Annotated in this window: 43 protein-coding genes and 10 pseudogenes (1 of these 53 only partly in view); 24 read left to right on the plus strand and 29 right to left on the minus strand. The window is 68.1% G+C overall.

The features are described from left to right. From ACNPQM_RS21010 to ACNPQM_RS21030, 5 genes and pseudogenes are all read right to left on the minus strand, one after another. Nucleotides 1-567: the 5' portion of an SRPBCC family protein gene (locus ACNPQM_RS21010; protein WP_418085232.1), read on the minus strand. Its footprint begins 501 nt before the window's first position; 567 of the gene's 1,068 nt are visible here — the first part of the coding sequence; it begins with the start codon at nt 565-567; its stop codon lies off the left edge, out of view. A 6-nt stretch (nt 568-573) separates the two neighbouring features. Then, nucleotides 574-1,509: a histone protein gene (locus ACNPQM_RS21015; RefSeq protein ID WP_418085233.1), complete on the minus strand. Its 936-nt coding sequence runs from the start codon at nt 1,507-1,509 to the stop codon at nt 574-576. Nucleotides 1,510-1,516: 7 nt separating this feature from the next. Beyond that, a pseudogene (locus tag ACNPQM_RS21020) lies at nt 1,517-1,772 on the minus strand (gas vesicle protein GvpG). 494 nt (nt 1,773-2,266) lie between these two features. Next, nucleotides 2,267-2,863: pseudogene (gene amaP, locus ACNPQM_RS21025) on the minus strand (alkaline shock response membrane anchor protein AmaP). Beyond that, complete coding sequence (locus tag ACNPQM_RS21030) at nt 2,848-3,354, minus strand: DUF6286 domain-containing protein (protein WP_418085234.1); 507 nt, start codon at nt 3,352-3,354, stop codon at nt 2,848-2,850. Before ACNPQM_RS21030 ends, amaP begins: the two are co-directional and overlap by 16 nt. A gap of 74 nt (nt 3,355-3,428) precedes the next feature. On the opposite strand from ACNPQM_RS21030, the gene ACNPQM_RS21035 reads away from it, so the two are divergent. The 7 genes and pseudogenes from ACNPQM_RS21035 to ACNPQM_RS21065 all read left to right on the plus strand — a co-directional run. Next, nucleotides 3,429-3,992 (plus strand): hemerythrin domain-containing protein, encoded by a 564-nt coding sequence (locus tag ACNPQM_RS21035; protein WP_418085235.1) that lies wholly within the window; start codon nt 3,429-3,431, stop codon nt 3,990-3,992. A gap of 1,856 nt (nt 3,993-5,848) precedes the next feature. Beyond that, nucleotides 5,849-6,022 (plus strand): CsbD family protein, encoded by a 174-nt coding sequence (locus ACNPQM_RS21040; protein WP_418085236.1) that lies wholly within the window; start codon nt 5,849-5,851, stop codon nt 6,020-6,022. Between the two features lie 224 nt (nt 6,023-6,246). Then, nucleotides 6,247-6,603, plus strand: a complete 357-nt coding sequence (locus tag ACNPQM_RS21045) for a hypothetical protein (RefSeq protein WP_418085237.1) — start codon at nt 6,247-6,249, stop codon at nt 6,601-6,603. 307 nt (nt 6,604-6,910) lie between these two features. Then, nucleotides 6,911-7,216, plus strand: a pseudogene (locus tag ACNPQM_RS21050) (integrase core domain-containing protein); the annotation flags it as partial. Nucleotides 7,217-7,278: 62 nt separating this feature from the next. After that, nucleotides 7,279-7,818 carry a transposase family protein gene (locus ACNPQM_RS21055; RefSeq protein WP_418085238.1) on the plus strand — a complete coding sequence of 180 codons (540 nt, stop codon included), beginning with the start codon at nt 7,279-7,281 and terminating at the stop codon, nt 7,816-7,818. After that, nucleotides 7,718-8,299, plus strand: a pseudogene (locus ACNPQM_RS21060) (ISAs1 family transposase); the annotation flags it as partial. The gene ACNPQM_RS21055 and the pseudogene ACNPQM_RS21060, both read left to right, overlap by 101 nt. A gap of 815 nt (nt 8,300-9,114) precedes the next feature. Beyond that, nucleotides 9,115-9,300: pseudogene (locus tag ACNPQM_RS21065) on the plus strand (phosphoribosyltransferase); the annotation flags it as partial. On the opposite strand, the pseudogene ACNPQM_RS21070 reads toward ACNPQM_RS21065, so the two are convergent. Then, a pseudogene (locus ACNPQM_RS21070) lies at nt 9,301-9,498 on the minus strand (phosphoribosyltransferase); the annotation flags it as partial. It abuts the pseudogene before it with no gap. Between the two features lie 34 nt (nt 9,499-9,532). On the opposite strand from ACNPQM_RS21070, the gene ACNPQM_RS21075 reads away from it, so the two are divergent. Both ACNPQM_RS21075 and ACNPQM_RS21080 read left to right on the plus strand, forming a co-directional pair. After that, a complete protein-coding gene (locus tag ACNPQM_RS21075) occupies nt 9,533-10,048 on the plus strand; it encodes a glycosyl hydrolase-related protein (RefSeq protein WP_418085239.1) in 516 nt (171 codons plus the stop codon). A gap of 114 nt (nt 10,049-10,162) precedes the next feature. Further along, nucleotides 10,163-10,288, plus strand: coding sequence for a hypothetical protein (locus ACNPQM_RS21080; protein ID WP_418085240.1), 126 nt, complete (start codon nt 10,163-10,165; stop codon nt 10,286-10,288). Nucleotides 10,289-10,611: 323 nt separating this feature from the next. On the opposite strand, the gene ACNPQM_RS21085 is transcribed toward ACNPQM_RS21080, so the two are convergent. Together ACNPQM_RS21085 and ACNPQM_RS21090 are read right to left on the minus strand one after the other, a co-directional pair. Further along, nucleotides 10,612-12,303 carry an acetolactate synthase large subunit gene (locus ACNPQM_RS21085; RefSeq protein WP_418085241.1) on the minus strand — a complete coding sequence of 564 codons (1,692 nt, stop codon included), beginning with the start codon at nt 12,301-12,303 and terminating at the stop codon, nt 10,612-10,614. A 572-nt stretch (nt 12,304-12,875) separates the two neighbouring features. Continuing rightward, on the minus strand, nt 12,876-13,298 hold the full coding sequence (locus tag ACNPQM_RS21090) for a hypothetical protein (protein ID WP_418085273.1): 423 nt from the start codon (nt 13,296-13,298) through the stop codon (nt 12,876-12,878). 77 nt (nt 13,299-13,375) lie between these two features. Here ACNPQM_RS21090 and ACNPQM_RS21095 point away from each other — a divergent pair, with 77 nt between their 5' ends. The 11 genes from ACNPQM_RS21095 to ACNPQM_RS21145 all read left to right on the plus strand — a co-directional run bounded on the left by ACNPQM_RS21095 (nt 13,376) and on the right by ACNPQM_RS21145 (nt 24,356). Next, the gene (locus ACNPQM_RS21095; protein WP_418085242.1) at nt 13,376-13,906 is read left to right on the plus strand and encodes a hypothetical protein; all 531 of its coding nucleotides are present in this window, start codon (nt 13,376-13,378) and stop codon (nt 13,904-13,906) included. Nucleotides 13,907-13,984: 78 nt separating this feature from the next. Continuing rightward, entirely contained in the window at nt 13,985-14,935 is a 951-nt protein-coding gene (locus tag ACNPQM_RS21100) for a D-2-hydroxyacid dehydrogenase family protein (RefSeq protein ID WP_418085243.1), read from the plus strand. Between the two features lie 183 nt (nt 14,936-15,118). After that, entirely contained in the window at nt 15,119-15,334 is a 216-nt protein-coding gene (locus ACNPQM_RS21105; protein ID WP_418085274.1) for a zinc-binding dehydrogenase, read from the plus strand. Between the two features lie 14 nt (nt 15,335-15,348). Beyond that, on the plus strand, nt 15,349-16,356 hold the full coding sequence (locus tag ACNPQM_RS21110; protein WP_418085244.1) for an MBL fold metallo-hydrolase: 1,008 nt from the start codon (nt 15,349-15,351) through the stop codon (nt 16,354-16,356). A gap of 273 nt (nt 16,357-16,629) precedes the next feature. Then, nucleotides 16,630-16,935 carry an alpha/beta fold hydrolase gene (locus ACNPQM_RS21115; RefSeq protein WP_418085245.1) on the plus strand — a complete coding sequence of 102 codons (306 nt, stop codon included), beginning with the start codon at nt 16,630-16,632 and terminating at the stop codon, nt 16,933-16,935. Nucleotides 16,936-16,949: 14 nt separating this feature from the next. Further along, nucleotides 16,950-17,858, plus strand: a complete 909-nt coding sequence (locus ACNPQM_RS21120; protein WP_418085246.1) for an alpha/beta hydrolase — start codon at nt 16,950-16,952, stop codon at nt 17,856-17,858. A 148-nt stretch (nt 17,859-18,006) separates the two neighbouring features. Then, on the plus strand, nt 18,007-19,710 hold the full coding sequence (locus ACNPQM_RS21125) for an NAD-dependent malic enzyme (RefSeq protein WP_418085275.1): 1,704 nt from the start codon (nt 18,007-18,009) through the stop codon (nt 19,708-19,710). 188 nt (nt 19,711-19,898) lie between these two features. Next, on the plus strand, nt 19,899-20,747 hold the full coding sequence (locus ACNPQM_RS21130; RefSeq protein ID WP_418085247.1) for an MBL fold metallo-hydrolase: 849 nt from the start codon (nt 19,899-19,901) through the stop codon (nt 20,745-20,747). A 350-nt stretch (nt 20,748-21,097) separates the two neighbouring features. Continuing rightward, nucleotides 21,098-21,688, plus strand: a complete 591-nt coding sequence (locus ACNPQM_RS21135; protein ID WP_418085248.1) for a molybdopterin dinucleotide binding domain-containing protein — start codon at nt 21,098-21,100, stop codon at nt 21,686-21,688. A 266-nt stretch (nt 21,689-21,954) separates the two neighbouring features. Beyond that, complete coding sequence (locus ACNPQM_RS21140) at nt 21,955-23,370, plus strand: cytochrome ubiquinol oxidase subunit I (protein WP_418085249.1); 1,416 nt, start codon at nt 21,955-21,957, stop codon at nt 23,368-23,370. Beyond that, complete coding sequence (locus tag ACNPQM_RS21145) at nt 23,367-24,356, plus strand: cytochrome d ubiquinol oxidase subunit II (protein WP_418085250.1); 990 nt, start codon at nt 23,367-23,369, stop codon at nt 24,354-24,356. The genes ACNPQM_RS21140 and ACNPQM_RS21145 overlap by 4 nt, the downstream gene beginning before the upstream one ends. A gap of 90 nt (nt 24,357-24,446) precedes the next feature. On the opposite strand, the gene ACNPQM_RS21150 is transcribed toward ACNPQM_RS21145, so the two are convergent. The 15 genes and pseudogenes from ACNPQM_RS21150 to ACNPQM_RS21220 form a co-directional block, all read right to left on the minus strand. Then, the gene (locus ACNPQM_RS21150) at nt 24,447-24,722 is read right to left on the minus strand and encodes a hypothetical protein (protein ID WP_418085251.1); all 276 of its coding nucleotides are present in this window, start codon (nt 24,720-24,722) and stop codon (nt 24,447-24,449) included. Between the two features lie 317 nt (nt 24,723-25,039). Beyond that, on the minus strand, nt 25,040-25,885 hold the full coding sequence (locus ACNPQM_RS21155) for an LLM class flavin-dependent oxidoreductase (protein ID WP_418085252.1): 846 nt from the start codon (nt 25,883-25,885) through the stop codon (nt 25,040-25,042). A 206-nt stretch (nt 25,886-26,091) separates the two neighbouring features. After that, complete coding sequence (locus tag ACNPQM_RS21160; RefSeq protein WP_418085276.1) at nt 26,092-27,195, minus strand: IS4 family transposase; 1,104 nt, start codon at nt 27,193-27,195, stop codon at nt 26,092-26,094. Next, on the minus strand, nt 27,102-27,788 hold the full coding sequence (locus ACNPQM_RS21165; protein WP_418085253.1) for an MFS transporter: 687 nt from the start codon (nt 27,786-27,788) through the stop codon (nt 27,102-27,104). Before ACNPQM_RS21165 ends, ACNPQM_RS21160 begins: the two co-directional genes overlap by 94 nt. Next, entirely contained in the window at nt 27,781-30,096 is a 2,316-nt protein-coding gene (gene fxlM, locus ACNPQM_RS21170) for a methyltransferase, FxLD system (protein WP_418085254.1), read from the minus strand. The genes ACNPQM_RS21165 and fxlM overlap by 8 nt, the downstream gene beginning before the upstream one ends. A 39-nt stretch (nt 30,097-30,135) precedes the next feature. Next, nucleotides 30,136-30,786: a M15 family metallopeptidase gene (locus ACNPQM_RS21175; RefSeq protein WP_418085255.1), complete on the minus strand. Its 651-nt coding sequence runs from the start codon at nt 30,784-30,786 to the stop codon at nt 30,136-30,138. 119 nt (nt 30,787-30,905) lie between these two features. Further along, entirely contained in the window at nt 30,906-31,451 is a 546-nt protein-coding gene (locus tag ACNPQM_RS21180; RefSeq protein WP_418085277.1) for a kinase, read from the minus strand. Nucleotides 31,452-31,700: 249 nt separating this feature from the next. Then, nucleotides 31,701-31,946: pseudogene (locus tag ACNPQM_RS21185) on the minus strand (NUDIX domain-containing protein); the annotation flags it as partial. Between the two features lie 76 nt (nt 31,947-32,022). Continuing rightward, on the minus strand, nt 32,023-32,892 hold the full coding sequence (locus ACNPQM_RS21190; RefSeq protein ID WP_418085256.1) for a class I SAM-dependent methyltransferase: 870 nt from the start codon (nt 32,890-32,892) through the stop codon (nt 32,023-32,025). Beyond that, the gene (locus tag ACNPQM_RS21195; protein ID WP_418085257.1) at nt 32,889-34,094 is read right to left on the minus strand and encodes a protein-L-isoaspartate O-methyltransferase family protein; all 1,206 of its coding nucleotides are present in this window, start codon (nt 34,092-34,094) and stop codon (nt 32,889-32,891) included. The genes ACNPQM_RS21190 and ACNPQM_RS21195 overlap by 4 nt, the downstream gene beginning before the upstream one ends. A 104-nt stretch (nt 34,095-34,198) precedes the next feature. Next, a complete protein-coding gene (locus tag ACNPQM_RS21200) occupies nt 34,199-34,426 on the minus strand; it encodes an HIT domain-containing protein (protein WP_418085278.1) in 228 nt (75 codons plus the stop codon). Between the two features lie 280 nt (nt 34,427-34,706). Beyond that, complete coding sequence (locus ACNPQM_RS21205) at nt 34,707-36,182, minus strand: NUDIX domain-containing protein (protein ID WP_418085258.1); 1,476 nt, start codon at nt 36,180-36,182, stop codon at nt 34,707-34,709. 113 nt (nt 36,183-36,295) lie between these two features. Next, nucleotides 36,296-37,570: an MFS transporter gene (locus tag ACNPQM_RS21210; protein ID WP_418085259.1), complete on the minus strand. Its 1,275-nt coding sequence runs from the start codon at nt 37,568-37,570 to the stop codon at nt 36,296-36,298. Beyond that, nucleotides 37,567-39,606 (minus strand): ABC transporter ATP-binding protein, encoded by a 2,040-nt coding sequence (locus tag ACNPQM_RS21215; RefSeq protein WP_418085260.1) that lies wholly within the window; start codon nt 39,604-39,606, stop codon nt 37,567-37,569. The genes ACNPQM_RS21210 and ACNPQM_RS21215 overlap by 4 nt, the downstream gene beginning before the upstream one ends. A gap of 333 nt (nt 39,607-39,939) precedes the next feature. Then, nucleotides 39,940-40,281: a hypothetical protein gene (locus tag ACNPQM_RS21220; RefSeq protein WP_418085261.1), complete on the minus strand. Its 342-nt coding sequence runs from the start codon at nt 40,279-40,281 to the stop codon at nt 39,940-39,942. A gap of 451 nt (nt 40,282-40,732) precedes the next feature. Between ACNPQM_RS21220 and ACNPQM_RS21225 the strand changes: the two genes are divergently transcribed. Continuing rightward, a complete protein-coding gene (locus ACNPQM_RS21225) occupies nt 40,733-42,028 on the plus strand; it encodes an N-acetylmuramoyl-L-alanine amidase (protein WP_418085262.1) in 1,296 nt (431 codons plus the stop codon). Nucleotides 42,029-42,464: 436 nt separating this feature from the next. Here ACNPQM_RS21225 and ACNPQM_RS21230 read toward each other — a convergent pair whose 3' ends face one another. Beyond that, nucleotides 42,465-42,743, minus strand: a complete 279-nt coding sequence (locus ACNPQM_RS21230; RefSeq protein ID WP_418085263.1) for a hypothetical protein — start codon at nt 42,741-42,743, stop codon at nt 42,465-42,467. A 41-nt stretch (nt 42,744-42,784) separates the two neighbouring features. Between ACNPQM_RS21230 and ACNPQM_RS21235 the strand changes: the two are divergent. Beyond that, nucleotides 42,785-43,087 (plus strand): annotated as a pseudogene (locus ACNPQM_RS21235) (transposase); the annotation flags it as partial. 212 nt (nt 43,088-43,299) lie between these two features. Here the strand turns inward: ACNPQM_RS21235 and ACNPQM_RS21240 are convergent. The 5 genes and pseudogenes from ACNPQM_RS21240 to ACNPQM_RS21260 form a co-directional block, all read right to left on the minus strand. Next, entirely contained in the window at nt 43,300-43,557 is a 258-nt protein-coding gene (locus tag ACNPQM_RS21240; RefSeq protein WP_418085264.1) for a hypothetical protein, read from the minus strand. Between the two features lie 133 nt (nt 43,558-43,690). Next, nucleotides 43,691-44,173: an HAD domain-containing protein gene (locus ACNPQM_RS21245; RefSeq protein ID WP_418085265.1), complete on the minus strand. Its 483-nt coding sequence runs from the start codon at nt 44,171-44,173 to the stop codon at nt 43,691-43,693. Next, nucleotides 44,170-44,661: pseudogene (locus ACNPQM_RS21250) on the minus strand (transposase); the annotation flags it as partial. The pseudogene ACNPQM_RS21250 and the gene ACNPQM_RS21245, both read right to left, overlap by 4 nt. A 158-nt stretch (nt 44,662-44,819) precedes the next feature. Beyond that, a pseudogene (locus ACNPQM_RS21255) lies at nt 44,820-44,963 on the minus strand (GNAT family N-acetyltransferase); the annotation flags it as partial. 18 nt (nt 44,964-44,981) lie between these two features. Then, nucleotides 44,982-45,923 (minus strand): sugar phosphate isomerase/epimerase family protein, encoded by a 942-nt coding sequence (locus ACNPQM_RS21260; protein WP_418085266.1) that lies wholly within the window; start codon nt 45,921-45,923, stop codon nt 44,982-44,984. Nucleotides 45,924-46,315: 392 nt separating this feature from the next. Between ACNPQM_RS21260 and ACNPQM_RS21265 the strand changes: the two genes are divergently transcribed. Further along, complete coding sequence (locus tag ACNPQM_RS21265) at nt 46,316-46,501, plus strand: DUF1737 domain-containing protein (protein WP_366729197.1); 186 nt, start codon at nt 46,316-46,318, stop codon at nt 46,499-46,501. 132 nt (nt 46,502-46,633) lie between these two features. Further along, nucleotides 46,634-46,978 (plus strand): helix-turn-helix domain-containing protein (locus ACNPQM_RS21270; RefSeq protein ID WP_418085267.1); only part of this gene is annotated, 345 nt, incomplete at its 3' end.

Genomic DNA, 46,978 nt, shown 5'->3' on the forward strand with positions numbered 1-46,978 from the left:
AGTTCCCTTGGCTCCCTCGGACGTCCAAACGATGCGGTCGTCGGGAATCTGTTCTTGGACAGTCGCTTTGAAGCTGCGCGAGGAAGGGCCGACTTTGACCTTCCAGTTGCTGGACATCTCATCGGTCTTCGAGACGTCGCGAACGCCCTTCGCGAAGCTGCTGAAATGGTCGTACTGCGTCCAGTGGTCGTATGCGACACGCAGGGGCACTCCCACATCGAGCACCTCGATGATGTTCATGACCTTGCCGCCGCTCGACTTGCGTTTCCCCTTTCCGCCGCCGAACGCTTCCTTGACCTTCCCCACGACTTTGTCCTTGACGCCCTTGGCTTTCTCCCCGACGAATGCCTTCAGCGGGGAGTCGCCCTGGAGAATACGAGATCCGATCGCGGGAAGCGATCCGCTCTCGGCCATATCAGTGAGCTGCCCAGTGACGTCGGTCAGTTTGTCGCCCGCCTTCTCGGCGAGCCTCTCCATCTGTGCACTGAGGAAGTTTGACGCCTCTTCGCGAAGCCGCTCTGCACCCGACATTTGTCCCGTGGGCTGGTCTGTTTCCGTCCTGGTCATGACTGGCTACCTCCGACGATCGGCGCGCTTGGACGCTGCTCGTTTCGACGACGTCGTCTTTCGCGCGGCGGACTTCTTGGCCGGAGTAGTTTTTTTCGCAGCTGTCTTCTTTGGCGGGGTCGTCTTTCGCGCGGCGGACTTCTTGGCCGGAGTAGTTTTTTTCGCAGCTGTCTTCTTTGGCGGGGCCGTCTTTCGGGCGGCGGACTTCTTGGCCGGAGTAGTTTTTTCCGCAGCTGTCTTCTTTGGCGGTGTCGTCTTTCGGGCGGCAGACTTCTTGGCCGTCCGAGGCTTCTCTCCGTGGGCGGGAGTGGCCTTCTTGCGTGCCGCGCCCCCTCTGGGCTGGGCTGGTTGACGACTGCGGCGCCGCTTCGGCTGCCTCTCTTCCGGCTCTTCCTCCTCCTCTTCCTCGTATTCCTGTTCCGGCTGTTCCCCCTCTTCCGGCTGTTCCCCCTCTTCCGGCTGTTCCCCCTCTTCCGGCTGTTCCTCCTCTTCCTCTTCTTCCTCAGCCTGGCCCTCTTCGTACTCGGCCTCCGGCTCTTCCTCTTCCTCCTCCTCTTCCTCGTACTCCGCGCCTCCCTCCTCCGGCTCGTACTCCTCCTCGTACTCCTCTTCCTCCCTCTCATCCTGCTTCTCACCGAGCCGCGCCGTGCGGTCGCTGATGGCGTCAGCCAGCGAACTCATGCCCCGGTCGGCGGCGGCAGCCACTGCCTTACGGCCTGCGTCGAAGACTTCCCCCGTCAGCTGCTCCTGCAGCTCGGCGAACTGGGGAATCTCTCCGAGTCTGCGCATTCCTTCGGCGGCAAGCTGGCGGGGTTCAAGGCCGAATCGTCTCCCCGCCAGATACGTCGCAATTGTCAGCGCCAGCCGGCCCTTCTTCGTCCGGCCCAGCACATAGCCGCCCACTACTGCGGCTGCGAGGGCCACCTTGGCCGTGTCATCCATGAGTGCGTCACCTTCGATCGTTCGGTGCGGGGCCGACCTGTGCAGCATGCAGCCGGTCGAGCAGCCTTTCCTCTTCCCGGTTCGAACTCCTCCGTGCTGATATCTCCGTCTTCAAGCTCCCGGTTTAGTACAGCCAGCTGGGCACGAAGCACCCCTGGGTCGTGCAGCTCGTGCTCGGCAGCATCGTTGAGCTTCTCCGCCACCCAGATCACTCCGCGGACGGGTGCGTTGGGGAGCGTGATCAGTCCCGTGATCAGTCCCATGTCAAACTTTGGCGGCCTGCACGGGAGTGCCTGCAGCGGCGACGAAGTTGCAACAGGGCAGCGGGCCCGCAAGACGCAGCTCGACGTGTTCGCGGTCTGCGCTTCCGAATCGCTCCGCCGTGCTTCGGAAGTCGTCGTTTGCGCCACGCGGCTGTCGTCGAAGTTTTCCCGCCGCGCGGCCGACGTTCTTCTGCCATGCATCCAAGTCTGATCGGTATCGGGCGCCTCGCACCTTGAGGAGCTGTCGGGCGCACCAGCCGGGGTGGGCGACTGCTTTGGTGATTGATGTTTTGGACATCACCTTCGACGGCCGTCTCTCAGCAGTCCGCCAGAAACCTCAACAACGTGAGCTGCCCGGTCGTTTGGCAGAGCCGCATGAAGGCCTCCCGCTGGTCGGTGGAGATGCCGAATTCCACACCGAACTCAGAAGGCCCTCACCTGTTCAAGATCACCACATCGGCGATAACTGTCACCGACCTTCGTGGACAGAGCACCTAGGCGATGCGGCGGGCGCGGTGGTGGACTTCCCGGAGTCGGACCTCCGACGGGAGGCGGTCCAGGCCTGCCGAGTCCCGTGCGTGTGCGAGCGTTTCCCGGCTCAGTTGCTCCAGAGTTTGCGCCGGTTCCGCTTGAGGCTTTAGCAACAGCCGTAGTCGTGCCACCGGGGCATTACGCCGACCCGTCAGCCGCACCTGAGCCCGCGAGATCCCGTCCAGGACCTGCGCCTCTTCCTCCATTGCGTCCTCCAGCGCGCGGCCGTTGAACCGGGCCGTCGAGTCGTCTGCGCTCTCGATGAGGACCTGGCCCAGCCGGTGTCTGCGCAGTTGCGCCAGAAGCCACCACAGCAGCAGCCCGAGAAGCACGGCGAGCACTGCAATGACGGCCAGCCACCACCAGTACTCTTCCCGTCACCGGGTGCGTCCCTCGGTGCCCAGCACGACATCGTTCGGGCCTCGGAAGGGCCACCAGCCCGGCACGTCGAACCCCCGGTGGCGCTGCAGATCCAGCCCACCCAGCAGCACGCCGCCACCCAGGGCGAAAAGTCCAAGGCCGAGTAGCCCCAGCAGCACCCGGTTCACCGCCTTGAGCATGGGACACACTTCACCCCCTTCTTCGGGCGCCGGACGCGCACGTCCAGCGTGGGCTGCTGGGCGAGCCCCAAGTTCGTTGCGGCTTCGCTCAGCGCGGCGTCCAGATCCGTGTGGGCCTCGTTGAGATCGCGGAAATGTACCTGTGCCCGGGCTTTGACCTTCCGGCGGCCGACATCGACCCGTGCTGATTGCACACCGGACACCTGTACGGCTCGGTCGCGCAGAATCAGGGCGGCTGCGTGGTGGTCGAGCCCGGCGCGGACCTCCCCTGTTCTGGGGATTCCGGTGGGATGCCGCATGGGTAGCAGTCTGCGCAGTCCCGGCGTCACCGCCAGCAGGAAAAGCCGCACGGAGCCGACGCCCACCGTTACGAGTAGCCGTGATCCAGGCCGGCCCCAGGAAACCAGGGGCAGCAGTGTGGGCCCTGACGTGGCTGCGCTGGGGAGGTGAGTGCCGGGTCTGTCTCCGCGCGCAGGGCGCAGGTTTTGCATCCATGGCCTGTTGTCTGGGTGTCTGCACCCTCCTTCTGAGGGGCGATGAACCCGAGGAAGTGGAAGGGACTGTCATGAGACACGGCGGCAATGTGATCGCGGAGCTCACGGCCGATCATCGTGAGCTGGAGGCACTGTTTACGCAGATCGAAGTGCAGCCAGTCGACCATCCCCAGCGGCGCGAGCTGGCCGACCGGCTGACTGCGGAACTGGTACGGCACTCGGTTGCCGAGGAGTTGCACCTGTATCCGGCGGTACGCAATCACGTATCGGACGGTGCGGCACTGGTGGTCAAGGAACTCGCCGATCATGCCAAGGTCGAGCAGATGCTCAAGGACCTCGAAGACCTGCACGCCGTTGATCCGCAGTTCAACGACATCGTCGCGAAGCTGAAGCTTGCGGTCGCCTCCCACATGCGCGAGGAGGAGCATGAACTTTTCCCAAGACTCGCAGCGTCCCTCCCACCCGAGAAGCTGGACGAGCTGGGGCGACTGGTGCGCCAGGCCAAGGAGATGGCCCCCACCCGCCCCCACCCCTCGCTCCCGAACACCCCGCCCGCCAACAAGCTGCTCGTGCCCGGGGTCGGGCTGGTGGACCGCGTACGCGACTTGCTCAGCGGCCGCAAGACCACAGGTTGAACCCCAGGCCGCCAGCATGTCTCGCCTTCCATCACACAGCCGGAGGAGTATCGAATGTCGACCCTCGAAAAGATCAGGCCGGTGACCGGCGCGCCCTGCTGGGTGAATCTGATGGCGCAGGATCTGCGCGCAGCACAGTCCTTCTATACCGATGTCATGGACTGGAAGTTCCGGGAGAGCATCCTGGGCGGCAACTTTTCGGTGACTCTGGCCTATGGTGAACCGTTCGCCGGAAGTGCTCCAGCCCGGCTGGACCTGCAGACCCGCGACGCGTTCGAGGCCGTCATCCTCTACGCGGAGATCTTCGACTGGGCCCAACCGCCCGACGGTTGCACGGTCGACTACGCGCAGGACCACGTCCTCATCCAGGCCGCGGGACACACCGTCGCCACCCTGCGCGGCGGAGGTATTGAAACCGACCCGGACCCGAGAATCCAGCCCCCGGTGGATTGTGGACTTCCGTGTCCAGAGCAGCAAGCAGGCCGCGGCGGCCGCCGTTGCTGCCAGGGGCGAATCGTCACCAGTTCCCTCACTCGCCGATGCCTCATTCGACGCCTTCGTCATTCGCGATCCCGATGGCGCCCTTTTCACCGTGTCCGATACCTGACGACAGCGACCCGCCGCTGGCGGAACGAAGAGGAAGGGCGCCAAGCGTGCATACCGGACGCCAGCCCCCGTCCTCACCCTTGGACTGGACGGTCGAGCAGGGCATCGGCGAAGGCCGTCGCGCGAGCAGGCAGTGAGCCTGCCCGCCGAGGACAGCGCACTGGCCTGCCGTCTCTGTCGTCCGGCATACCGCGCTCGGCCTGCTGTGGTGCGCTGCGTCTCCGTATGCGATCACACCCGCTCCGCATGAGGATCGGTTTACGGGCGGTGGCCCGGTTGCGCCCCGACTCCCTGCGCGGGGGTTGGCACCCTTCCCCGGCGCCCCGGTGTGCTGCCTGGCACAAGAGTAGGGGCTCGCCGCTCGTGTCCTACGGCGACGCTGTGACGTGTGGCTTCTTGCGGTGTCTCAGCCGTGTCCAGCCGGTCAGTCTCACGATGGTGTCCGAATCCTTAGGGTCGGCCGCGAGGGACAAGCGACTGACCTGCGGAGTCTTACGAGAGGACACCGACATGGGAGCGGGGGCGGCCACATCGAGGCGTGGAGGGCAGGTGCGGCAGGCAGAAGGCGGCTGACTGCGATCTCCCTCGGTGCGGAAATCGCCATGGGGGTCCTTCGACCCGACCTGGAGCTGTTGCCGGGGTGCCTGATCAGAGCCGCATGGTGGCCTGTGATCCGTTTGCACGCCGGCATGGATGAGTCCTCCCGTGAGCCGGAGGCGCACATTAGGAGCGGTCCGCTCAGTGGGTATTTACGGCGAGCGCCGCGTCGATCTCTCGCAGGAAGGGGTCCAGATCATCTGGGTTGCGAGAGGTGATGAGCGTCCAGCCGTGGGAGTCGTTCTTGATGACCGGCTCGTCGTCCCATTCATGCGCGCCCGGCGCCCCAGCGGCGAACGCACAGCGGGAAGCCGAAGCAGGAAGCCACTGTGCTGTTCCTCAGCACATGCGCTGAGCGGGCAGATGGGGCTGCTTTTCCCGGCGTTCATCCACGTTCATCCAGGGAAGGCCCCGAGACCCGTTTCCGGCGCCCCACGACCCGCAGCTGTCGTCTGGACCAGGTCCGGGCGAACCCGACTGCCAGCCAGATGCGGAGCTGCCCCCTGGGGCCAGGTCCCGGGTTCCACCCGGTTCCCCGATCTGCCCGACCGGCTAGCGCGCCGCCCTACGGCGACACCTCACCGATTGCGGCCTCAGATTGACCGGCGCAAGGTGGAGACGTAAGACCCCTCACAGTGAAGGACAGAATTGTCATGGGTAAGGGAAAGGCGAAAGCCAAGCAGGTCAAGGGCAAGCTGAAGGAAACCGCTGGCGGTGCCTTGGGCGACGAGCTGATGCAGGCAGAGGGCCGCGGCGAGCAAATGACGGGAAAGGCCCAGGAGGCCGCAGCAAAGGCGGCTGAGCGGCTGAAGAAGTCCGGACAGTAGGACCTTGATCGCAGAGGGGGCCGCGAACCCGGTGCTGGCCGCCCGCCTCCGCACCCGGATTGTGGGTCTGCGGGACGAACGCGTCCACCATCCCGCGGCCCGCCTGCAGCCGGATCTCAGCACGGCGCTCGGCGACGTAGCCGCGGACCATCTGGTACGAGATCTCGTCCGCACCGTGCTCGTCCACCAACCGGTCGAAGATTCGCTTCACCGTGTGGCGCTGCTTGCGTGGAGCGTTCAATGTCGGCCTGGTGCCGGGCATCGCCGTGCTCGCGGCCGCCGCTGTGCTCCTCGTCCGCTGGCGCCGCGCGGCCGCCCGCCGGCGCGGTGGGCACTACACCCCAGCCGAATTCGCGGGGCTCGATGACCACGGCCTGGCTGCGGCCGCCGAATGGATGCTGCTCCGGGACGGCTGGCACGTCATCGCCATGCCGGTCGCGAGGCGGCCGCGCCTGTACGCACGCGACCGCGGCGGCCGCCAGCTCGACGTGCGGTTCCCGCCCGACGGACGAGGCAGCGGACGAGGACGTGCAGACCGGTCCCGCTCCGCCGCGCGAGGCGGGCCGCCACGGGGTCGATGACCTGATCCGGGTCCTGGTCAGCAAAGGCGCGTGCAGCCGCACCGACGGGTGCGCAGCCGGGGCCGAGCGTCGAGTCGCGCGAACCACGGGCCACACCAGGGCCTGGTCGCTCTGCGCCCTGTGAAGCCCGACGGCGAAGACGAGGACGACGGACACAATGGTCAGCCACATCCGGGGCCGTGCACTCTGGCGGGCTCATCGTGAGCCAGAGCTGGCTGGGGAGGGCACCGAGGTGCGCCAGGCCCGCCGCCGCACCTGGCTCGTCATCGACCAGCACGCCGTCGGTCGCCCACTGGTTGAACCTGGTCAATACCGTGCCATCCGCTACACCGAGCGCCTGGACGAAGCCGCCGCAGTCGCCTCGGTCGGATCCAAGGGCGACTCCTACGACAATGCCCTCGCCGAGGCGTTCAACAGCCTCTTCAAGGCCGAGCTAATCCGCAACAAGGGCCCCTGGACCGGCATCAACGATGTCGAGATCGCCGTCGCCGAGTACATCGACTGGTTCAACCGAAGACGCCTCCACGGCGAGCTCGGCCACGTCCCACCCGCCGAGTTCGAAGCCCGCCACACCCCAACGACCACCCCAGAACTCATACTGAAAACCAGCTAATCCACTCTCCATCAAACCCAGGGCTTGACATGCTCTACGCCCCGTGACCTGCCTGGAAGACCGTGCCTGCCGACGCATCATCCCTGATTCCGGCTGCCCTTGACCGGCTCCGCGAGCAGTCCGACGTCGAGCCCGGGGAGGTGCCCGGCCTGCTGGAGCGGCTGGCTCAGGTGCCGGATCCGCGCGATCCGCGCGGCGTGCGCCATGCCCTGGCCGTCGTGCTCACGCTGACCGCGTGCGCGGTGCTGACCGGCGCGACCTCGCTGATGGCGGTCGGCGAGTGGATCGCGGACGCGCCGCCGCACGTGCTGGAGCGACTCGGCGTGCGCCCCGATCCAGTACTGCCCCGGAGGCTGGTGCCCTCGGAGGCGACGGTCCGCCGGCTGCTCGCCCGTATCGACAGTGATGCCCTGGACCGGGCGGTGGGCGGATGGCTTGCCGACCGCCGGCCCGAGAGCACCGGGCTGCGCGGACTGTCCGTGCACGGCAAGTCCCTGCGCGGTGCGGCGAAGGCCCAGGGGCGGAGGATCCACCTACTCGCTGCGGTGGAGCACACCACCGGGCTGGTCCTGGCCCAGCTCGACGTCGGAGAAGACCGGTGAGGTCACCCGCTTCCAGCCGCTGCTCGACACCGTCGCCGACCTGGCCGCAACCGTGGTCACCAGCGACGCGCTCCATACGCAACGCGAGCACGCCGCCGACCTCCTGGGCCGCGGGGCCCATTACATCGCGATCGTCAAGGGCAACCAGAAGAAGCTGCGCAAGCAACTGAAGTCCCTTCCCTGGAAGGACATCCCGTTCCAGGGCCGCGCCTGGGGCACCGGCCACGGCCGCGCGGAGATCCGCCGGATCAAGGTCGCCACCGTGAACAACTTGCTCTTCCCCGGCGCCCGCCAGGCCGTCCAGATCAAGCGCCGCCGCACCGACCGCAAGACCGGCAAGACCACCATCACAACCGTTTGCGCGGTCACCAACCTGACCGCCGAGCAGGCGACCCCCGTCCAACTCGCGAGACTGATCCGCGACCACTGGAAGATCGAGGTCCTGCACCACATCCGCGACACCACCTTCGCCGAGGACGCCTCCCAGCTGCGGACCGGCAACGCACCCCGCGCGATGGCGACCTGGCGCAACCTCGCCGTCGGCGCCCTCCGGCTGAGCGGCGTCAAGAACATCGCCGCCGGCCTCCGTCGCAACGCACGCGACGCCCGCCGACCCCTCGCACTCCTCGGCCTCGCATGATCACAAAACGGGCGCCCGCCGACTACGCCGAAACCCTGCTTGGGGGCGTGCCCGGAAACAAGCCCTGACTCGTACTGAGCGCACTTCTCGCCTGGCCAAGCGACCTTACGATCTCCGGTACGCCGGGATCTCGTTCTGGCTCTACTCCGGAGTGGACCCGGCCGAATGCGCCCGCCGCGCCGGTCAGAGCATCGAGGTTCTCTTTCGCTACTGCGCCAAGTTCCTCGACGGCCTTCGAGAGCAGGCGAAGCGCCTCATCGAGCAGTCCATGAACGAGTGGCAGCGCGTCAGCCAAGGTGAAGCACCCGGAGGGGTCAACTGGAGGTTTGGTCCGTGACTGGTCCGGAAGCACTGGTCAGGAGGGGTACAGCCGTGGGAGGAAATGGGAGTCAGCGCGCAAGCCGGGCTCGGTCGAGAGCGGGCTGAGCGAAAGGCGCCTGACGGGTGAAAATCCAGGTCAGGCGCCTTTTCGCATGTGTCTAGAAGAAGCCCAGCTTCTTTGGCGAGTAGCTCACCAGCGGGTTCTTCGTCTGCTGGTGATACACCGCCCGCTTGGCTCTGACCAGCGCAAATGTGCCATGCGGATGGGCATGGGCGGACCTTGGTCCGGGTATGGTCCGGATCTTGCGTCGGTTGGCGCGACCGCCGCTCCCAGCGCCGTGCAGGCTGGTGCGGTGGTGCTGCGCGGGCAATTGACGGTGCCCGAGGGCGCGAGCGAAATCGTGGTGTTCGCGCATGGCAGTGGCAGCAGTCGGCACAGCCCGCGCAACCGGTTCGTGGCCGCCGGACTGAATCGGGCCGGGCTGGGCACCCTGCTGTTCGACCTGCTCACCAAGGAGGAAGAGATCGAGTTGTGCCTCGCGGTTGAGGTCGAGCACCAGCTGGTCATGGCCCCCGACGATCAGCAGCGTGGGCGCCGTCACCGCCGGCAGTCGTGGCCCCGCCAGGTCGGGCCTGCCGCCCCGCGAGACGACCGCGGCGATCCGCGCTCGTGGCTCGGCGGCTGCCCACAACGCGGCTGCCGCGCCGGTGCTGGCGCCGATGCACCTCGGCGCACGGGGGTGGGGCGCGGTTGTGGTCAACGACTCGACCTACGGGCACGAGATCATCCGAGACGTCCGCGCCGACGGCGGCGGCATCACCATCACCGTCCGGCTCTCCCTGCTACGCGCTCCCCGCTTCCCCGACCCGGATGCCGACCAGGGCCACCACCGCCTGCACTACGGGTTCGTCATCGGCGCCGACATCGCCGACACCGTCCGCGAGGGCTACGCGTTCAACCAGCCGGAGCGCAGCCTCTGGTCCAACCGCTCGTCACCGCGGATAACGAGGCCGTCGTCATCGAGACAGTCAAACTTGCCGAAGATCGTTCCGGCGACATCGTCGCGCCTCTACGAGGCCCACGGCGGACGCGCCCGGACCGTCCTGACCGCCGGCTTCCCGCTGGCGTCGGCGGCCGACACCGATCTGCTGGAGCGCGAACTCGACCCGCCCGAGAACGTGGACGCCGTAAAAGCGGACGGCCGAAGGGTGCTCCTGGCACTCCGCCCGTTCCAGATCCTCACTCTTCGGCTGAGGCCGGGTGACTGACCGAGGCCCTCCGGGACGGGCCGTCTCCACCGCCCGCAGCATGCTGGTGGGATCTCACCCCGCGACGCGCACACTCCGACCGGGGTCGCCTCCGCGCGCGCCGCCGGCTGCTCGATGCTGGCTGTTCCCTCCATCGTGCCGATCGCCAGGGCCGACGGGATCACCCTGCTGGAGAGCCTCGAACGGGCCGACCTGGCGCTACTCTCCGCGCTCACCGTGCCGACGACGCCGACCGCCTGATGCCGTCACCCGCTGCCTGGGACAGCCCGTGTTGGTGCCCTGGATGGTGAGTTCGCGGATGAACTCCGCCAGAGCCGCGAAGACATGGAAGGCCGGGCGCCGGCCGGACGTGTTACTGAATTTGAATGTGTGATGTCGGTCTGATCGTGGTCAAGCGTCCATGGGTTCTGTCAATCGCCGAAGGGACTCTGGCCGGTGCGGACCAAATCCGGGTCCTGCGAGGCCGGCAGCAAGCGGCGGGTCACGGCGATCCCGTTGCTGCCAGGCGGTGCGCGCCGGGTGGCCCTGCCGACTCGCACTACTTCGAGACCTGGGCCGGCAGGTCAGAACGGGCCGTGGAGGCTGCCGAGTCTGTCGGTCAGACGCAGATTCTCGGAGTAGTCGACGGGGCAGGCGATCACGGAGACCGTGTCGTCGTCGAGGGCGTGGCGCAGCACGGGCAGCAACTGGTCGGCGGCCGCGATCGCGTAGCCGCGTGCGCCGAAGCTTTCGGCATAGGCGACCAGGTCCGGGTTGGTGAATCGGGTATGGCTGTGGCGGCCGAGTTCGAGTTCCATCTTCCAGGTGATCAGGCCGTATTCTTCGTCCACCAGGACGAGGACGACCAGCGGGACTCGTTCGCGGACGGCAGTCTCCAGTTCCTGGGAGTTCATCAGGAACGAGCCGTCGCCCATCATCGCCAGGACTCGTCGGTCCGGCCGGGCGAGCTTGGCGGCGATGGAGCCCGGTAGTGAGAAGCCCATGGTGGACAGGCCGTTGGAGACCAGGCAGGTGTCCGGTTCGTAGGTGGGGTAGAGGCGGGCCATCCACATCTTTCCGGCGCCGGTGTCGGCGAGCACGATGTCGTGGCGGTCCAGCGCGGTGCGGACATCGGTGACCACGCGTTGCGGCACCAGGGGGAACGCGTCGTTCTCGCGTCCGTACCGGAGTTCTTCGTCGAGCAGCGTACGGATCTTCTCGCTGCTTGCCGAGTCGTAGGTGAGTCCGTCGGGCAGCGCTGCCGCCAGTGCGTCCAGCGCCTGTGAGGGGTCCCCTTCGACGCCCACCGCGACCGGGTAGTGGGCGTCAACCTCGGCGGGGAACCGATGCACGTGAAGGATCCGCTTGTCGCCGTTCGGGTTGATCTTGATCGGGTCGAACTCCTGGATCTCGTAGCCCACGCAGATCAGCACGTCGGCCGCGTCGAAGCCGAAGTTGCCATAGTCGTGACGCATGAAGCCGACCGCACCGAGAGCGTTCGGGTGATCGTCGGGGAAGACGCCCTTGCCGTGGAACGTGGTCGCGACCGGGATGTTCAGCCGCTCGGCGAACCGCACCAGGGCGGCCGAGGCCCCGGCTCTGGCGGCACCGTGGCCCGCGAGCACGACGGGGTGCCGTGCAGCGGTGAGCACCTCGACCGCCCGTCCGATCTGGGAGGGAGACGGCGCGTCGGCGCGCACCGTGTCGATCTGCAAGGGTGCCAGCTGCTCGGCTGGACGCTCTGCTTCGATGTCCTCGGGCACCGCCAGGAACACGGCGCCGGGGCGCTCGCTCTGCGCGGTCTTGAACGCCTTGCGCATCATCTCCGGCACCGCGGCCGGACACTCGATGCGGGCCGCCCACTGCGTGACGGGAGCGAACATCGAGACCAGGTCGATGACCTGGTGTGACTCCTTGTGGGTACGGCGCAGCGATCCCTGCGCGGTCAGGGCCACCATCGGCGCGCTGTTGGTCATGGCGTCCGCGGTACCGAGCAGCAGATTGATCGCGCCGGGCCCCAGCGTGGCCGAACACACCCCGGCCTGGCCGGTCAGCCGCCCGTAGATCTCAGCCATGAACGAGGCAGCCTGCTCGTGGCGCACCAAGACGTAACGGATCCCGGAGCCGTTCAACGCGTCGACGAAGCGGATGTTCTCCTCACCGGGAATCCCGAAGACGTACTCCACGCCCTCGGCCCGCAGACAACGCACCAACAGGTGCGCGACGTCCTCCACTGCTGCCGTGTTCCGCGACCCCGTCGCGCCTTCGGTGCTCATCAGACGAACGTAGGCACGCCCGCCTGGCCCGGCCACTCATCAGCCGGCGACCGGGGCCGCCGGTGGTGGGTACCGGCCAGCGCCTGAGCCCAGGCACCGTGAGCGCCGTCGGCGCCATTCGGAGGTGTTGTGATGGCGGATGCCGTGGTCGGCCCGCACGCTGGAGCCGGATGTGGATGCGCCGCCGCGCACGGTGCGGGGGCAGGGCTCTGGGACGCCGGATCCAGCGGGAACTCGACCTCGAAGTAGCCAGCCTCCGCGCCCGCGGCTGATCAACCGGTCCCGGTACCGATCGCGGGACTCGAGCTGCGTCACCCGAGCCGAAGGCCGGATCCGGGCCGCCCGCGCAACGGGACTGCGCAACGGGACTGTGCAACCTGCCCGTGCACGAAAAGGTGTTGGGGCGCCCCCGGGCAATCCTGCTCTGCAGAGCAGCTGCTCGCCGGCTCTCTATGGGGGGCGAACGGGACCCGGTCGGCGGCCTGTTGTCGCGTTGCTCGGTGATCGGGGTGGCTCGCCCTGACCTGTGGCCGAGCGGCAACGGGGCCCTGTCGTTCTGCCGAAGCATCTGGTCAGGGATGGTATGTGATGTGCAGGTGAGCTGCGGCATTGTTGGCGTACCCCCTGGGATTCCAGACGATCGCCGGGGATTCGGCCTGCACGGCCGCGGTGGAGTCCCAGGCGCGTGCGATGATCTCGGCCTCGCCCGGGGGCAGGGTGAGCGTGGCGCGCCAGTGCTGCCACGTCCAGGGGTTCTCCGGTGGGTCGAGATCCGCGTGGGTCCAGGTGCCGCCACCGTCGGTGGAGACATCCACGCGCGCCACGGTTCGGTCGTCCCCGGCGAAGGCGAACCCGCTGACCTCGGTCGGGCCGGACGCCAGGTGGGCGTTCTTGCCGGGCTGCAGGATGGCGCAGTCGATGGCGATCGGACCGAGGGTGATGCCGACGCCGGGTCCAGTCGCCCCAAGGCGGCTTCCGGGGGCAGGATGCTGTATTCGGTCTGGAAGTCGCGGCCAACCCCTGGCGGGGCCGGTACGACGTCGGTGACCTCACGGGCAGCGAATGGGTGGCCGTGCGCCTTCCCGGAGCGCGGATCGTGAAGGCGTTCAACACCCTGTTTGCCGCGTTCATCGCCGCGGACCCCCAGCACGAGGAAGGCCGCCAGGTGGTCTTCTACGCGGGCGACGACGCCGACGCGAAGGCGGCCGTGGCCGCTTTGCTGAACCAGTTCGGGTTCGCCGCATTGGACCTCGGTAGTCTGCGAGAGGGCGGGCGGCTGATGCGGCTCGACGGCCCGCTCAGCACCGCACTTCCTGCTTCAGGATGCCGGCTGACGACCCAGACCTCGGTCACATCGGGGGCGCGCACGCCCAGCGCACACAGGAGGAGCGTCATGAGCCGTCGTGTCGTCTACACCCGCGGCGGGTCGCCCGCCCCCTCGTGTGCCCGCCAGGGCCATCGCCCGGTCGACGCCGCCGGATCGCCTCTGAACAAGGAGTTACGTGATTTCCGAACGCACATCAGAGCGGGCGCGGGAGCACGGCTCGCTAGTCGGGCCTCGCACTGTCGGAGCCGGGTGGCCAAGCGCTGGTTGCACGCGTAAGGGCTCGGCAGTGAGGTCGACCACGTGTCCCGCACTCTGTCATCGCTCAACTCGCCCCGCCATCAGGAGCGCCGTAGCATGACCGCTGTGAAGGTCGCGATTCTCGACGACTACCAGGGGGTCGCTCTCGAGTGCGCCGACTGGGGACGTCTGGACGCCGAGGTCGAGGTGTTCACCGACCACATCCTGGATGTGGACGAGCTGGTCCGCAGGCTGGCCGGCTTCGAGGTGGTCGTCGCGATGCGCGAGCGCACGTGGTTCACCGCAGAGGTTCTACGCCGGTTGCCCGATCTGCGGCTGCTGGTCAGCACCGGCCCGCGGAACGTGGCGATCGACGTGGCGGCCGCCGCCCGGCAGGGCATCGTGGTCTCCGGGACCGGATACTTCGGGGAACCCACCGCCGAACTCACCTGGGCGCTGATCCTTGCCGCCGCACGCAACCTCCCGGTCGAGGAACGTGCGATGCGGGACGGCGGCTGGCAGCACACGGTCGGCACTGGGCTGCACGGAAAGACCCTCGGCCTTCTCGGACTGGGAAACCTGGGCAGCAGTGTGGCCAGGATCGGCCAGGCGTTCGGCATGGACACCATTGCCTGGAGCCAGAACCTCACGCCCGAACGTGCCGCCGAGCACGGGGTGACGGCAGTGACCAGACAAGAGCTGTTCGCCCACGCGGACGTGCTCTCAGTGCATCTGGTGCTCAGCGGCCGCACCAGGGGACTGGTCGGCAGCGCGGAACTCGCCGCGATGAAGCCGTCCGCCATCCTGGTGAACACCTCGCGGGGGCCGATCATCGATCAGGACGCCCTGCTGGACACCCTGCGGCGCAAGGCCATCAGGTGCGCGGCGCTCGATGTCTACGACGTCGAGCCGCTGCCCCCTGAGCATCCCTTCCGTACGCTGCCGAACACCGTACTCACCCCGCACATCGGCTACGTGACCCGCGAGCTCTACGAGGTCTTCTACCGCGACGCGGTCGAGGACATCGCTGCCTTCCAAGCCGGACAACCGATCCGCGTCGTCACCTAGCCTTCGACGGGGCACGAAGGTGCCGACCGCGGCTTGGCCAGCAGCGGCCCGGGCAGCGAGCAGGTCTGGCGGCCGGACCCGTGGGAGAGGACACCGGCGTTGCTCCGGCTGAGGTGCCGGCGTCTCCGGCGGGCGCTGCCGACGTGTGCGGGCTACGATCGCTGCATAGGGCTGGGCCTGACAATGCCCATTCGCCATGGCGTGGCCGGCAGGTACGGCACATTTCCGTCGTCAGCAGAACGACGGCAGCTGGGGGAAGACATTGTGGCGCTTATGCGCGAGGGAGTCATCGAAACCTCTCCCGGGCGCAAGTATTCCCTCGACGAGATCGGTGAAGCCGTCGCTCAAGCAGAACAGAAGGGCAGACAGGGAAAGGTGTTCCTGGTACCCGGAAAGTAGCGAGGACCGGTTTTGTGACCCGCAGCGCGGCGCTGGAAGCGCGGTATGAACGCCACGTCGTCGCCGATGCTTTCGGCCGCCTCCTGCGGGAGTCCTTCACCGTCGATCCAGGCGTCATCCCGGGTCTGATCCCCATCCGACGTCTGCGCTCGGCGAACAGTCGCAGAGCCAGGAGGTTCCACGTGACGGAGCTGCGCTACGACGTGTTGGTCTTCGACGGGGTGCGCCGCGAACGGTCCACGCGTCTGCCCGACGGAGGTCCGATCGTATCCTCGCCGCTGGCCTGCACCTTGATCCTCGGTGAGACGGACGCGGTCCTGGTCGACCCGCCGTTCACCCGCGATCAGGTGCACGGCCTCGGCGACTGGATCGAGCACTGGGGCAGACGACTGGCCTACATCTACGCCACCCATGGGCACGGCGACCACTGGTTCGGCACCGATCTGCTGATGCAGCGATTCCCCGACGCCGTGCCGTACGCGACCGAGGGAACGATCCGGCTGATGCACAAGCAGGCGACCGAGGGGCGCGAACAGACCTGGGACGTGGACTTTCCCGGACTCATTCCCGACAGTCCCATGGTGTACCAGGAGATTCCGGCAGCGGGGTTCGAACTGGAAGGGCACCGCCTCCTGGCGGTGGAGACCGGCCACACCGACACCGACGACACCAGCGTCCTGCACGTGCCGTCGATCGGCCTCGTCGTGGCCGGTGACGTCGCGTACAACGGAGTTCACCAGTACCTGCTGGAAAGCCCCGGCGGCGGAATCGAGAAGTGGCTCACCGCGCTCGACGCCGTCGCCGCGCTGCGCCCACGCGCGGTTGTCGCGGGCCACAAGAACAGAGAGCTCCCCGATGACCCGTCGATCCTGGAACAGACCCGCGACTACCTGCTCGACGCGCAGCGCCTGTTGACAGCGAGGCCGAGCCCGCGTGAGTTCTTCGACCAGATGCTGCAGCTCTATCCGGATCGGCTCAACGTGAGCCCGGTCTGGTACAGCGCGCTGGCACTCCTGTCATGACCAGCCTCGCCGGCCAAGGCAGACCCCCGTGAGGAACTCTTCGGCCACCGCATCAGGTGGTGGGCCCGAGAAGCCGACCCGCCAGAGCCCGTGCTTTTGTCTCGCGCCGTAGTGGCTCGGGAAGCTGCGGGGTGGCGGGTGGTCGGAATCCAGGACGTGCCGACAACGGCGGATTCCTTGGACGCGGCGTGGCGGGCAACGGACTGAGCTGGAGGCGGGCGGATAGGAGCGTGACCCGGGTGGCGCATGCTGACAGGCCGCAGCAGGCGGGACTTGACGTCGATCAGCCGCGACGTCCAGGCGACGTCATCAGCGGCGACCTGGTGTTCATCCGGAGGCCTTTGGACCGGCGGGCATCCGCTGGGCGACGCGCCTTCCGCGGTCACCGTGCCGACGCTGCTCATCACCAGTGACGACACGTTTGCCTCACGTCCACTTGTCCGCGAGCAGGTGGCGAGCCGATTCGAGCACTGCGAGACCGCTTACGTCCCTGGCGCCGGGCACTGGCCCCACGTCGAACAACCCGCAGCCGTGGCACGCATCCTCACTGACTACGTGAACAGCATCGCAAACACATGAAGGGGTGAAGGTTCATGGGCTTTGAGCAAGTGCTCGTGCCCGCCGCTGACAACATACAGCTGCACGCCTGGGTGTTCCGCCCGCCCACGGACGACGGTCCCTTCCCGGCGATCACGATGGCGCACGGCTTCGCCGGAGTGAAGTACCAGAACCTGCAAGGCTATGCGGAACGCTTCAGCCAGGCGGGGTTTGTCGTCCTTGTCCACGATCACCGTGGATTCGGTCTCAGTGGAGGTGAGCCGCGTGGCGACATCGACCCCTGGCAGCAGGTTGCGGACTGGCGACGGGCGATCTCGTTCCTGGAGAGCCTCGACGACGTCGACGTCCATCGGATCGGGCTCTGGGGATCCAGCTACGCCGGCGGACACGCGATCGTACTGGCGGCCACGGACCGGCGAATCAAGGCCGTGGTCGCGCAGGTCCCGACGATCAGCGGCTACGAGCAGGGCCTTCGCCGCGTGCCCCCTGACCGCAAGCGCGCGCTGGAGGACCGGTTCGACGACGACGAACGCGCTCAACTGACGGGCTACCAAACCGAGTACCAGCTCCTCAACAGCCCCGACCCGAGGGTGCAGGCCGCTTACCACTCCCAGGCCATGGACGAGTTCAACGCCCGGTTCCCGCTGCCGCCGGGCGTCGAGAAACCCGAGCACATCACACTGCGGTCCACGCGTAAGGCACAGATGTACGAGCCTGGGGCATGGGTCGCGCGCGTTTCACCGACACCGCTGCTGATGATCGTGGCGACGGCGGACACGATCACGCTCAGCGACCTCGGGCTCGCCGCGTACGAGCGTGCCCTGCAGCCCAAGCGGTTGGCGATGTATGCCGGTGACCACTTCGACGCTTACGTCACGGCCTTCGGAACGACGAGTGGAGCCGCCACCGACTGGTTCCGTGAGCATCTTGCCGGACCGGGATGAGCACAACCCGCCTGCGCATCGCGAGTCTGGAGGGGCCGCCGGTCGACATCGGTGAGGAACACGTCGTCGCGCAAGCTCGAACCTCTCACCACCGCGCATCTCCATGCCACACGGCATCGAGCACCCCGAGGAGACCGTCATGAATCCGATGCCGACCCGATGGAACGCCCCTGATCGGCGATGGGACACGGCGGCCAGGGGCCGGGCCGTGCTGGCCGATCCCCGGCTGAACAAGGGCACCGCCTTCACCGAGGACGAACGGCGGGCGCTCGACCTCGTCGGCCTCCTCCCGCCGCAGGTGCTCACGATCGAGCAGCAGTCCTCCCGCGCCTACGCGCAATACCTCGCACAGCAGGACGACTTGGCCAAACACGTCAACCTGAGCTCCTTGCACGACCGCAATGAGGTGCTCTTCTATCGGCTGGTCGGCGAGCACCTGGACGAGATGCTGCCGATCGTCTACACCCCAACCGTCGGCACCGCGATCGAGCGTTACAGCTCCCAGTACCGGAAACCGCGCGGGGTCTACCTGTCGGTCGACACGCCGGAGGACGTCGAACGCTCGCTGCGGGCCACCGGGCTGGGACCGGACGAGGTTGACCTGATCGTCGCCACCGACGGCGAAGCGAGCCTGGGCATCGGCGACTGGGGGGTGGGCGGCATCAACATCTCGGTGGGCAAGCTCGCCGTGTACACCGCCGCGGGCGGCATCGATCCGGCCCGCGCCCTTCCCGTCGTGCTCGACGTGGGCACCAACCGCAAGGAACTGCTGGACGACCCGCTCTACCTCGGCAACCGCCACTCCAGGGTCGACCGGGAGACCTACGACGCCTTCGTCCAGACCTACGTGGACACCGCGACCCGGCTCTTTCCCAACGCCCTGCTGCACTGGGAGGACTTCGGGCCGGACAACGCGCGACGCATCCTGGCGCGCTACCGCGACAAGGTGCTCACCTTCAACGACGATGTCCAGGGCACGGGAGCGGTGAATCTGGCGGCGGTGCTGTCCGGTGTGCGGGCGAGCGGCACGCCGCTACGGGAGCACCGGGTGGTGATCTTCGGCGCGGGCACGGCGGGTGTCGGCGTCGCCGACCAACTGCGTGACGCGCTCATCGCCGACGGCCTGACCCCGGGCGAGGCCACCCGTCGGATCTGGTGCCTCGCCCGGTACGGCCTGCTCACCGACGACATGACCGGCATGCGGGACTTCCAGGTCCCCTACGCACGAACCGCGGACGAGGTGGCCGACTGGGCGCGCGACCCGAAGCTCGGCGGCATCGCCTTGGCGGAGGTCGTGCACCAGGTCAAACCGACCGTGCTCATCGGCACCTCCGGCCAGGGCAGCGCCTTCACCGAACCCGTCGTCCGCGAGATGGCCGCATCCGTACGACGCCCGATCATCCTGCCCATGTCCAACCCCATCCTGCTCACCGAGGCAACGCCCGCCGACCTGCTCGCCTGGACCGACGGCCGGGCCCTGGTGGCCACCGGTAGTCCCTTCGCACCAGTGACCCACGACGGCATCACCCACCAGATCGGACAGGCCAACAACGCGTTGATCTTCCCAGGTCTCAGCCTGGGCGCCATCGTGGCCCGAGCCGCCCGCATCACCGACAGCATGCTCACCGCCGCGGCCCACGCTGTCGCCGCACAGGGCGCCCCGACCACCCCGGGTGCGCCGCTCCTACCACCCACCCGGCAGCTGAGGGAGATCTCCGCCGCCGTTGCCACGGCAGTCGCCCGCAGCGCCGCCCACGACGGCGTGGCGCGTGCCGCCATCGGCGAAGACATCGAAACCCAGGTCCGCGCGGCCATGTGGCAGCCGAACTACTGCCCTGTACTGCCGATCTGAGCGCCCCGGCCGACTGGCCCCTGCGCACAGCATGGTCTGCAGACTGAGCACGAGAACCGGGCGACGCCGGCCACTCCCTCGGCGGAAATCGGGGTTCCACCAGGCGAGCGCGTCCGCATCCCGTGCCTGCTCGCGCCCAGAGGTCCTACTGGCAGTCACAACACCAGGATTATTCCGAGGAGCTGATCATGCCCGGAGCATCGCTGAGCTGGAGTGTCCACACCGCACCGTCGATCCCCACGGAGATTTCAGACCTGCCGCCCGACCTGTCCCGGCGCATGTGGTCGCCGATCACGGCGACGCTCATCACAGGCGAGCGCGACGCGGTGCTGGTCGACGCGTTGATGACCACCGAGCAGGCCGGTCGGCTGGCGGACTGGGTTGCCGCAAGCGGCAGGAACCTCACCACGGTCTTCGTGACCCATGGGCACGGTGACCACTGGTTCGGGCTGGGAACACTTCTCGAGCGCTTCCCGAAAGCCCGCGCCGTCGCCGCACCGGCCGTGGTGGCACAGATGAAGGAGCAGATGGCGTCGGAGTCCGTCGCGTCGCTTTGGAACACGCGCTTCCCCGGCCGGATCCCCGGCAGGCTCGTCGCGGCCGAGCCGCTGGTCGGCGACCGGCTGGAGCTGGAAGGCAACGGCCTCGTCGTCGTGGGGCTCGGGCACACCGACACCGACGACACCACGTGCCTGCACGTGCCGTCCATCGGCTTGGTTGTGGCCGGTGACGCCGTCTACAACGATGTCCACCTCTACCTCGCCGAATCGTCCGCCGAGGGCCGCCGAGCCTGGCTCCGGGCACTCGACACCATCGCCGCACTGGACCCGCAGGCGGTCATCGCAGGGCACAAGCGCCTGGGTAGCCCCGACGACCCGAAGAACATCGCCGAGACCGCGAAGTACATCCACGACTTCGAAACGGTCGCGGAGCGCACCACGACCACCCTCGAGCTCTACCAGGGCATGCTGGAACTGCACCCGACCCGGGTCAACCAGGGCGCGCTCTGGGGCTCGGCCAGGTCCGCCAAAGGCTGACCGCACCCCGGCCGGCCTCGCGACATCTCACTGCCCGCGTCCGCCCGCTACGGCATCACACGATCACCACGAACTCTGAAGAACCCCCCTTATGCCCAGTCAGGTCGCTTTGGCCCCAGTTCGGAGTGGGACCGGTTCAGGAGCCTGTCCGAAGCCGACGGCGGCCAGGTTCTGCTCGCGCGGCGGGGTGAAGCCGATGTCCGGCTTCGGGTCGTATGCCTCGGGCTGGATGCCGAGTTCGTGCGTGGAGTGCTCGCCGAACCGGTTGATGTGCTCGGTCAGGTACGGCGAGATGTGGGCCAGGCCCTCCGGCTCGACGGTCGCGGATCCAGTCCCTCGCGAGGGTGTGGGTGACGACTCCCTGGCAGAACCACGTGGCTGACTACGACCACATCCGCGACGCCATATCCCGGGTTCTGCAAGGGTTCGAGGACTTCAACCGCCGGGCCCGCCATCCGCACGGCTTCCGAATCCGTCAGTTGGCGCGCGAGCGTGTCTTCCAGACGCCCTCGGGCCGGGCCGAATTCTCCCTCGCAGCCCTTCCCGACGACGTCGATCCGGGTGACGGACGTCTGACGCTTACAACGATCCGCTCGCACGACCAGTTCAATACGACGATCTACTCCAACGACGATCGCTACCGCGGTCTGAAGGGCCTGCGCACGGTGATCTTCATGAACGAGGACGACATGCGCGACCGCGGACTCTCGGAATTCGACCTCGTCGACGTCAAGAGCTTCTCGAAGGACGGCACGGAGCGAACCGTCCATGGCTACCGGGCCGTCCGCTACGAAATCCCGTCGGGCTGCGCGGCCGGATACATGCCGGAGCTGAACGTCTTCGGTGGACTCGCCGACGTCAGCACGCAAGGCGGGCAGTCGGCCACCAAGCACCTGGTCGTCGAGGTGACTCCGTCCCGCACTGCGGAAACCGACAGGTGAGATGCCTGGAGGCGAATTGCGCGGCAAATGGGCTGATCTTGTACACGATGGTGATTTCGTTCATGCCGCTGCGATAGGCCGTCGCGTCGCTGTTTATCATCGACCACGAAAGGCAAGCCCCCTGCAACTACTCGACCTGGCCGCTCACGGGTATTCCTCTTCAGTCCGGTACAAGCCAAGGTAAAGGACATGGACGATTCACGGGACAAGAAAAGGGCCCTTGGAAAACGAATCGTCCGCCGCCGTCCGAACCGGAAAGAGGCTTCGTGGTGTTGTCTGTGCTGCTGGGAGCCGCTGATCCGCCACAACTCCTCCCCGCGCGTGAGCAGATGGCGTTCACCTTGGGCTTCCACATCATTCTGGTGCCCTTCGGTGTCGCATTCACCTTCATGATGCTGATCTGCCAGTACCGGGCGCTGCGCCGCGGCGACCCGCAGGCGCTTCTCCTGGCGCAGCGGTGGTCCAAGGTGGCCGCCGTGCTGTTCGCCGTGGGGGCAGTGTCCGGCACTGTGCTGACCTTCGAGTTGGGGCTGCTCTGGCCGGGGCTCATGGGCACATACGGGTCGGCGTTCGGGTTTCCGTTCGCCATCGAAGGGCTCTTCTTCTTCCTCGAAGCCATCTTCATGGCCATCTACATCTACGGCTGGAAGAGGCTTCCGCCGTGGCCGCACTTCTTCACCGGTGTGGTGGTCACGCTGGCGGGCGTCGGCGGAACGGCCTCCGTCATCGCGGCCAACAGCTGGATGAACCAGCCCGCGGGGATCGTGGTGAAGAACGGGCGTGTGGTGGACGTGATCCCGTCCAAGGTTTTCTTCAACGGCGCGTTCTGGTGGGAGATGGTGCACATGCTCCTCGCGGCGTACATCGTCGCGGGGTTCCTGGTCGCCGGGGTCTACGCATGGGATCTACTCAAGGGACGTCGGGACCACTACCACCGACTCGGGTTCCTCGTTCCCTTCACGGTCGCCGCGATCGCGATGCCGCTGCAGTTCATCGTCGGAGACACCATCGCCCGCCAGGTCTACGACAGGGAACCGGCCAAGTTCGCCGCCATCGAACTCGTACCCACCACCGGTGATCACATCCCGGAGATCCTCGGCGGCATCTATGTCGACGGCAAGGTGCGCTACGGCATCCCGCTTCCCGACATCGCCTCGATCCTCGCCGGTTTCCGCCCCTCCACCACGATCAAGGGCTTCGACGGGATTCCGGCCGCCGTACGCCCCACGGACGCGGTGGTCAGCGTCGTACATCTCGCCTTCGACGTCATGGTCGGCACCGCCACACTGCTGCTCTTGCTGTCCCTGTGGTTCGGCTGGCTGTGGTGGCGGCGGCGCGAGGTGCCGATGAACCGCTGGTTCCTGCGAGGTTCGGCCGTCGCCGGGCTGGTCGCGGTCCTCTCTCTGGAGAGCGGCTGGGTGGTGACCGAGGTCGGCCGTCAACCCTGGACCGTCGTGGGACTCTTGCTGACGAGGGACGCGGTCGCCACACAAGGCAATCTGTGGCCGCTCTTCGCCACGGTCCTCGCGATCTACTTCTGCGTCGGCGCCGGTGCCTTGTTCGTGCTGCGAACCATGCGCCGCCGCTGGTCGGAAGAGGGAACCGACGCCGTGGCGGTCCCGTACGGTCCGCAGTCGGCGCCTGCGATGAACGGGCGCGCACGCGGAGCTGATGACGTATGAGTACGGTGATCGCCGCGGTCCTGTTCGTCGGCGTCATCGCCTACGCCCTCTTCGGCGGGGCCGACTACGGGGCCGGCTTCTGGGATCTGACCGCCGGGGGCGCCAGGCGAGGACACCGCATCCGCGAGCTGATCAACCTCTCACTCAGTCCTGTCTGGGAGGCCAACCACACCTGGCTGATCTTCTGTCTCGTCACGATCTGGACCGGCTTTCCCCAAGCCTTCACCGCCATCACCACCACCCTGTACATCCCCCTGGGACTGGCGGCGCTGGGGATCGTGACCAGGGGAGCGGGCTTCGCCTTCCGCCATGCGCTGAGCGAACGTCAGGGAGAGCGGATCAGCGGTGCCGCCTTCTCCTGTTCCTCGGTACTCACCCCGTTCTTCTTCGGCACCATCGCGGGCGGGATCGCCTCTGGCCGTGTGCCCTCGGCGGGGCACGGTGACGCGCTGTCCAGTTGGCTCAATCCCACCGCCCTTCTCGGAGGGGTCCTCGCGGTCACCGTCTGTTCCTACCTCGCCGCCGTGTTCCTCACCGGGCAGGCGCAGCTGCACATGGACACGTCCCTGGAGAAGGCATGTCGCCGTCGGGCCTTCGGGGCGGGTGTCGTTGCGGGACTGGTGGCCCTTGTGGGCGTGTTCGTCCTGTACTCGGACTCCCCGCGCCTGTTCCATCAGTTGCGCACGGTGGGCGCGCCGCTGCTGGCCGTCTCGGGCTTGTGCGGTCTCGCCGCGCTGCTCCTGTTGCGCGGGGGCCGCCCGACCGTCGTACGCATCCTGGCCGCCCTCGCGATCGCCACCGTGGTCGCAGGATGGGGGGTCGCCCAGTATCCCTACCTTCTGGGCACCCACCTGACCATCCAGTACGCGGCAGCACCGTCGCCCACCTTGTGGGTGCTGCTCGCGGTCTCCTGTGTCGCGGCCGCCCTGATCGCGCCTTCGCTGCTCCTCCTCTACACCTTGCAGCTGCGGCGCAAACTCGGCTGACAAGAAATGGGCGCGGTACTCCGGCTGCCGTGACGTCGTCGTGCTGGGCGGGGCGCTCGGGCTTGCGGGTGTAGCCGCTACCGAGGTCGCTCACGTCAAGCAGGCGCTCCTCCAGCGCGGCCGAGGACGGCGGCGCGCGACTTCCGCTCGGGCGATCCGGCCGGTCTTGAACAGGCGATGTGAGCCCTGCTCACGCTCTATCAGGCCCTGCGGACCGTGTTGGTCGAGGCCGCCGAGTCCGTCCCCGGCACCGCCCCGGACCGCTGCTGCTTCACCGTCGCGCTCCAGACCGCCCGTAACCAGGTCGTCCAGGCCGCCGGCATCGTCCCTGACGAGCCAGACCCCGTCGGGCTGATCGGCCGGCAAGTCCAGGCTTGCCTCCTCCCGCCCCACCGTCACCGGGTCAGCACCCGCAAAGCCAAGTCGCCGATGTCCCGCTACAGCGAGCGAGCGACGACAGCCGCCCCGACCACAGCCACACCGTCACCCGTCTCGCCGTCACCGTCCTCGAACCCAGACCCGTACAGCCTCCGTTGCCGACGGTCTCGCGTGACGACCGGCACACCGTCGCTGACCAGCGCCGTCGGCACCGCATCCTCGCCCTGCTCCAGGATGATCCGACCCGCCTGTGGAACTGCTGGCGGCGGAGGCGGCGGTCTCTCTATGCCTGACCTTTCGGGAGGTCACAACCCGACCGCGTCGGCGAGCAGATCCACCTGTTCCAGGCCACCACCGTGAGGGAAGAAGATGAGTTCGTCGCAGCCTGCCTCGGCGTAGGCAGCGACCTCGCGGGCCACTTCTTCGGGCGTGGACAGACCGGCTTCGATGCTTTCGCGGGTGTAGGTGCCAGAGGTGTAGTAGTTCGCAAGGCGGCTGTGCAGGCGTTGCTCCGCGTCCGGGCCCAGCGAGAAGTGCGCGGTCGCCACCAGGCGGGGCGCCCCCGCTTTGCCCGCGTCTTGCCACGCCTGTCGGACCCGCGGGAGGAAGGCCCGGAAGTTGTCCACGCCCTGGGCGCCACCGATCCAGCCGCGACCATAGGTGGTCATCCGCCGCAGCGCGGGCTTGGTGAACCCACCGAACAGCAGCGGGGGTCCTCCGGCCGTGGCCGGGTGCGGTCCGATACCTCCTTGGCCTTGCCACTGCTGGGTGGCCTGTTCGAGCAATGCGTCGAACAGCTTGCCACGGCGCCGGAAGTCAACCCCGCTCGCGCTGTAGTCGTCCTCCCGGGTACCGGGTGCCAGGCCCAGCACGAGCCGGCCACCGGACAGGCGGTCGAATGTGGCGGTGGACTTGGCGAACAGCGCGTGGTTGGCGCGCAGCGGGGCCAGCAGGATGGTGGTAATCAGCCGGATGCGGGAAGTCGCTCCGGCCGCGGTGGCCAGGGCGGTCAGCGGCTCGTAGGTGTCGTAGACAAGGCGGTCGGTGGTGCCAAGCGCGGCGAAGCCGCGCTCCTCGGCCCGTCTGGCCCAGTCCACGATCGACATGTCCGGGTCGGGATGCACGGCTGGTAGCCCGATACCGATGCCCATGGTGGTGTACTCCTCGCGGGGCGAGCGTGTGGGGGCGAGCGCGGGCGTAGCGCGTCACGAGGGTGGATGTAGCAGTCTGCCGTCGCTGAACACGCCCAGGCGTAGGACGCGCCGGAGGCGAGACTGTTTAACCTCTGCGTTGTTGAGGCAAAGCCCACTGCTGTTCTGGAACGCGAAAGTGCCTTCTGAGCTGCAGTGCCGGTGACTTACCGCGTTTCCGCAGGCCGGAGGGGGTATCGGGTGACTCTGAGTGTGTAGTGGACGTTACTCGGGGTGCGGGGCTGGTCTCGTTTCCTGACCTCGAAGGTGTTCTTGATTGGTTTCTTGATGCGCTGGCACTGCCGGTTGCGCCGGGCCGGGAGGAGGGCGGTCAGCATCTCCGTCACGACCTCGCGGCGGGTGGCGTCCAGCGTGATCGCATCTGCTGCGGCCTGGCCGGCGACCTTCAGCCGGGCGAGCTGCAAGGTGACGGTGAAGGAGATCCGGTCCGGATCGATTCCGCCGTGTTCCGCCGCGCGCATCTGCAGTGCGCACAGTGCCTGGTAGACGGTGAGGAGGGCGTAGACCTCCTGGTAGATCAGTTCTGGTGCCTTGGAGCGCAGGATGAATCCGGCGCCGCGCAGGCGGTTCTTCAACTCCGTGAATCCGTTTTCGATCTCCCACCGCTGGTGGTAGGTCATGGCCAGCTGGTGGGCCGGGGCGAGTTGGTGGTCCAGCAGGCTGGTGACCAGCCGGAAGGTCTCGGTGCGGGGCGGGCCGACCTGCGGGCGGATGGTCACGGTGTACTCGATGATGCGCAGCAGATGCCCCTTGGGCGGGGCGGCGAGGGTGCGGCCAGCCGCCCTCGCCTGTCCGTGCCGGATGGTCTCCTTTGGCGTCGGCATGACCGAAAGGTAGGAGCCGTCGGGCAGGACGCGCAGCGGCACAAAGACCAGGTTTCTCTTGATCCGCCAGGCCAGGTGGGTGCCGGTGGCCCGGGCCAGGCCCCACAGCTCGTACCCGGAGAAGTTGCGGTCGGCCAGCAGCAGCATGCCCGGCCGCAAGGAGGCCGGCAGTCGACGGGCGAGATTGTGCTCGCTGAAGGTGGCCACGGAGTCGAAGGCCGCATCGACCAGGGCATGCGTGCCGCACTCTGTCAGCGCCATCCGACGGACCTGCGGGTGTCCGCTCTGGTTGACACCGCCCTTGCCGGTGAACCCGAACTGGCTCCCAGCCGCTACCGCTCCCGCGCGGGCCGGGTGCGGTGCTCGACGAGGCGGATCCAGGTCGCGTACGAGGCGGAGAGCGCGTACGACAGCGCGTCCAGCCAGAACGCGCGGACCGCCCCCAGCGCGGCCACCACCCCGGCGTCGGCGTAGGCGCCCAGGGTGTCCGTGAGACCAAACGCACTGCCGACCCGCGAGTTGGCCTCGTGGAGCAGGGGCCCGGGAACCAGCTCAGGCACCACGGCGATTGCGGCCGCCAGGTGCAGCACCGTCGCCGACCCCACGGTCAGTGCGACGGCGTAGAGCACCGGGAAGGACAGCAGCCCGCCGAGCGCAGTGAGGGGGATCGCGGCGACGGCCACCGCGGCGATGGGGTCGGTGCCGATCAGGACCGGCCGCTTCGCGTGCTGGTCGACGTACGCCCCGGCCGGAAGGGCCAGCACGAACGCGGGCGCCTGGGAGAGGACGGCGAGCGTGGCGACCTGACCGGGGTTCGCGTGCAGAACGAGAACCGCGAGGGCGGGCAGCGCCACGGCGTGCGCCGATGTGCCCAGCAGGCTCGCTGCCTCCCCGGTCAGGTACGCGGTGAATGAAGGGTGGGCGCGCAGCGAGAACGAGGTCGGCGGCCCGCCGGCCGCGCCCCCGTCGGCCTCCGGCGGCCCGGCTTTCGCAGGGATCAGCTCGTCGGAGTCAGGCACGCTGTCCGCCCGCCGCGAGCAGGTCCTGCGTCCCGTCGGGAACGCGGCCCGGCCACTGGAAGACGAGCCTCGCGGAGGGCTTGTCGAGCACATCACCGGCCGGCAGCTGCTCGTCAGGTGTTCCGGCCGGGTGGACGGTCATCGGCGGGTAGCCGCTCTCGCGCACCTTCTGGTCCCAGGTGCGCACGCAGTCGGCGAAGCGCTCCGCCAGCTCGTCGGCGGCCAGGCCGTAAGCGTGGATGAAGAACTCGGTGAGGCGGTCGGCCGGATCCGGGGCGTCCTTGACCTTTCGGTGGGTCAGGTAGGCCAGGGAGCCGTCCACCAGCATCGCGGTCGCGTCCTGCTGCGCCACCAGCGTGGACCCCGCCGGGGCGGCCAGACGGCAGAACCCCGGCAGCGTGGTCGCGGCGTAGACCTGCAACGTCTCGAAATTGAAGGTACCCCGGACCACGAGGCCGGTAGTGAGCTCCTGCCGCGACCCGCGCAGCGCCTCCTCGAGCCCGGCGGTGTCGCCGGGCGCCCCGTCTTCCCACCGCACGGTGACCTCGCCGCTGGCCAGACGGACGGCGGGGGCGGAGCGGGCAGCGGCGCCGCGGTCCCGCACGAACCCGCAGTACGTCCAGTGCTCCGTGTGCAGCACGTCGCCGCGCCGGACCAGAGTGAGCGAGCGGGTGTAGCCGCCCATCTCCAGCGGCACGACCAGCCGCGCTCCCTCAGCGAGTTGCTCCCGCCACACCGGGGCGATGTCGGCCGAGTTGTGGGTGATCACCACCCCGTCGAACCCCCGGGCGGGGACGTGGCCGGGTGCGCCGAGACCACCGTCGCCGAGAACAGCAATCACACGACCGCTGCCGGCTTCCGCGCACAGCCGCTGTGTGCGGTGCACCACGTACGGGTCGACGTCCACGGTCACCACACGGCCGTACTCCCCGACAACGTGTGCGAGGAGCTCCGCGTTGTACCCGCCGGATCCGACTTCCAGTACGGTCATCCCCGGCTCCAGCCGGAGTTGTTCGATCATGTCGGCCTGCAGCCAGGCCGCCGAGACGGAACTGAGTGCGGTCTCGGGTGACTCCCGGACTGTCACCACGGCGAGGTCGTCGTGGTACGCCGTCTCTAGCGGGGCCTCGGGAACGAACCGGTGCCGGGGGACCTCGCGCAGCGCGTCCTGCACTCGCGTGGAGGACGCCCAGCCCCTGCTGATCACGAGGTCCGCCATCCGGCCGCGCAGCCGGACGGCCTCGGCCGGCTCACCGGGCACCGGTGGGGCGGTGGTGGCGCACGCGTAGGAGTGGACGGGCGGCAGCCCCCGCAGCACCCCGGGCCACACTGCGGTCAGGGCCTGGGCGCTGGGCGCGAAGATCTTCCCCAGAGTGGCCAGGGTGGGCAGGTCGTGCCACTCCCATCGCACGAAGCGGTGCGGTTCGGGCAGACCGAGTTCACCGCCCCAGCTGGTGAGGCGGACAACGGCGGTGACACGGCGCACGTCCAGCCGGTCGTCGTGAAGGACCGTGACGACATGTGCGTCCTCCAGGCGCGCCGTCAGCCCGGTCTCTTCCGTCAACTCCCGCACGGCAGCGGCCGGTGCGGCTTCTCCTGTCTCGATCCGGCCGCCGGGCAGTTCCCACATTCCCCAGGTTGAGCGGCCCAGCAGGACCCGCCCATACGCGTCGGTGACCACGACCGCGGCACCGAGGACCGCTTGCGGGTCGGGCCGCTGCTTCTCCTCCGCGCTGAACGACCCGCCCGGGCCGCGCAGGACCAGCACAGCCAGGCCCTCCGCGTCGAACCGCTCGACGTTCTCGAAGCCGTCGGTGAGGGCCGCAAGTTCATCCTCGTCCAGTGCGATGTGGCGCCGCTCTGACGGGGTGTTCTCCGCGACCGGCGTGATGACGGCGAGCACACCTTCCTCACGCAGCAGGGCGGCCAGACGACGCAGCACCCTGGCACGATCGCGGACGAAGGCGATGGACAGCCGGAGGGTGATGAGGTCGTAGCCGTCGTCGGCCAGGTCGGCCAGGTCGTCGTGTTCCACGTCCAGGCACAGCCAGCGCACCCCCTCCACGTCGGCATGCTCCAACCGAGCCCGTTCCAGGGCGCCCTCGGCGAAGTCGACGCCGTCGACGGTGTACCCGAGCGAGGCAAGGTACGCCGCCATCTCGCCCGTACCGCAGCAGGCATCCAGCGCGCGACCGCCCTCGGGCGCCGGCGCGTGCTCGACGAGCAAACCCCTCTCTTCGTCCCTGAGTCGTCGGAAGCCACGGCCCTCGCTGTAGTGCTCGGACCAGTCGGCCCGGGTGTATCCCACAGATCGCTCCTCGTTCGTGAATGGCGGGGTGGTGCGGCGTTACGGCAGTTCGATGGGGCCGTAGAGGGCGGCAGGCTGCTTGGTCTGCAGTGCCCAGTACCGGTCGCCGTACGACCAGTGCCACCATTCCGTCAAATAGTTCACTAGTCCGGCTTCCGAGATTGCGTTGGAAAGCGTGGTCCGGTTGGCTTTGGCCCGCGCTGAGATGTTGTGAGCGCCGGTGTAGCAGGCGTTCTCGCTGTCCTCGGGGTTCGCGTTCATCGCCGTCCCCATATCGAGCTCCGCGCCCGTCCGGTCGACGAGAGTCAGGTCAACGGCGGACCCAGCGCTGTGCGGTGCAATCTCCGGAGGCGACACATAGCGGCTGGCTGCCACGCGGATTTCCTGCTGCGTCCAGTTCTGGTTGGTCGCGCGGAGTTGCGCCGAGTACCGCTCGAAGTACTTCTGCTGCAGGTCCGGCGGCCTGTAGCCCTCGACGATGAGGAGACGCAGCCCGTCAGGAAGCCGGCGCTGCGCGTTCAGCAGCCGGTCGCGGACTCCTTGGCGCAGGTGCGCGAACGCGCCGACCGGGTCGGATCTGCGGGTGTCGGTGAGTAGTTCACCGTCCTGGCGGACGTCGACCAGGGGCTCGCCGCAGTCCTCGACCGGAATCGCGGCCACGGACGGATCGGACATCAAGATGATCGTCATGCCTTTTCCCTGTTCCATGAGTCGAAGTGTTCTGGATTCGCGTCATGCACTTCAGTGCCGAGCTGATTGCGCACAAATATCGATGTGCCGCCTTTGGTCTGAATCGATGAGCAGCGGTCTCAGGTGGTGTGCGCGGGCAGCCTTGCGAGGCCCGTGTCGCGCATGATGCGCCCGACCGTGTCGGTGAGGCTGCTGTCGACTCCGATTACGGTCTCGACGCCATCCGGGAGGAGGTCGCGCTCGCGGTACCAGTCACGCAGCTCCCGCTCGGTGACGTGGGCCAGATAGTCCCGGTCGGCCTTTGAGGTATGTCTGGTCAGCGTCTCCTCGATAGGAATGTCGAGGTAGTAGCAGCGGGATACCCCGCGGTGATCGCCGAGCAGTCCCCCGAGCATGTCGCCGTACCGGTCGGCGTGCAGGATGCCCTCGATCACCACGTGAAAACCTGCATCGAGCGCGTAGCGGGCGACTGCGTCGATCAGGCCGATGCTCGCGCCGCCAGGCACATCACGCTCCCGCAACACGATCCTTCGCAGGTTGTCCTGCCCCACCAGAGCCAGGCCGCGGCCGAACCGGTCGCGGATACCCGCCGCCACCGAGGACTTGCCCGACGCCGAGTTCCCTCGAACGACGACCAGCCGGGTCACTTCACTCCCCACGATCATTCGTGGGCCTGGTGTGAACTGACGCTCCCTGGTGTCCGGGCCGACCGGTCCGGGGATGGCAGCCGGAACAGGGCGGTACCGGTCCGCTTCAGGGAGGTAGGGGATCGGGTCGCCGGAGTTCTGGAAATGCACGGCCATCGGCTCGCCGCTCCGGTATGCGTGGAGCCCGGCCCGGCAGTAGGCAACCATGGGCGCCGGCAGGGCATCGAGAGGGAACCAGTCCAACGCGTCGCACACCGCTGGCTCGAGAACACGGGGTGTGCCCTGCCACGCGCGGACCTCGAAGAACATGCCAACCCGGGCCCCGCTACCGGGGGCACGGTGATGCACCGTGACAGCGAAGCGGACCTCGGCCGGGTCAATGACCACGCCGGTCTCCTCCCGGGCCTCGCGGACGAGCGCCGTCACGGCGTCCTCGTGAGAACCGTCCAAATGTCCAGACGGGGCGTGCCACAGCCCGGCCGCGTATACCTGCCCGGCCCGCCGCGACAGCATGACCTCCGCGCCTCGTTGGTCTCCCTGCGTAGGATCAGATGGACGTCCAACGGCTCGGTGTGCCGCTCCCCGCCACTCACGATGCACGCTCAGGGCGCTGGGCGAGCAGGACCGTGAACACGGAATGCTCCACCAGGGAGCCGTCGGATGCGAGCGAGTGAAGCAGTGCCCGAGCCGCTTCCTCGAACGCCGCGTGCCGCTCGCCAAAAAGCTCCGGGCTCGCGAAGGAGGTGGTGCCCAGGTAGCCGAGCACACGCTCCGGCGTCCAGGTGCGGGCCACGGGGATGCGGTGCTCGGTGACGTCGCTCCACGCCGACGCGGTGAGGTCCTCCTCGTACGAGCGGCGGGGCTCGGTGTAGGAGTTGTCGGTCCCCGCCCGGCGCTTGGAGCCTAGATAGTGCTGGATCAGCTCGCGCAGCGCACGGGTCCAGTCGGCATCGTGGGTCCACAGACTCCCGTCGCCCATGATCGCCACCGCAGCGTCCGGCGCGGCAACCCGGTCCGCCATCGCCAGCACACCCGGACCATCCATCCAGTGGTAGGACCGGCAGCAGGTAACCAAGTCCGGCGCCCGCACCTCTTCGCCGGGCAGCGGCGCCAGCGGCGCGTACGCGTCGGCCACGGCGTGGACCAAGGTGAGGGTGCAGCGGCCGAGCACGGGAACGAGCGCGTCCCGGGCCTGGTCCAGCATCTGCGGGCTGACGTCGACCGCCTCGATGTGTGCGAGAGCGGGGACGGCGGACCGGAGGGCTAGCGGCACCTGCCCGGTTCCGGTGCCCAGGTCCAGCAGCACCGGCGTCGACCTGTCGCGCAGGATGTCGGCCAGCAGGTGCACCGCGCCGTCCGGAACGCCGGGCCGGTACCGGGCGTAGGTCGCGGCCGCAGCCGCGAACAGGGCCTCCTGCTCCGGCGGGAGGCCCGGGAAGGGCACGTCGGGATAGGTCACGATGCGGCTCCCTCATCGAGCGGGCGGACGGCGGGAAGCCGCCAGGACAGGCGGCCGCACTCGGAGGCGGCCCGCTGCCCGCCGTCCGGATCGAAGAAGAGGCGGTAGCGGTCGGGGGAGCCTGCGGCTCGCCACCGGTCGGCGAGGTCCTGGATCTCCTTCCAGATGTCGCGCGGTCCCTGCGAGGTGACGTTCCAGCGCCGGTGGCCCACCGGCTCCGCGCGCAGCCACGACCCGCAGCCCGGCGCGCCGATCACCAGGTGCTCGGCGCCGAAGTCCCGCACTAGGGATCCGCCGAGAAGATGGTCGGCCGCCAGCCAGAAGCCGCGGTCGGTGTCCGCGGGCGGCGCCAGCATGCTCCGCTGCGTCCATGTGCCCGGCTCGGTGGCGATCCGCTGCCGGAACTCCTCGTCGAGCCAGATCCGCTCCATGCCGTGTCCTGCACGGTGGGCGAACTCCACGGCCCGTAACCCCGCCTCGAGGCCCCCGTCGGCGGTGCGCTCGACGACGGCGAGGGCGGGCCACGACGGGGAAGCTGTGGTGACGTGCGCCAGCAGCCGGCCCCCGGGGGCGAGCTGCTCGACGAGGGCAGCCGGCACACGGTCCACCGTGTACGAGACGAAGACCCGGTCGAACGGCGCACGCGCCGGGCAGCCTTCATCTCCCGAACCGCGCACCACCTGCGGCCGGAAGCCGAGGCCTTCCAGCCGTACCGCGGCCGCGTCGGTGAGGTGCCGGTCCCGGTCGAGAGTGACCACGCCCTGGTCGCCGCAGACCTGGCAGGCCACCGCCGCGGTCACCCCCGCACCCGTACCGACGTCCAGCACCCGCTGACCGGGCCGGAGATCGAGTTCCTCCAGCAGCGAGGCGGTCAGACCCATCGCTGTGGACATCGACGTGATCGACGCCCCTGACCGTGCCCGGCGCGCCCGGCCCAGGAGCCGTTCTCCATCGTGCTGGACGAGCACACTGGCACCGCCGTACAGCAGCCCGAGCAGTTCGGGGCGGTCCTGCGGCGCCGCCCAGTCCAGCAGGTCCCACCGCGGCGGCGTCTCGCCCGGGGCGCTGCGCCGTACATATGCCTGTGGCATCAGTGCCTCACGTGGCAGCGCCAGGAGGGCGTCGCGGGCCAATCCCGGCCCCAGCACTCCTTGCTCTTCCAGCCGGGTGACCATCGCCGCCCGCGCGGCAGCCGAATCCACCGCCGGGCGCTCGGTATGTCCGGCTTCAGAGGGTGGAGCCGAGCACGCTTCAGTGCGGAGACCAGCCGTGTCCGGGCTGCCGGCTGCTGCCGTGCGTGTACCGCTCATGCCGTTCCTTCCAGCATCCGTCGCAGGGCTGTGGCATCACTCTGGAGCAACGCCTCGTCCCGGCCGTGGTCGAGGAGCGCGAAGGGCACCGGTCCGCCCGGCGCGGGGTCCTGGGTCGCCTCGCGGCGTGGCACCAGGTGCCAGTGCGCATGCGGGATGACATTGCCGAGCAGCAAGTAGTTCATCTTCACCGGCTGGTAGTGCTGCTCAAGTGCTCGGCCCAGGTTGAGAGTGTCGCGCCAGAAGGTAGCCGCTTCCTCCGTCCGACAGCTCGGTGGGCTCGGCGATGTGCCGCGCGGTGAAGATCACGATGGCGTAGCCCCGAATTTGGCCAGAGCGCCAGAGGCAGGACTGGGACACCTCGCCGCGGTGCAGCAGCAGTCCCCACCCGATGTCATCGGACCGCCAGTCGTTGCCGCACATCGGGCAGCCGCAGCCCGCGCGGTGGGCGAGGAAGTCTTCGGGCCAGGAAACGGTACTCGGCTGTGGACGCGTCATAGGTTCTTACCAGCCCATTTCGGAGTACAGACGCCCGCCGAGAATGCCGTCGATCGCCTGGCGGGTGTAGGGAACGACCTTGGACGGGAGATCCGTTGGGTTCCACCACCGCCACTCCACGCACCGGTCGGGCTCAAGGACTTCTGGAGTGCCGGCCCAGGAGCGGGCCCGGAAGACGAGCCCGACCCTGGGCCGCGCGCCGGGGGAGTCGACGAGGTGGACCGTGTGTACGAGCTCGACGTCGTCGGGCGCGATGGTGATGCCGGCCTCTTCGTTCGCTTCCCGCACCAGGCAGGTGATCGCGGCTTCCCGCTCGCAGTGCCCGGCCAGGAAATGCCACGTGTTCGGCGCGAACTTCGAGTCGGGGTGGCGCAGGCCGAGGAGGATCCGGCCGTGCTCGTCCTGGAGGTGAAGGTGGACACCAACGATGTGGAGTTCGGTCCCCGCCGGAGCCTCGCCGGACAGCGGGCGGGTACCGTGCGGCGGTCCGTCCGTTGCGGGGTGCTCGGCCGCGTGGCGGCGGATCAGGTCCCCGAGTCCGGGGCTCAGGCAGAGCCGGTCGAGCATGTCGACGGTGAACCACCTCAGCAGGACGCCTTCGCGGAGGTCCACAGTGTCCGGGTCACCGTTCCAGCGGCCCGCGTAGACCTGGATGGGCACCGCGAGGCCGTCGACGCTCGTCGCTTCCTCCACGGCATACGGCGTCAGGTCGGCGGGTTCCAGGCCCGGTACCTCTTCGGCAAGCTCCCGCCGCAGGGTCGCCTCCAGGCAGGGGTCGCCCGGCTCCCGGCCGCCGCCCAGCAGGGCAAGGGTCCACGGCGCCCAGATGCCCTCCCGTTGATCTCGCAGATGGAGCAGGTAGCGGCCGTGACCGTCGTGGAGCAAGGCGCTGACGTTGATGGGGTTCGGCCGCCCGTCGAGGCCCTCCGCCTCGGCGCCCAGGAGCTTGGCCCGTAGGGTCGGGGACCTGACGTCGGCGAACGGGAGCCACTGGGCGCCGGAGACTTCCTCGTCCTGGAGCACGAGCGGAGGTGGCTGCTCGGCCGTGAGGTAGAAGGCGAAGCGGAAGTCGAAGTGTTGGTGTGCGGGTTCGCCCTTGACGGGGTTGGCGTCGATGTCGTGGACGTCGATGTCGATTGGCGCACCGAGGAGCTGCGGGGTCAGGCACAGGTCCCCGGGTCGGATCCCGGTTTCCTCGCAGACTTCACGCAGGGCCGCCGCCAGGAGGGTCCGGTCATCCTCGACGTGTCCGCCCGGCGCGAGCAGCTTCCCGGTGACCTTGTGGCCGATGTGCAGCACACGTCGATCACGGTCGATGACGGCCGCGCTGCACGTGACTTGTCCGGGCAGCGTCGCGCGGCTCGTTGGCACGGCCTGTGCGTCGAGCGCGGCGAGGAGCTGCTCGAGTTGCTCCCGCTCTGCGGGGTGGCGCCCCAAGTACTCCGTGAGGAGGTTGCGGATGTCGGATCGGGCGGGCGGCATGGCGGCACCTTTCAGGTAGCGGACGCAGGATCCGGCGGGCTCGGCGGGAGACAAGCGGTGGGGGTCACTGGGCGAAATGGCGATCGCGATGCGCTCTGCTGCAGGGCGGGGCATCAGGCGGCGCCTCGGACGACGTCGGGTGCGCGGGCGCCGGCGGTGTGCAGGGCCCGCACCGGTGAGCACCACAGGATTACGAACGGTGCGCAGAGCAGGCAGGTGATCGCGCCGAGGGTGGGGCGCAGTCCGACGAGGGTGCCAAATGCCCCGGCGAGGAGCGCGGCGAGGGGACGGAGGCCGAAGGCGAGCCATGCACCGGTTGCCTGGGCGCGGCCCTGCAGATGGTCGGGGCAGAGCTCTTGGCGGACGCTGCGCTGCAGTCCGCCGTGTGCAACGGCGGCACCGGTCTGGATGAGCATGCCGGCGCCGATGGCGATCTGTCCGGCGGTGCCAGGGCCGACGACGATCAGTGGGATCTGGGCTGCCGGGTTGAGGGCCAGGGCGGTGAGCATGACGGGGCCGGCTCCCCAGCGCCGCTCCAGGGACCTCCACAGGACGGCACCGAGGAACCCGCCGACCCCGCCGACCCCCATGACGATCCCGAGCACAGCGGGACTCCAGTCCAATTCACGCAGGAGGTACAGAGACCAGAGTGCTGAGCTGGCGGCGAGGGCGAAGGACGTGGTGGCGTTGGACAGGACGATGGACCGAACGAGGGGTGCTTTGAGGGTGTAGTCGAGGCCTTCGCGGATCTCTGTCCACTGGCTGGTGCCCGCGGGCCGGGGCGCCGGTTCGGGTTCACGGTGGCGGATGCGGAGCAGGCAGAAGGCGCAGATCAGGTAGGAGACCGCGTCCAGTGCGATCGCGCGGGCGGCGCCCAGCGCGGTGACCAGGAGGCCGCCCAGGTTGTTCCCGGCCAGGTCTGCGAGCGAGTTGGTCGCGCCTAGCTTGGAGTTCCCTTCCTTGAGCTGCTCCCCGCGCAGCAGGATCGGGAGGTAGCTGATCGAGGCGTTGCTGCCGATCACCTGGAGTGCGGAGACGAGGAACGCGACCGTGTACAGCTGTCCCAGGGTGATCTCGGCGACCAACTGGGCGAGGGGGATGCTGGTCAGGGTGACGGCGCACAGGACATCGCAGCTGATGATGATCGGCCGCTTGCGGTAGCGGTCGGCGAGGACGCCGGCGTGGAGGGAAAGCAGCAGCGGGGGCAGCTTTCCTGCCACGGCGATCAGTGCCACGTGCATGGTCGAGGCGTGCAGGTCCACCACGGCGATGACCGAGATGCCGATGGTGGTGATTCCGAAACCGGCAACCGTGACGGCCTGCCCACCCCAGTAGCGTCGGAAGTCCGCGTGCCGCCACAGGCTGGCAGCGGGAGCAGCGGCGTTCACTGCGGGCCGCCCGTCACCGGGTTCGGTGCCGGGGCGTGCCCGTGCTGCGAGGGAACGGCAGGCGCGGTGGCCCCGTATTGGGCGGCCTGGGCGGTGAACATCGACCGGTAGATACCGTCAGGCCGGGCCATGAGCTGCTCGTGGGTGCCTTCTTCGGCCACCCGGCCCTGGTCGAGGACGTAAATGCGGTCGGCGTTGGCCGTGGCTGCGAGGCGGTGTGTCACGAGTACGACCGCGTGGCCTTCTTCCGCGAGAGACCACAGGCCTTCGAACGCGGCGATCTCCGCGTGCGGGTCGAGCGCCGAGGTCGGCTCGTCGACCAGGAGGAAAGGGGCCCCTCGGTACAGGCTTCGCGCCGTGCCGAGTTTCTGCCACTGGCCGCCCGAGAGCTGGACGCCGCGCTCGTAGCCCTTGTAGACGATGGAGTCCCAGCCGTGGCGCAGGCTCTCGATCAGCTTGAGGACTCCGGCGGACAGCGCGGCGGCCTTGACCTGGTCCATGTCGCGGACGCGGTCGCCGGCGCCGATCGCCACGTTCGCGGCCGCGGTCATCTCCCAGCGAGGGAAGTCCTGCGCGAGCAACCCCACCGTGGCGAAGATCTCGGCCCGGCTTGCGTCCCGGAGCTCGACCTGGTCGCTGCCGTCGGCGTCCTGCCACCACACATTGCCGTCGGGAGGCAGCAGCAGTCCGGACAGCACCTTGGTCAGGGTTGTCTTGCCGGACCCGTTCGCACCGACCAACGCGGTCACCTCGCCGCGGCGCACCCTCAAGCTGACGTTCCGCAACGCGGGGGAGTCGGCCCCGGGGTAGGTGTACGACACGTTGTCCACGCGGACCTGATGGACGCGGGCCGGGAGCGGAGTGCCGATGGTGGGGATGGCGTTCTCGGTGGCCAGTGCGATGGCGTCTTCGGTGTCGGTAAGGAACAGCAACTCCTCGTAGAGCCGGTTGACCTGCTGGACCAGTGAGGCCAACCGGGCTGTCGAAGCGCGGATCGCGAGGACCGCGGTGCCGCCGACGGCGAGCGGCAGTGAGCCCTCGGCCAGCAACCACCACAAAACTCCATAGCATGCCAGCGACGCGATGCCCGCAAACCCGCCGGCCACCAGGTCCGTGGAGGCCTGCGCGCGGGCCAGGCGCCGCTGCTCCGCCTCGGTCTGGCGGGACATCTCCTCGTAGCTGGACAGCAGCTTGGTCCCGGCGCCGTGCACGCGAATCTCGCCTTGTGCGTGCGGGCGGGTCAGAAATCCCAGGAGTGAGGCGATGGCCCGCCGGTGATCGATCCAGTGCAGCTTCGAGACGTACTCGCGGCGTGCGGAGCTGACCGCGCCCCATCCCTTGGGCAGGGCGATCACGAGCAGCATCGGCAGCAGCATCCAGTGCAGCGACGCCAATACGACCGCGGCCGCCACCATCGAGATGAGGACGTTGCCGACCCCTACCGACAGCATCAGCATGCTGCGGGCCGAGTCCGTGCCGAACCGGCCGGCCTCCAGCACACGTTGCACCTCGGGACGCTCGGTCGCCTCCAGCTCGACGCGGGTGACGGCCGCGTAGTAGCGCGCGGAGACCGCCCGCTCCACCTGTGGCTCCAGCCGTCCGGACATCGCCGTCGACCACGCCATCAGCAACGCAGCGATCACCGCGGTCGCTGCCAGCACTGTCAGGGACGGCAGGGCTTCGCGCAGCTTGTCCGCCGTCGGGCCCTCCGCGAAAAGATTCGTGAGCACGCTGTTGACCGCAACCAGTCCCCATGCCGCGGTCACTCCTTGCCCGAGCTGCGCGGCCACCACGCCCGCCATCGCCCGCCGGTCCGTCTGCCAGCCGGTACGGAGCACCAGGGTGACCATGCGCGGCAGCGCGGCCGCCATGTGCCGGAACGAGAGCCTGGTCAGCGGGCCCTGGTGACGTACGTAGGACTGGTCGTAGCGCAGCCTGCCCCCGTACAGCTCGCGCTCCGCGTTCGAGATCGTGTCCTTCGCCGGCGTGCTCTTCGCGTCCTGCGGGGTATCGCGGCGTGGGCCGGTGCGTGTCAACGTCGCTCCTTCCTGAGGGTCGTGGCGGCATCGTCGGGTTCAACGACCCCACCGAGTTATCGAACACGTGTCTTTCGGCCGAGTTCCGAATCCCGGTTTCATGCGGCTGTTGAAAGGTGCGGGGTGCATGGGCCCTTGTGCCGCAAGAGGCGCTCCATGAGTGGGTGTTGGCCGAAACGCCGTCGGTCGCAATGTGCAGGGTCGTGGTCCGGGGACGGGATCAGAGGTCGTGAGCCTTCGGTCTGCTCTGCGCATGGCTGACCGGGCCGTGGCGCGAGGGGGCGCCACGCCCTACGAGGTGGGTCGGTTCAGTTCAGGAGGGTGGTCGGTTCGTCATGCCTTCCGGACGCGGAAAGTCACCTCCGGGAAACGGCGTCCGTTGACCTGGAGGGCGATCGAATACGCACCCGGCGTGAGCTCCACAGTGGCGGTAGAGCGCAGCACATGGTCCTTGGCGAGTGGCAGTATCTCGCCCGGCTTGCCGGTGCTGCGCAGAAGGAAGTACACTTTCTCGCGCGGCTTGCCGGTCCGCGTCGTCGAAGAGATCACGAACATCACGTGCACCGGGACGGGCGCGGTGGTGGTGAGAGTGGCGGAGAAGCTGAGCGTGTCGCCGTCGACGAGCTCGGTGCGCTCCAGGACGAGAGGCGTCAGCTCGACCGGCGCGTCGGGCACGTAGCCGAGGAAGGCGTAGGCACCCGGCCAGCCCGCCCTTTTCCATGCCTTTAGAAGAAGCCCAGCTTCTTCGGCGAGTAGCTCACCAGTAGATTCTTCGTCTGCTGGTGGTACCACGTCCGCGCCTTGCTTGACCAGGGAGTATGGCTCCGTTGACGGAGCACATGGGGAAGTTGGTCCGGGAATGGCCCGGATTTTGGTAGACCATGGCGAAAGCCGTCGCCGGGCCCCCAATCTGGTTCGTGGCGGGCACCTGAGCAGCCCGGTCCCGTACGTCTTCCTTGGACGAGACCGAACTGCGGTGTCAGGACCGTTGTAGATATTCAACGATCCTGAAAACCCTGGACATTGGGGCAGTCAACGGGTTAGAAGGAAGGCTGCCTGCTGGCGTACACGGAGCAGCGTGGCGTAGCGGCGAGAGACCCCGGACAGCCCTGGAGAGGAACGCCTCATGTCCTTCGAGCCCGTGTACATATCCCGGCGCAATGCCCTGCGGGCCGGCGCCGGCGCAGCAGCCGTCGCCGGTCTCGGGGCCGGCCAGTTGGCCGGTGCGAGCGGTGCCTCGGCCGCCGCTCCGGCCGACCTGTCGGACACCGCGTACATCATGAGCTGCGACGAGTGGGGTGCCCGGCCGCCCGCCGGGGAGCTGTCGACCCGTACGGGCTCCACCCGGCGGATCGTGGTGCACCACATGGCGTTCCCGAACACCATGGACTTCTCCATGGAGGCGGCCATCGCCTGCGCCGAGCGGGTCCAGTACATACACATGGACAAGAACGGCTGGTCGGACACCGGAAATCACTTCAGCATCAGCCGCGGCGGCCATGTGCTGGAAGGCCGGCATGGCAGCCTGGACGCGCTCGAGGACGGCGGATACCAGATCGTCAGCGCACACGCCGTCGGCCAGAACACCCAGTCGATCGGTATCGAGAACGAAGGCACCTACATCGACGAGCTGCCCACCGGCAAGCTGTGGTGGTCGCTGGTTCAGCTCTCCACCTCCATCTGCACCAAGTATGGCTTCGGCGCCCAGAACATCACCGGCCACTGGGACTGGAACAACACCCAGTGCCCCGGTGCGAAGTTCTACTCCACCTTCCCGCTGCTGCGCCTGCACGTCGCCAAGCGCCTCGGCCAGGACCCGAGCAGCATCCCGGCCCGCACCTGGCCCGACACGTTCACCTCCTGCGCGGGCGCCACGGTCCGTACGCTGCAGCACCTGCTGAACACCCAGGGCTTCAACCTCGTTGCGGACGGGGCCTTCGGCCCGGCCACGCTGGCAGCCGTGCGCGCCTTCCAGACGGCGCACGGCTTCCCCACCGCCTCGGACGGCACGATGACCGGGCCGACCTGGGAGGCGCTGGCCCCGGAGATCGGCATGGGTGCCACCGGGTCTGCGGTACTCGGCGTCCAGTCGATTCTGGCGACCAAGCTGTACGCCGTGAAGGCGACCGGCACCTTCGACCGGGTGACGTGGGTCGCGGTCGCCAAGCTGCAGGCCCTGCACGGGCTCCGGGTCACCGGGCGGGTGGACCTGAGCACCTGGTGTGCCGCGCTCGGCGGTGTGGTGGAGGAGAACTTCCGCGGGCTGAAGGGCCAGGCGGGGCTGGAAAGCGAGCTTGTCGTGCCGGAGGCCGAGTCCCTGCCCCCCGTGACCCTCGCGGCGGACGGGGTCGTGGCGAGCGACGTACCCACCACGCAGTTCGAGGAGTTCCCGGTCGACCAGGACGTCCAGGAAGGGGTGTAGGCCCTGCGCCGGCGGCGCCCGACCTCAGGGCGCCGTCGGGCGAGTACCTGGGACGCGGCGAAGTCCTCGCCACTCGCCCACTTCGATGTCCAGCCACTCGTCGTCCGTGACAGAGTCAGGTCGCGAGGAGCTGAGCTCTGAGGTGGAGTGTGGCGGAGAGGCGCATGCGGAACTCACCGAGGTCTGGTGGCCTACCGGGACTGATCCCGGCAGGCGGCGCAGGGCGCCGGTAGGAAGCCGTCCTCCCGGCACTCCCGTCGCCGGCGATATCGGCAGGCGCTCGGTGAAGGTCTGTCCGTCGTCGCGGGCTTCATGGACGCCGTCCTGGGCAGCGGCCAGGACATGGTCCGCGGCAAGGGCGGTCAGGGCCTGCGGCCGACCGCCGGGGACGGTGCCGGTCTGCTTCCAGGTGTTCGAACTGGTTGGCCCGAAACCTTCAGGGTTGGTCCTTGGCCCACCATAAGAACGCGGCGGCGTGCTGCTGGTTGGCGAAGCCTTCGCCGACCAGGGCGTGCAGGATGTCGTTGCTCCAGAGGATGAGCCGAACGAGTGTCCAGTTGACCCACTCCGGTGCTGGCAGATCCAGTCCGTAGACCATCCGGGCGATTTCGTGCTTGCCGCCCGCCGCCGTCGTGTACTTGAGGATCGACAGGAACCGGTCAGGCTGCATCACGCAGAGAACCCTGGTGAGGAGGGTTTCTTTGAAACCGGTCATGGCGAACGGCCTGGTGCCGGTCAGCAGTTCCTGCAGCCGGTCCTCGAGACACCAAAAGCTGGGTCGACACCGGCTTCAAGAACGCCGTGATCGAACACTGCGCCAACCTCGGAATCGACGTCGAAGTCGTCAAAAGGAACCCCGAAATCCGCGGCTTTCACGTCGTCAAAAGGCGCTGGGTCGTCGAGCGAAGCCTGGGATGGATCACGCTTCGCCGGCGTCTGGCCCGCGACTACGAGACCCTCCCCGCCAGCTCCGAAGCCGTGATCCACATCGCGTCAATCGACAACCTCACCAAGCGCATAACGGACGAGACCACACCTACCTGGCGAGGTACCTACTAGGGCATACGAGGCGATCTACCTAAATCAAATGCCCACTGAGACCCCGCGTGGGGATGATGTGCCGACCGTCCCATGCCATGCGCGTATGCCTTTCCAGGAGAGGACTTCTCCAGGAACTGCCGGGGCCAGCCGTGAACGGAGAACGGGTCAGGAGAAGCGCGGAGGTGCCCGTACCGGCGTTCTCCGCACGGCGGGTGGAATGCACTGCTGCGCTATACATCCGCTCCGTTCGTCACATCGTGGTGGGTCGCGAGCGGAGCCGAGCCTTCGAGGTGACGGCGAAGGGCATCGACGAGGCGGGACCCGTCGGACGCGTCGTCATGTACGTGTGACATCCAGACCGTCAGCGGGGCACTGGGCCAGGAGACGATCGAGACCGCGGGGGAGACGGCTGCGGACCACCAGCTGATCGTTCCCGCATAGAGGTCTGCTGGCTTCAACCCTGCCGGGGCAGCTTCGGCTGCGGTCATCTCCCCGAGCGGTCCTTGCAAGATGAGATCGTCGTCCAAGGCGCTTCCTTGTAGTCGTGCGGCGTTGTGGGCTGATCTTGGAGCAATTGTCAATTCCTGTGGATCACCGCGGGGAGCCTCAAGTGGCCTGGAGTCATTGATCGAGGACTACGAAGTCTTCATTGGTGAGGTCGCGGGACGACGCGATGCGGTGGAGGAGGGCCGGGGTCGGGTGGTGGGTGGACACCCAGTCTCGATCGGCGTCGGTGATCTCGTCGTCGACCCAGACGAACGGGCGTCCGTCCGCCCATGCCGCCAGGGTTCGGGTCTGCCAGTGGAGTCCGTACCACTGGTCCTCGCGTTCATGCGCGTCGGAGTGTTCCGGCCAGTGCACGAGCGGCAGGGGCGGCAGGCCGAGTCGGGGTGCTATGTCAGTGTTCGCCTCCTCCTCCCAGGTGGTGGCCCAGACCAGCTCGCACGGCAATGCCGCGAGGCGAGGCCCGAGGCGCGGGTCGAGCCGCGTCAGGTGCGAATCTGTCGCGGTGCTTGACGGTTTGCGCTGCGGGACGTCGCCGAACGGCAGGAGAGGTCCGTCGACGTCCAGGAACAGCAGCGGGCGTTCCTTGCGCCGGCTCATGCCGCAGCCTTGTGCTCACGCTCGATCAGGACTCCGCGTTCGAAGCGGGCGCCGATGCGGACGAGGGAGACGAGGTGGGGTGCGGTGATCGCGCGACATCGGGCCTGGGTGGACTCGGCGAGCTTGAACACCATCGCCAGGGCCGCGGCCGGGCTGCCGGCGCCGCGGGTGACCTTGGTCCGCAGCTTTACCGTGCTGAAGGTTGACTCGATCGGATTTGTCGTGCGCAGGTGGACCCAGTGCTCGGCCGGGAAGTCGTAGAACGACAGGAGTTCATCGACGTTGTCGGTGATCTTCTTGACGGCCTTGGGCCACTTCGCGCCGTAGGCGCGCCCGAAGTCCTTCAGCGCCTTCTCGGCGTGATCGCGGTCCTCGGCGTTGTAGATCTCCTGCAGCGCCTTCTTCGCGCCGGGCTGGGCCGATTTCGGCGGGGAGTTGACCACGTTCCGGGTTTTGTGGACCCAGCACCTTTGATGTCTGGCCTGCGGAACGGGCGGCCCGGAGGGCGGCCGCCACGGCAGGCGCCTAGCGCGTCCACAGCGCCAACGAAATGTTGCGATTCTCGGCCGCCCTGTAGGGCGACCGTCGCCACGCCGTTGCCGTCGACGTAGGCTCACAGGCGGATGATGCGATCCTCGGCCGTATGACGGCGATGTTCCCGGCGCACGCCCATCGGTTCGAGCAACCCGGGCCTACCCGGACCGGCCGACCACACCGCCACCGCCACCGCCGCGTTGCCCTGGTCGTCGTACGCGACCAGGCACCGGGCGTCGGCGTACGGCAATCCGGCATCCACGAGGCCTTTGTGTCAGGATCTCTGAGCGACCCCGCCGGGGCCATGGCCATTGCCCGCGGGGCCCACGCGGATCGTGCGGAAGTAGTCGTAGGACACGTGGGCGGTGCGGACCGGATCGGGCTGCTGGTCCCTCTCGATGATGTAGTGGTGATGGGGCAGCTGCCGCAGGTTGGCGAAGATCCCCGCGAAGTCGATCTCGCCCTCTCCCAGGTCGGTCTCGACGCTGTTCCGCGGTGCGCCGTCCTTGACGTGGAGCATCGGGAACCGCTTCTCGTACGACCTGAGGTAGGGGGCCGGGTCCGCACCTGCCCGCAGGATCCAGTAGAGGTCCATCTCGAACCAGACCAGATCCGGGTCGGTCTCCTCCAGCCACACGTCGAAGAGAGTCTGCCCGGACTGCGGATCCGCGTGGAACTCGTTGTCGTGCAGGTGGGCATACCAGCGCAGCCCTCGGGCCCGGGCGGCCTCGCCCCACTGGTTCATCTCCCGCGCCATCGCACGGTAGCCCTGGGCGGTCTGGGCGCCGTCCATGTAGGAGACGCCGACATACTCCTGTCCGAGCGCCACCGCGTTGTCGAAGGTCTGCTGTGCCCGGGCGCCCCGGAAGTCGCCGGGGTTGTGGTGACTGCCGATCACCCGCAGTTCGTTCGCATCGGCGATCCTGCGGAACTGCTCGGCGCTGCGCCCGCCGTAGGTGTAGGCAGGCTCGATCTCGGCGTAGCCCGCGTCGGCGATCATCTCGAGTGTGCCCTCGGGATCGACGGCGAGCATGTCGCGCACCGAGTAAAGCTGGAGACCGATTCGGCCTGCCGGAACCCGTCTGCCCGCGCCTCCGGGGGCCGGGGCTGCCAGCGCCGGCCAGGCCTGCGATCCGGCGGCCAGAACGGCGGCGGAGACCGCTGCTCCACGGAAGAATTGACGGCGACTGTGCGACTTTCCTTGAGTGGAGTTCATCTTTGTCCCTCTCTCGGTGAAAGTTGAGAGGATGCTATGGACACATCAACTGCTCGCACAAGGTCTCTGGCATCGATCGCTCTTAGTGGGCATTTAATATCGATTTGAGACGGGCATTTCGACCAGCTTCGCCTTATTCATCACCAATGTGCACGGCCTGAAATGCCTGGAAGCTCCGCATTGGCGGGACTCTTCCGCCTCATTTTTGAACCAAACGGAATCCAGTGCTGAGAAGCGGATTAAACGGGCTGACGGGTCGCCGCCCGGAAAGGCGCGAAGGTGAACGTAAGGAGCGAATTATCTCGAAGGTAGTTACGACCTTGGGAGCGATTGGCCTGGGGGAGGCTGGTCGCCTGGCTCGGTGGACGGGCGCGCATGAGATCTTTCTCTTCATGAGTACACCGCCAGACGGATTGCCTATCTACCGAGTCTTGACCGGCCCGGACGACGCCGCGTTCTGCCATCGTGTGAGCGAAGCGATAGCTCTTGGCTACGAACTGCACGAAGGCCCTGCGGTCACTTTCAACGGTGAGAGGGTCATCGTCGCCCAAGCGGTGGTATGGCCAGCACAGTCGTAGGACTTGTGGTCGCGGTCTGCCCGTGACACGAGAAGGGCCGCACGGGTTAGGCAAGTTGTGACGCTTGCCTGGGCCCGTGCGGCCTGTTCCCATCCTGCCCTGTCCGGGGTCTCCCGTGCACACTTCGGCGAGTTGCTCGAAGAACTTGCTCCGCGTTGGGAGGCTGCCCGTGAGTCGGCGCTGCGCCAGCGGCGTGGCCAGGACCGGCGTCGGGCGGCAGGTGCCGGACCGAAGCGGCGGCTGGTCTTCGTGGACCGGCTGCTGGTTACGCTGGTGCACCTGCGGCTCGGTTTGCCGCATGCGGCGCTCGCCGAGCTGTACGTGGTGGATCGCTCCGCCATCTCGAACGCGGTCCGTGAGGTCCGGCCGCTGTTGGCAGTCCGCGGCTTCGCCGTCCCCGACCGCCCCGGCATCCGGTTGCGCACGCTGGAAGACCTGTTCGCCTACGCCGACGCCGAGGGCGTCGAGTTGCGGATC

This window comes from Streptomyces sp. NPDC056231, assembly GCF_048270745.1.
Classification (GTDB): Bacteria; Actinomycetota; Actinomycetes; order Streptomycetales; family Streptomycetaceae; genus Streptomyces.

Bases quoted from the DNA above. Each gene is read 5' to 3' on its own strand.
- ACNPQM_RS21145 (WP_418085250.1), top strand. From the start codon at position 23,367: ATGAGTACGGTGATCGCCGCGGTCCTGTTCGTCGGCGTCATCGCCTAC.
- ACNPQM_RS21265 (WP_366729197.1), top strand. From the start codon at position 46,316: ATGAGTACACCGCCAGACGGATTGCCTATCTACCGAGTCTTGACCGGC.
- ACNPQM_RS21240 (WP_418085264.1), bottom strand. From the start codon at position 43,557: ATGACCGCAGCCGAAGCTGCCCCGGCAGGGTTGAAGCCAGCAGACCTC.
- ACNPQM_RS21205 (WP_418085258.1), bottom strand. From the start codon at position 36,182: ATGCCGCCCGCCCGATCCGACATCCGCAACCTCCTCACGGAGTACTTG.
- ACNPQM_RS21155 (WP_418085252.1), bottom strand. From the start codon at position 25,885: ATGGGCATCGGTATCGGGCTACCAGCCGTGCATCCCGACCCGGACATG.
- ACNPQM_RS21225 (WP_418085262.1), top strand. From the start codon at position 40,733: ATGTCCTTCGAGCCCGTGTACATATCCCGGCGCAATGCCCTGCGGGCC.
- ACNPQM_RS21100 (WP_418085243.1), top strand. From the start codon at position 13,985: ATGACCGCTGTGAAGGTCGCGATTCTCGACGACTACCAGGGGGTCGCT.
- ACNPQM_RS21230 (WP_418085263.1), bottom strand. From the start codon at position 42,743: ATGACCGGTTTCAAAGAAACCCTCCTCACCAGGGTTCTCTGCGTGATG.
- ACNPQM_RS21180 (WP_418085277.1), bottom strand. From the start codon at position 31,451: ATGATCGTGGGGAGTGAAGTGACCCGGCTGGTCGTCGTTCGAGGGAAC.
- ACNPQM_RS21040 (WP_418085236.1), top strand. From the start codon at position 5,849: ATGGGTAAGGGAAAGGCGAAAGCCAAGCAGGTCAAGGGCAAGCTGAAG.
- ACNPQM_RS21085 (WP_418085241.1), bottom strand. From the start codon at position 12,303: ATGAGCACCGAAGGCGCGACGGGGTCGCGGAACACGGCAGCAGTGGAG.
- ACNPQM_RS21260 (WP_418085266.1), bottom strand. From the start codon at position 45,923: ATGAACTCCACTCAAGGAAAGTCGCACAGTCGCCGTCAATTCTTCCGT.
- ACNPQM_RS21030 (WP_418085234.1), bottom strand. From the start codon at position 3,354: ATGCAAAACCTGCGCCCTGCGCGCGGAGACAGACCCGGCACTCACCTC.
- ACNPQM_RS21035 (WP_418085235.1), top strand. From the start codon at position 3,429: ATGAGACACGGCGGCAATGTGATCGCGGAGCTCACGGCCGATCATCGT.
- ACNPQM_RS21105 (WP_418085274.1), top strand. From the start codon at position 15,119: ATGCCCATTCGCCATGGCGTGGCCGGCAGGTACGGCACATTTCCGTCG.
- ACNPQM_RS21080 (WP_418085240.1), top strand. From the start codon at position 10,163: ATGCTGGCTGTTCCCTCCATCGTGCCGATCGCCAGGGCCGACGGGATC.
- ACNPQM_RS21175 (WP_418085255.1), bottom strand. From the start codon at position 30,786: ATGACGATCATCTTGATGTCCGATCCGTCCGTGGCCGCGATTCCGGTC.
- ACNPQM_RS21125 (WP_418085275.1), top strand. From the start codon at position 18,007: ATGCCGACCCGATGGAACGCCCCTGATCGGCGATGGGACACGGCGGCC.
- ACNPQM_RS21015 (WP_418085233.1), bottom strand. From the start codon at position 1,509: ATGGATGACACGGCCAAGGTGGCCCTCGCAGCCGCAGTAGTGGGCGGC.
- ACNPQM_RS21245 (WP_418085265.1), bottom strand. From the start codon at position 44,173: ATGAGCCGGCGCAAGGAACGCCCGCTGCTGTTCCTGGACGTCGACGGA.
- ACNPQM_RS21130 (WP_418085247.1), top strand. From the start codon at position 19,899: ATGCCCGGAGCATCGCTGAGCTGGAGTGTCCACACCGCACCGTCGATC.
- ACNPQM_RS21120 (WP_418085246.1), top strand. From the start codon at position 16,950: ATGGGCTTTGAGCAAGTGCTCGTGCCCGCCGCTGACAACATACAGCTG.